Below are 52,461 nucleotides of genomic sequence, written 5' to 3' on the forward strand. Positions count from 1 at the left end.
TCAAATGCGGCTTCACTCTCGGCTCTCCAGTCAGGCATGGCGCGCTTCCCTGATCACGAATCAGCACGCTAACAAATCTGCGACCAGCTCGAATCCCCCGCATCCGCGACTTTCTGACTCAGTAAGATTAGTTGATTGCAGATATGGGATCATAATAGAAAGGATTCCTGAGCAATTTTGCAGCTCGCTGCGCCTGTGGGACTTGGGTGAGACTTTCCGACTTCGTCCCTGGCCCTTTGGACCTCTTCTAACCCAATTGAATCTCGGCAGTGAATTTTTCGCTTGCGTTGAGACGCCCAAAACACTAGGCACCTCAACTCATTGCACAGTCCGGAGTGTAGCGCAGCCTGGTAGCGCATCTGGTTTGGGACCAGAGGGTCGGGAGTTCGAATCTCTCCACTCCGACCATTCTTCCGGTGTGTACGGCCCGGAGACATGGGTAACAGTTTGTACCTAAGACATGGTGGACTGTACCCCTCGGGTGAGACACTAATTAGGGACAGTTCTCCAGGTTTTGGATTGCGGCTGGGGGATCCTGGCGCAATCGCGTTAGGCCGGCTTCGTATTCATCCGGCGAGAGATAGTCGAGCGCGGAATGCAGGCGCTGCCTGTTGTAGACCCGCTCGATGAATTCGCCGATGCTTTTCTTGGCATCGATGATTTCGCGATAGGCTCGGCCATCGACCTCTTCCTCCTTCAGCGTTCGCATGAAGCGCTCAGCCTTGGCATTGTCATAAGGATTGCCAATCCGGCTCATGCTCGGCTGGATGCGATGTGCTGCAAGTCGTGCAGCGTATTCGGCGCAGGCATATTGCACGCCGCCATCGCTGTGATGGATGACGCTGCCCGGCGGAGGTCGGCGCACCGCAATCGCTTGCTCGAGCGCAGCGATCGCCAGCTCGGACTTGTCGACAGCCGTTCGAAGCGCCCACCAATTGGAAAAACGCTGATCGTCGACGCGCCCAGGAGCAAAATGCGGCAGCGTTGCACCACGGCCCCAACCCGCTTCGGCGGTGTCGATGAAAACCCGGAGGCGTGAGGGCGACGTCACCCATTTGTGGAAATGCGCGTAGCCGCCATAGAGCACCAGCGAGTGTGCGCGCTGCGGATAGGCCGCAGCGAAGCGGATCGCGATCGGCGCGCCCTCGGACACGCCGGCAAAATCGAAATGGGAGCCTGGCGATCACGCGGGCCATCTGCCTTGCGCTGGCGTCGCCGGCGCAAGGCGCGTCGTGCCCGGTCCTGTCGCCGCCAAGCATGCTCAAGCGACCGGCGGGCAGCCCGGGATGTCCGGGCGTGCCCCGCCTTCGGAAGCGTCAGCTGCGGATGAACGCCAGAAGATCCGGATTGATGATTTCCGGGTGGGTGGTGCACATGCCATGCGGCAGGCCCTTGTAGACCTTAAGCGTGCCGTACTTCACGAGCTTGGCCGCAAGCAAAGCCGAGTCGGCGATCGGCACGATCTGGTCGTCGTCGCCGTGCATGATCAGGACGGGCACGTCGAGCTTCTTGAGGTCGTCGGTGAAGTCGGTCTCGGAAAAAGCCTTGATGCAGTCGTAATGCGCCTTGGCGCCGCCCATCATGCCCTGGCGCCACCAATTGTCGACGGCCCCTTGCGAGACCTTGGCACCGTCGCGGTTGAAGCCGTAGAACGGGCCCGCCGGCACATCCCTGTAGAATTCGGCGCGGTTGGCGACCAGCGCGGCGCGGAAGCCGTCAAACACCTCAATCGGCAGGCCGCCCGGATTGCTGTCGGACTTGACCATGATCGGCGGCACCGCGCCGATCAGCACCGCCTTGGCGACGCGACCGCCGCCGCCATGCCGGGCGACATAACGTGCAACCTCGCCGCCGCCGGTGGAGTGGCCGATATGGATGGCGTTCTTCAGATCGAGATGCGCGACCAGGCCGGCGACGTCGGCGGCATAGGTGTCCATCTCGTTGCCGGTCGCGGTCTGTGACGAGCGGCCATGCCCGCGCCGGTCGTGGGCGATGACGCGATAGCCCTTCTCCAGGAAGAACAGCATCTGGTTGTCCCAGTCATCGGCGCTGAGCGGCCAGCCGTGATGGAACACGATCGGCTGGCCCTTGCCCCAATCCTTGTAGAAAATCTCGGTGCCGTCCGCTGTGGTGAACGTGCTCATCCATCGTACTCCTTGATCCATGGGTTGAATTGGGTGGTCCGTCGGGAAGGTGTTCGTTCCTTCTGTGGACAAAGCTATTACAGCGGAGTCATGGTGAGGATTGGCAAAACAGACATTGAACATGGCAAAACTGACAACGGAAACCTGACGGATGAGCACTGCGCGTGATGTGGTCGAAATCGGGCTTGTTGTGTATCCAGGCGTTCAGGAAGCGGCCGTCCTCGGCCTGACCGATCTCTTCCTGCTGGCCAACCGACTGGCTGCCGATCGGTCGCTGGATGCACTCAGGCTTCGCGTCAGCCATTGGCACTTGCAGGAGGGCGCCGTCATCCGTGCCTTTGACAGCGAGTTCGGGGACAGCGAGCCCGGGCAAAGCGAGCCAAGCCCGGGCAACGGACCCGCCATGGTCATCCTGCCTCCGACCCTTTTTGAGCCGATCGCTCGCGAGGCGGCCGCGCCCTATGCCGACTGGCTCAGGGCCTGCCATGCGGCAGGCGCGACGCTCGGCTCGGTCTGCGCCGGCGCCTTCGTGCTTGCCGAAAGCGGCCTGCTGTCGGGCCGGGCGGCGACCACGCACTGGGCCTATCGGGACGCTCTGGCGATGCGCTTTCCCGACATCCTGCTCGACGCCGACAAGCTGGTCATCGATGATGGCGACATCATCACCGCCGGCGGCTACATGGCCTGGACCGATCTCGGCCTGAAGCTGGTGGACAGGGTGCTTGGGCCGACCGTCATGATGGACACGGCGCGTTTCATGCTGGTGGACCCGCCGGGGCGCGAGCAACGCTTGTACAGCCCCTTTGCTCCCAGGCTGAACCATGGTGACGAGGCCATCCTCAAGGTGCAGCACTGGCTGCAGGCGAGAGGCGCGCGCGATGTGACGCTTGGCGCCATGGCAGAGCACGCCGGTCTGGAGGAGCGCACTTTCCTGCGCCGCTTCCGCAACGCCACCGGCCTCAGGCCGACCGAATACTGCCAGCACCTGCGCGTCGGCAAAGCGCGCGAGATGCTGGAAGCGACGACACGGTCCATCGACCAGATCGCCTGGGATGTCGGCTATGACGATCCCGGCTCCTTCAGGAAAGTGTTCGCCAGGGTAACCGGCCTGGTGCCGGGCGACTACCGCAGGCGCTTCGGCGTGGAACGAGCCGCCCTGCCCGGCGGCGAAAGCTGAGTTATGGCATGGTGGCGATCCTCGCACCCACTGGACGCCTGATGAAGGAGATCAGGCTTAAACGGAAGCCCACCTGAGGCGCCTCGCGCACCGCCGAGCGAGCGGTCCGAAAATGCCCCCGGGCAGCAATGAAATCGGATCGCGCCTATCGCCTTCGCTGCCGGGGTGGTTTAGCGTCCCATAAAATCAAGGAGCACGCGATGGCAGAAACCGATGTGGTCTCGCACTATGGCAGCAACGCAATTGCGGCTCGCATTCTGGCAGCGGTCGGCAAACAGGACGGAGGCGACCTGAGCCCAGAGATGCTCTTCCCCTACGACCAATTGCACGGCCGTGAATTGGCTGCCACCCGCGACCACGTCGAACGTCTGGCGCCACAGGACGATTGGCGGATAATCGATATCGGCAGCGGCGTCGGCGGACCTGCACGCTTCGTTGCGGCTATGACCGGCGCGAGGGTGACAGGCATCGACCTGACCCCGCAATTCGTCGAAGCATCGATTGAGCTGACGGCGCGCGTCGGGCTCTCGGAAAAGGCCGATTATGTCGTCGGGAATGCGACCGCCTTGCCGTTTGCCGATGGCAGTTTCGATGCAGCAATCTGCTTTTATGTCGGGATGAACGTTGCCGCCAAGACAGCGGTCCTGCAGGAGATCCAGCGTGTCTTGAAGCCCGGCGGCCGTTTGCTGTGGACCGAAGTCGTCGCCGGTAGCGGCGACCCTCAATTTCCGCTGCCATGGGCCAGAATGCCCGAGGCGAGCCACGTGGTCGACGCGACAACGCTGCGTCAGAATTTTTTGACGGCGGGATTTGAGATCCTCGATTGGGCCGACGAGACGGACGCTCATGTCGAGCTGGCGCTCGCGGCGCAACGGGCCGGCGTTAGGCCCACAGCGGAACAGATCGTCGTCAACGAGATCGTTTTGGGTGCGGACTTTGTCGAGCGACGCAGGAACTACATCAAGAGCCTTGCTGTGGGAGCGCTACGAAGTGTTGCCGTGCTGGCGCACACCAAAGCTCGATAGAGCCACAGGGACGCGGCCCGTCCCGACACACATCACCAGCGTCATCCGCTGAACATGCATCTGATGGCAAGCTCGCCGGGAAAAGAACCCCATCCGCCCCGTGTCCCGGCGAGCCTACACCTGATTTGGAACGCAATCAGGACCGGGATTAGCCGGCAAGCTCGTAGGTGCAAAACAGATGCCAGTCCTTGTTTCCCGAAATGGGACAGCGGCCAAGGCTTTTTTCCTTCTCCCTTCTTGTGGGAGGAGGTAAGTGCTCCCACCGCCTAGATCTCGAACTCGCCCTGCCCTTCATCCATGGCGCTAACGGTTTCGGCGGCGAGTGCGCGCGTGATCGGCGTCTTGCGCTCCAGCGCGGTGCGGTCGAGCCGCTCCACCACCCGCATGGCGGTGGCCAGCGAGCGCTCGATGCGGCGCACCAGATACTGCACGACATGCGGCTCGACCTCGACCTGGCGGTCGGCAAACAGCTTGGTGATGACGCCGGCCAGCAACAGGTCGTCCGGCTCGTGGATCTCGACCGTCGCCGCGGCCTTCAGCCTGGATGCAAGGTCGGGCAGCCTGACACCCCAGGCGGATGGAAAGCGTCGCGCGGTCAGCAGCAAGGTCGAGCCGGCGCCGCGCACGGCATTGATCAGATGGAACAGGTCCTGTTCGTCGACCGGGCCGGCATCGACATCGTCGATCAGAGCCGGGTGGGCGCCGAGATTTGCGATGCAGTCGGCGATGCGGTTTGCATCGACCTTCAAGGCGCCGGCGCGGGCCTGCCAGATCGAGGCCAGATGGGTCTTGCCGCAGCCGGCCGGGCCGGCAAGCACCACCACCGGTGAGGGCCAGTCCGGCCAGCGGTCGACCAGCGCCACCGCCTGGCTGTTGGTGCCGGAGACGACAAGCTCATCGCGCGAATAGCCGGTGCCGTGGCCAAGATCGAGCGGCAACTGGCGCGGCGTTTCGGGTTGGTCCGGCATGCGGCTCAGCGTGGACGGGGCTCGTTGCGGCGGCGAGCCGGCAGCGGCGGCACCGGCTCATCGGCGTGGCCCTTGTAGAGCGGCGATTCGAGATAGCGCGCTATGGCAAACCGCACCAGCACGGCAACGGCGGCCGAGGCCGGCACGGCGATCAGCAGGCCGACGAAGCCGAACAGCGCGCCGAAGGCAAACAGCGAAAACATCAGCCACACCGGATGCAGGCCGACGCTTTTGCCGACCAGCCTCGGCTGCAGGATGTTGCCCTCGATGAACTGACCGACAAAGAACACGCCGGCAACTGCGACCACCATGGTCCAGTCGGGCCAGAACTGGACGAAGGCGACGCCGACGGCGAGCACCAGCCCGGTCAGCGAGCCGACATAGGGGATGAAGGAGATCAGCCCGGCGAACAGGCCAATTAGGATGGCGAAATTGAGCCCGGTCAGCGTCAGGCCGGTGGCATACATGGCCCCTAACACCAGGCAGAGCGTGCCCTGGCCGCGCACGAAGCCGGCGGTAGCGGTGTTGATGTCCCTGGCGATCGCTCGCACCGTCTGGACGTAGTCGCGCGGCACCCAGCTGTCGACGATCGCCACCATGCGATCCCAGTCGAGCAGCATGTAGAAGGCGACGACCGGGGTGACCACGAACAGGCTGACCACCGAGACCAGCGCCACGCCGGAGCTCCAGATCGAGGTGAACACGGTAGTCAGCAGGCCGAAGCCGGAGGTCAGCAGCGAATTCAGCCCCTCGCGCAGGCCGCTGGCGTTGACGCCGAATTTCTCCTCCAGCCATTTCGGATCGAAGCTGGTGATCAGCGTCTGCAGCCTGGTCAGGTATTCCGGCAGCTTGCCGGCGAAATCGGCCATCTGCGTCGCCAGCACCGGGACAAGGATGACGAAGGCCAGCACCAGCACGACGATGAAGGCGATGAGAATGACCACCGTCGCCATCAGCCTGGACAGGCCGAGCCGCTGCAGCCGGTCGGCGACTGGATCGAGGAAATAGGCGAGCACCATGCCGGCGACGAAGGGCAGGAGAATGCCGCTGAAAACATAGAGGAAGATGGCGAGGATAATGGCGGTGATCAGCCAGAAACGGATCTGGCGGCGAAACGTCGCCGACGCCGCAGCCTCGGCTGCCGTCGCCTCGGCCTCCGCGTCGATGGACCGATCGTCAGGTGCCCGGTGTGGAGCCTTCGCCATAGCCGCTCATATGCCTCAGCCAAGCCACGAGATAGGCTGCGGCCGAAGCCACGGTCAAGACCCCGGACAGCAATATGAGCACCGGCCTCAGCGGATCGAAGCTGATGTCAAAGGCGAGCTCGCCCAGCACGATCGCCGCCAGCACGATCTGGATGGCGGTATTGGCCTTCGACACCAACAGCGGCTTCATCTCGACCGGATGGCTCATGACGGTGGACAAGACAACGGCGCAGACGATCAGTCCGTCGCGCGATACCATGGTGACGACCAGCCACAGCGGCAATTCGCCGATGAACCCCATCACCACGAACACCGAGACCAGCAGCAACTTGTCGGCCATCGGATCCAGATAGGCGCCGAGCCGCGAAAACTGGTTGAAATGGCGGGCGATGAAACCGTCGACGGCGTCGGAAATGCCGGCGATGAGGAAGCCGGCAAAGGCCCAGTCCCAGCGCGCCTGCAGCATGGCCAGCACCACGGCCGGCACCAGCACGAAGCGCATGATCGTGATCATGTTGGGGATGGTCAAACGCATGTCCCGTCGCTTTATGTTTTGATCATACATGATGGAGATGGAGCGCCGCGGCAAGGGAGAAGCGGTGCAGAAGCTGCTTGGCCACGCTATTGTCGCGCCGAAAAAGCCCGGCATTTCGTCGTCATCCTTGCGAGGCGCAGCCGTTCATGCGAAGAGCCCGGGAAAGCAGGAAAAGAGTGATGGGCAAGCGCAAGAACGGGCTCACCTATGCCGAGGCGGGTGTCGACATCGATGCCGGCAATCTGATGGTCGAGAAGATCAAGCCGCTGGTGCGGGCGACGCGCCGGCCGGGCGCCGATGGCGAGATCGGCGGTTTTGGCGGCCTGTTCGACCTCAAGGCCGCCGGCTTTGCCGATCCGGTGCTGGTCGCCGCCAATGACGGCGTCGGCACCAAGCTGAAGATCGCCATCGATGCCGGCAAGCACGACACGATCGGCATCGACCTCGTCGCCATGTGCGTCAACGACATCGTCGTGCAGGGCGCCGAGCCGCTGTTCTTCCTCGACTATTTCGCCACCGGCAAGCTCGACCCCGACCAGGGAGCCTCGATCGTCGGCGGCATCGCCGCGGGTTGCCGGCAGGCCGGCTGCGCGCTGATCGGCGGCGAGACGGCGGAAATGCCGGGCATGTATCACGGCAAGGACTACGATCTTGCCGGCTTTGCCGTGGGCGCGGCCGAACGCGGCCAGCTGCTGCCCACAGACGACATCGTCGAGGGCGACGTGCTGCTCGGCCTCGCCTCCTCCGGCCTGCACTCGAACGGCTTTTCTCTGGTCCGCCGCATTGTCGCGACAAGCGGGCTCAACTGGAGCGATCCGGCGCCGTTCAATGACGAGGCCACGCTGGCCGAGGCGCTGCTCGAACCGACCCGCATCTACGTCAAGTCGATCCTGAAGGCCATCCGTAACACGCACGGCATCAAGGCGCTCGCCCACATTACCGGTGGCGGCTTTCCCGAAAACATCCCGCGCGTCCTGCCTAAGGACTTTTCGGCCGAACTCGACCTCGACGCCATTGAGGTGCCGCCGGTGTTCTCGTGGCTGGCGAAGAGCGGCGGCGTGGCGGCGGAAGAGATGATGCGCACCTTCAACTGCGGCATCGGCATGATCCTCGCCGTCGCCTCCGGCCAGGCGGCGCAGGTCGCGGCCGTCTTGCAGGAGGCCGGCGAGACGGTGACGCCGATCGGCCGCATCGTGCCGCGCCGCGACGCCGGCGTGATCTATAGGGGCTCGATCGGCCTATGAGAAAAAAACGCACGGTAGTGCTGATCTCGGGACGCGGCTCCAACATGACCGCGCTCATCGCGGCGGCCAGCGACCCGGCCTATCCGGCCGAGATCGTCGGCGTCATCTCCGACCGTCCTAACGCCGCCGGCCTCGCCATCGCCACGGCGCGCGGCATCGCCACCAAGGTGATTTCGCGCTCCGACCATGCCAGCAAGGAAGCCCATGACGGGGCGATCGACGCTGCCCTTGTTTCGTTCGGCGCCGAGATCGTGGCGCTGGCCGGCTATATGCGCATCCTCGGTGCACGTTTCGTCGAGAAATGGCAGGGCCGGATGATCAATATCCACCCTGCCCTGTTGCCGGCCTTCAAGGGCCTCGACACCCACGCCCGGGCGCTGCGCGCCGGCATGCGCATCCATGGCTGCACGGTGCATTTCGTCACGCTGGACATGGACGGCGGGCCGATCATCGCCCAGGCCGCCGTGCCGGTGATGGTCGGCGATAATGAGGACACCCTGGCGGCGCGCGTGCTCAAGGCCGAGCACCGGCTCTATCCGCTGGCTCTGGGGTTGGTCGCCGAAGGCAAGGCACGCATGGAAGGCGACCGCACCGTCTTTGCCCGTTTCGCCGACGATGCCGACAACAGCACTTCCGTAGTGATGGCGCCCGACCCGCTGCGCGAGGAGGCCGATCTCGAGCACCTGGCGCGGATCACGCCCTGAGAAGGATTCATGCAATCATAATTTGATTGCAATTCCGGCCATATTCGCCTATCTGTGCTTGCATGAACAGCAAGCACAAGCGCGTGCTCAAAGCGATATTCACCGATCCGATCTCAGGCAGCATCGAATGGATCGCTATCGAAACATTGCTGATTGCAGTCGGTTGCCAGGTAATTGAGGGAAGCGGTTCGCGCGTGCGTTTTGTGTTCAAGGGCGAGGTCGAAACCTTCCATCGACCACACCCGTCAAAGGAAGCGAAACGATATCAGGTGCGAGATGCTCGCCAATTCCTGTCGAGGATCGGAGTGAAGCCATGAATGCGATGACCTACAGGGGCTATTCCGCCCGCGTCGATTATGACGACGACGACGAGATTTTCTTCGGCCGAATTGCCGGAATTCGCGACGGTGTGTCGTTCCATGCGGAAACGGTTGCGGGACTGAAAGCAGCCTTCCATGAAGCCGTGGACGATTATATCGAAACCTGCGCGAAAATCGGCAAGTCCCCGCAAAAGCCCTATTCCGGCAATCTCATGCTGCGCGTCGACCCGTCGGTCCACTCGAAAGTAGCGCTGGCAGCGGAAGTTGCTGGCAAGAGCCTGAACCAGTGGGGAGAAGAGGTCTTGCGCGAGGCTGCCGACAAGCAGATCGCCTGAATCCAGGCGCCTTGCCACTATCGGCGTTGAAGCCCAAAGGCCGGATCAATGAAGCAACTGCTGCTGCTGCGTCATGCCAAGTCGAGTTGGGACGATCCTGACCTTATCGACTTCGACCGGCCGCTTGCGGGGCGCGGGCAGAAGGCTGCTCTGCGGGTCGGGCGCGAACTGGCCAGGCGCGGCTGGCTGCCGGACCTGGCGCTGGTGTCGCCGGCGTTGCGCACCCGCGACACATGGCGGCTGGTCTCGGCGGAATTGCCGGGCAAAACACCCGCCAAATTTGCCCAGGCACTCTACGAGGCCAGCGCGGCAGATATTCTCGCCAAGGTGCGGCAGGCAAATTCATCAACCGCCAGCCTGTTGGTGCTCGGCCACAATCCCGGCCTGGAGGAATTCGCACGCCGCCTTGCCGGCACCGGATCGGATGAAGCGGCGCTCAGAAAGCTTGAGGAAAAATTCCCGACCACGGCCGTTGCCCGTTTCGTTTTCGACGGTGACTGGGCACAGCTCGCCCTCGGCGCCGCCCGGCTGACGCACTGCATCAGGCCGAAGGATCTGCGGTAGCGAATATCGGCTGACAGGTTGGAGGGACGGGATCGCCCGCGGTTTACGTGTTCCCATCCAAAAAAAGGCGGCGGGGCAAGCCCGCCGCTTCATATTCAGAGATTAAAAAAATCAGTTGCCCCAGATGCCCTGGCCGGGCTCAACTGGCCAGGCTTCGGTGATACCCGGTCCGGTCATCATCCTGGTGTCGACGCCGTCATGCCGACCCATGGCCGGCCTGCGGACGGAAGCCACGAACGCGTTGTCGACATTGGCAACAAGCGCGGCCGGATGGTTTGCATTATCGGAGCCGTAGTGGTCGCTGCCAGCAAAGGCGCTGCCCGTGGCAACGAGCATAGCGGTGGTGATTAGTGAGATCCTGGTCATTTCAACCGTCCCTGATCTTTCGAGGATCAAATGGTCGTCGCCGCGATCAACGGCCCCAAATGCCGTCGTTATTGTGCCTGGCGATGATGTCCAGGACGCCTTGGCCGAATCCGGTCGTTATCATGGTGTCGACGCCGCTAGGTTGCGCCGTGTCCGGCTTGCGGACGGAAGCCGTGAACGCATTGTCGACATTGGCAACCGGCTGGTTTGCATTATCGGAGCCGTAGTGGTCGCTGCCAGCAAAGGCGCTGCCCGTGGCAACGAAAATGGCGGCTGCTGTAAGAACGATCCTGGTCATTTTCAGTGTTTCCTTTGTTCTGTCTGTCAGTCGGCGCCTTGGGAGGATGGCCCGCTACCAACAAGACCCTGGACGGCCCGGTTTTATTCCCGGATGCGGAGATGTTTTTGCGTATTGCCGGGATTCGAAGGACCTGCCCGACCTCGTGTAGGTGTCGGTGGCGAAGGATTTGCGTGGTGTGCGGCTCTGTCTTGATCGGGGAGGATTGCAGCCTTGATTGAGTGTGGCCGAAGGATTTGTGCTCTACCTGCGTCTTCACAAAAACAAGAACGGCGGGCCTAGCCCGCCGCTCTTTGTATAATTTCCGGGGTTTGAAGAATTAGCGGCCCCAGATGCCCTGGCCGGATTCGGCCGGACCGGATTGGGTCGCGCCGGGTACAGCCGAAGCGCCATACTGGGTCTCCACCCTGGGGTTGACGGCACTGTGCTGACCCGTGGTGACCAGCCTGCTGATCGAACCCGTGAACGTGTTGTCGACATTGCCAACAGACGTGGCCGGGCCAACAGGCGCGGCCGGCTGGTTGACGCCGTCCGAACCATAATGATCGCTGGCGGCAAAAGCAGTGCCGGTAGCAAGGAGGAAGGCGGCGGCGGTGAGAGCAATCTTGGTCATTTCAGATACTCCAGTATTTTCATGTTTTCGTTTTCTTGTCCGTCAAGAGGCGTGCCTTGGGAGGAATTCGCGTTGTTCGGACACCCCCGAGGTGGGTTGGCAGTGCTGCAGTTTCCAATCACGAAGATGTTGAGCCCGTGCGCCGAATCGCGCGCTTGAAATCCGCCGTAAAGCTCCCTTCGCCACAATCTTTGTCAGCATTATCAGGTTGTTACGAGATTTGGCTGTCGCAGGACGAGTGCATTTCCTGAGCCGGCGTTCACAAGGTCTTGCACGCTGAGTTAACAGAAAACGAACCGATCGGTTCGATTTATTACAACTTGGTAAGAATCACGCTGAAGGTTTGCTTGAGGCGCCCCTCTGTCCTGCCGGACATCTCCCCCACTTGATCGGCTGGGGCAAGGCCGGCGATCCCGTCAAAGCGCCCGCAGCCAGACCTTGTTGTCGTGGAGCGCCGCGCCGCCATAGGGTGCCGGTGCGTCGGCGCCGGTCAGCACGTTGATGCCCTCGCCGCGCTCGTGGGCGCTGTTCGGCCAGATGCCTTCGGCGACCACTACGCCGCGCTTGATGCCGTTGAAGAGTTTGGCGTGCAGCACCACCTCGCCGCGCGCATTGCCGACCTCGACACGGCCGCCGTCGGCAAGCCCGAGTGCCGCCGCGTCGTCGGGATGCAGCAACAGTCCAGGCCGGCCCTCTTTGGCCCTCGACACCGGCGTCTCCGAAAAAGTCGAGTTGAGGAAATTGCGCGCCGGCGATGTCGTCAGCCGGAACGGATGCGCCTCGTCCGCCACCTCGATCAGGTCGACGTGGTCGGGGAAGACAGGCAGGCTTTCCACCGGTCCGAACAGGCCCATGCTTTTCGGCGGCCGGTTGGGCGCGGCCTGCCCAGTCCAGTCGGCACGGAAATGGAATTTTCCGTCTGCGTGGCCAAATCCGCTGATGAAATGCGCAGCCTCGAAATCCGGCTGCAAGTCGACCCATTTATCTTCCTTCAGAGAGGCAAAGCTGCCCAGCCCGCGCTTGCCCAAAATGATGTCGATATGCTGCTGCTCAGTGAGCCCGAAGCCCGGCCTATCGGCGACGCCGAGCCGTTTGCCGAGTTCCTCAATGACGAAATGGTTGGCGCGCGGCCCTTCCGGTGGATCGATCAGCTTCGGCCCCAGCGTGATGTGCTGGTTGCCGCCGCCCTTGTAGATGTCGTCGTGCTCGAGGAACATGGTCGCCGGCAGCACGACATCAGCTAGTTTCGCGGTGTCGGTCATGAACTGCTCGTGCACGCAGGAAAACAAATCGTCGCGCAAGAAACCCTGCTTCACCAGCCGCTGCTCAGGCGCGACATTGACCGGATTGGTGTTCTGGACCAGCAGCGCCGTCACCGGCGGGCCGCCATAAAGCGCATCCACCGCCCCAGTCAGCACCGGGCCGATGCGCGAATGGTCGAGATGGCGGATATTGGGGTCGCGCATCCGTGTGCCTTCGAGCACATCCTGGTTGAGCTTGAAGATACCCGAATTGGAATGGAAGGCGCCACCGCCCTCGTACTGCCAGCAGCCGGTGACCGCGGCGATCGAGGCCGCGGCGTGCATGTTGACCGAGCCGTTGCGCTGGCGCGAGAAGCCGTAGCCGAGGCGGAAGTAAGTCTTCTTCGTCTGGCCGACGAGGCGGGCGAAGGCCTCGATCTCCGCGACCGTGAGCCCGGTGATATCAGCCGCCCACGCAGGCGTCCTTGTCCTGACATGCGCTTCCAGCCCATGCGGGTCATCGGTATATTTCTGGAGATAGGCGCGGTCGGCCATGTCGTCGCGGAACAGCACATGCATGACCGCGCAAGCCAGCGCGCCATCGGTGCCGGGCTTCAGCACCAGGCCAAGATCGGCCTGCTTAACAGTGGCGTTTTCGTAGACGTCGATGACGACGATCTTGGCGCCGCGCTCCTTGCGCGCCTTGGTCGCATGGGTCATGACGTTGACCTGCGTGACCACGGCATTGGTGCCCCAGATCACCACGCAGTCGGATTTCGCCATCTCGCGCGGATCGGGCCCGCGCAGCGCGCCCGCCCCCATCATCCAGCCGGTCCAGGCCAGGTTGGTGCAGATCGAACCGAAGAAGCCGGAGTATTTTTTCGCGTGCCTGAGCCGCTCGATGCCGTCGCGCTGCACCAGCCCCATCGTGCCGGCATAGTAATAGGGCCAGACCGTTTCGCTGCCGTGTTTCTCTTCCGCGGCTATGAACTTTTCGGCGACGAGGTCGAGCGCTGCCTCCCAGCTTGCTTCCTTCCAGGCGCCCTCGCCCTTGCCGCCGGCACGGATCAGCGGCTTCTTGAGCCGGTCGGGATGATGGATGCGATCGGCATAGCGGGCGACCTTGGCGCAGATGACGCCGGCCGTGTAGCTATTGGCCTTGGCGCCATGGATACGGCCGATGCGCTTTTCATCGAGCAACTCGACCTCGAGCGCGCAGGTCGACGGGCAATCATGCGGGCAGGTCGAATTGCCGATCCTGAGCTTGGCGTGCTGATTCATGGGGCGAGGTTAGTGGGTTCCGTGGGTGAGGTGTAGGGCCAGAGGCAACGCTCGCTCTGGATCGCCGCGCGCCTCCGGCCACTGTCTGAGTGTCGCCACGGTGCAAAACCTTGAGCTGGTTATGTGTCGCCAATATTCTTGAGCAGCGCATTATAGGCACCGCATTTTGGACAGTGCATGTGGCGCTCGACATGGGTTGTTCCTGCCCCGGCATCGATGACCAGCAGATTGCCGTCTCCACATTCAGGGCATTTTACGACAGCTTCGAAATTGATTGCCAAAATACTGGCAGCTTTGATCCACAGGTTTGTCGACATGCCCCTACTCCGCCGTGCCTTCCTCATATTCCGCCGACATCGACAGCCATTTTTCCTCATGGCTGGCGAGCGTCTGGGCCAGCTGTGAGCGCTCCTTGGCCAGCCGTGTCGCGGTCGAGGGGTCCTTTTCATAGACCGCCGGATTGGCGAGCTCGTCTTCGATCAGATCGATGCGCTTGCGGATGCGGTCCATCAGCGCCTCGGTGGCGCGGATTTCCTTGGCCAGCGGTTCGAAGGCGGCGCGGCGCTGGGCCGCCTCGCGGCGACGATCGGCCTTGGAGGCTTTTTCCGCCTCGCGCCGCTCACGGCGATCGCCGGACACGCCGGTGACCAGCGTCTTGTAGTCATCGAGATCACCGTCATAGGGATTGACCGCGCCGTCCTTGACCAACCACAGCCGGTCGGCGGTTGCCTCGAGCAGATGGCGGTCATGCGAGATCAGGATCACCGCGCCGGGAAATTCGTTCAGCGCGTGGATCAGCGATTCACGGCTGTCGATGTCGAGGTGGTTGGTCGGCTCGTCGAGGATGAACAGATTCGGACCCTCGAAGGCCGACAGGCCCATCAGCAGCCGCGCCTTCTCGCCGCCCGACAGGTCCTTGGCGGCGGTGTTCATCTTCTCGGTGGTGAGGCCGAACTGGGCGACGCGGCCGCGCACCTTTGATTCCGGCGCCTCCGGCATCAGCCGGCGGACATGCTCATAGGCGTTCTCCTCGGGCCGGAGATCGTCGAGCTGGTGCTGGGCAAAGATCGCCACCTTCAGTCCGGGCGCCACGGTCATGGTGCCGATCTCCTGCGTCAGCCGGCCGGACAAAAGTTTGGCGAAGGTCGACTTGCCGTTGCCGTTGGCGCCGAGCAGCGCGATGCGGTCGTCGGCATCGATGCGCAGCGTCATCTTCTTCAAGATAGGCTCGCCGGGCGTATAGCCGACATTGACGTTGTTCAGCGCGATGATCGGCGAGGCCACCGTCTTCACCGGTTCGGGGAAGGAGAACGGCCGCACCGTGTCGTTGACGATGGCGGCGATCGGCTTCATCTTCTCCAGCGCCTTGATGCGCGACTGCGCTTGTCTCGCCTTGGAAGCTTTGGCGCGGAAGCGCTCGACGAAGGACTCCATGTGCTTGCGCGCGGCTTCCTGCTTGACGCGGCCCTTCTCCTGCAATTCGCGCTGCTCGGTGTATTGCCGCTCGAACTGGTCGTAGCCACCGCGCCAGAAGGTCAGCTTCTTCTGGTCGAGATGGACGATCGAGTTGACGGCGCGGTTGAGCAAATCGCGGTCGTGCGAGATCAGCAGCACGGTGTGCGGGTATTTCGACACATAGTTTTCCAGCCACAGCGTGCCTTCGAGATCGAGATAGTTGGTCGGCTCGTCGAGCAGCAGAAGATCGGGCTCGGCAAACAGCACCGCGGCGAGTGCGACGCGCATGCGCCAGCCGCCGGAGAAGGACGAGGCCGGACGCCGTTGTGCTGCGTCGTCGAAGCCGAGGCCGGCGAGGATGGTGGCGGCTCGCGATTCCGCCGAATGGGCGTCGATGTCGGCCAGCCGCATGTGGATGTCGGCGATGCGGTGCGGATCGGTCGCCGTCTTTTCCTCTTCGAGCAAAGCGGTGCGTTCAAGGTCGGCCTTGAGCACGATCTCGATCAGCGGATCCTCGGTGCCGGGCGCTTCCTGCGCCACCTGGCCGATGCGCGTGTTCTTGGGCAGGCTGATCGAGCCGGTCTCGGAGGCGAGGTCGCCGGTGATCGCCTTGAACAAGGTCGTCTTGCCGGTGCCGTTGCGGCCGACGAGACCTGCCTTGGTGCCGGCCGGCAAGGTCAGCGAAGCATGGTCGAGAAGCAGGCGTCCGGCCATGCGGAGCGAAAGGTCATTGATGATAAGCATAGCCGCGCTTTTGCACGGACATCGGCGCTTCGCAAGAGCTTGAGCGCCGGTCGGCCTGATAAGGCACGAAAACGGCCGGCCGCGGCGATGAGGGATTTCCGGGAACCAGTTGCAAGCCAGGAACGTTTGCGCCGGATGATCCGGCATTTCGCTTTTGCCCTGATCCTTGTCCAGGTCGCCGCGGCGGCGGCGCTGGCGACGCAGGTGCTGCTGTTCAGCAGCGCGAATGCTCGCGACGAGGCGACCTCGCAGGCTCAGCCGGTAGCCGCAGACAAAGCGTGCGAGCCGGCGTTGCGGCCCAACATCCACGACCGTTGCTTGCCGCACGTCAAGCCAAAGGTGCTGACACTCGTGCTCAGCGCCGAACGGTAATCCTTGGGCGATGCGCTCTGCCCGACTGGCCCAATTCATTTCCCATAGAGCGACGGGAACCTTTCCGGGTTAAGAGAGTTTGTGGCCGGGATTCGGGGGGCGCGGATGAAAGAGGGAAATTTCCGTGCAGATTGTCAGCGGGCTTTTTGACACCCACGATCAAGCAGCGCGCGCGGTCGACGCGCTCGAAGCGGCGGGCATTGCCCGCGACGACATAAGCGTCGTCGGACCGACCCTGGACGAAGCCAGCACTGCGGCTGCCAGTGCCGGCGCCGGCGCAGCCGTCGGCGCCGGCGCCGGCCTGCTTGCCGCCCTTGGGGCCATCACCCTTCCCGGCATCGGTGCTGTCGTCGGCGCGGGATGGCTGGCCTCGACCGCCATCGGTGCCGCTGCCGGCAGCGTGGCAGGCAGCCTTATCGGCACGCTTACCGATGCAGTCGCCGGCGAGCGCGATGCCCGCTACGCGGAAGGCGTCATATTGGTGACCGCCCGTGTCGACGAGACACAGGCCGAGGGCGCCCAGGCAATCCTTGCAGGGTCGGTTCGGGCGACGCCGTCCTTCGTCGAGGCGGCATGAGTTTCAATCGGAGGTTAGCTGGCCACGACCCGCCCGTGGCGGTCACTGAATGCATGTAACTGTATACATGTGAAAGCCCGCTGGTCCGGCGACCAACGGGCCTTTTTGGGAAGGCAAAAAGTGGGATACTTTGCCCTCTCGTGATCCGGGGGTGTGGATCAAATACAATTTTACTCTTGGCTGATCGAACATCCAATGCAGCCGCAGCTTTGGTTATTTTCGTACAGAACGCAGAACGCTCGGACAGACCGGGCAGAGGTTCCCCGAACGCAAAAGAACCCGCAATCCGGGGGGAACGGGGAGAGCGGGCTCTTTCGTGAACGGCGGCTTTGGGAGCGTCCGATCGGCACCCAAACACGCGGCGGCGCGATTTGTTCCATCGGATGCAAAAAACCCGCCGGCGCGACCGACGGGCTGTTATCGGCCTGGATGGCGATCAAGCCTTCGCCTTGCGTTTGGTCGCCTTGGCGGGCGACGGCGCGGCCGGCTTGCGGCCAAGCCCCGAGGACTTTGCCAGCGCCGAGCGGGTGGCGGAATAGTTCGGCGCCACCATCGGGTAATCGGGCGCAAGCCCCCATTTGGCCCGGTATGCGTCAGGCGTGAGGCCGTGGTCCGTGCTGAGGTGCCGCTTCAGCGACTTGAACTTCTTTCCGTCCTCCAGGCAGATGATGTAGTCGGGAAACACCGACCGCTTCGGATTGACGGCCGGGGTCAAGGCGGGGCTCTCCTTGGCGGCGACGCCGCCAAGCTTGCGGACCGATGTGCTGACGCTGGCGATCAGGTCCGGCAGGCCGGATGCCGGAAGCGGATTGTTGCCTACGTAGGCCGAGACGATGTCGGCGGTCAGTTCGATAATCGTCTTGTCGTTGATATTGGGCAATGCTCTCACCTCTGCTTGCGACCAACCCGCTGGCGCTGTTGAAAACTGTTCTATCGGTTTAAACATGCCCCCCAACTGACGTTGATAATCAGTAAATCGTCAAGACTCAATGGCCCTGAATGTTTTCGTACCGAATCGGAGCTGGGCAGTTTTGAAACTCCAATACTGATAACGGCAGACTTGTACGGTAAGCGTAGGCCGCCACCTCAAGAATACGCTGGGGCGGCGACAGTAAGCATGAAGAGACCAGGCAGTCACAGGAGCATGTTCTGAAGATATCGGCGCTGCCGGCATTTACGGCGTGCTGGCCGTTTCCGCAGTTCGCGGTTCACCATCCGAATACGGCCGGGACGCGATCGGGCTGTGAACATCCGTGCGCAATCATCCCATGACGCAGAGGCAAGACTCAGCTATCGTCAGTCGTGCGGCGGGCCTGATTTCCCGCTTGGCCGGCGCTTCCCAGCTTCCTCCCAAGCAGCGCCGGCCTTCTTCTGTCGGCTGTCATTTTCCCGGCTGACACTAAGTCGGCCCTGACGCCTCCCCAGCTGCTATCGTCATTGCGCTGGCGGCGTGCCGGGCTGGTTGCTGCCGGTGGTCGGCATCGGGCTCTTTTCGGCCTGCGGATTCTGGTCGGCGCCAGGGGCCTTGGTGGGCGGGATATTGTTGTCGCAAGCCGCCACAGCCAAGGCTGCTGCCAACAAGATCAGGAGCTTTTTCATCGCAACCTCCTCTTGCCCCGACAACGAGGCGGTGTCGATTTGGTTGCGCGATCCGATGGGGGTCGGAAGGCAGGAAGCGGGAACAAAACACTGCCTCTCCGGTTGGTCCACCGAAGGAGGATTGCACATGATCCGTCTGCTTATAGCCGGGATTGTCGCCTATGTGGCCTATCGCATCGCCAAAGAGGTGATCGATCAGGTGCCCGACAATGTCGATCCGCTGCCGATGCCACCGGACGAGCGCCGGGCGTTGCGGCGCCAGTCGGCGGCGATGGGTGTGGAGCCCCAACGTTAGGAGGTTCATGCGCTGGCGAGCAGCTGAGGCGCCGCCAGTGACTTGTTTCGCACAGCCAGCCGCTTCGTTGCCGCGAGGGTGAATTCCAGCGCCACAAACCGTTGCGAACAAAGCAGAAACGATGCTTGATGGGCGATGAGCCTCGCCGCCCGTGATTCGACATTCCAGCCAGCCTATCTCGCCAAGCTGAACGCCGAGCAGCGGCTTGCCGTCGAGCATGGCGACGGCACAGTCGCCGGGCCGTTGCTGGTGATCGCCGGCGCCGGCTCCGGCAAGACCAGCACGCTGGCGCATCGCGTCGCGCACCTGATCGTCAAGGGCGCCGATCCGCGCCGCATCCTTTTGATGACGTTTTCGCGCCGCGCCGCCTCGGAAATGGCCAGGCGGGTCGAGCGCATCGCCGGCGAGGTTTTGGGCCGCGACGCCTCGGTCATCACCGACGCGCTGACATGGGCCGGTACCTTCCACGGTATCGGCGCCAGGCTGTTGCGCGACTATGCGCTGGAGATCGGCCTCGACCCGGCCTTCACCATCCACGACCGCGAGGATTCCGCCGACCTGATGAACCTTGCCCGGCATGAGCTGGGTTTTTCGAAGACGGAAAGCCGCTTCCCGACCAAGGGCACGTGCCTGGCGATCTATTCGCGCGCCGTCAACGCGCAGGCGCCGCTCGGCCAGGTGCTGGGTTCGGTGTTTCCCTGGTGCGCCGGCTGGGCCGAGCAGTTGAAGGCGCTGTTCGCCCGATACGTCGAGGCCAAGCAGGCGCAGAACGTGCTCGATTACGACGACCTGCTGCTCTACTGGGCGCAGATGGCCGGCGAGCCGGAGATATCAGCGCATCTGGGTGGGCGTTTCGACCATGTGCTGGTCGACGAATACCAGGACACCAACCGCTTGCAGGCCTCGATCCTGACCGCGCTGAAGCCGGACGGATCCGGGCTGACGGTGGTCGGTGACGACGCGCAGTCGATCTATTCGTTTCGCGCGGCGGAAGTGCGCAACATCCTCGATTTCCCCAAACAGTTCGCGCGGCCGGCCGAGATCGTCATGCTGGAGCGCAACTACCGCTCGACCGAGACGATCCTGGCGGCGGCCAATGCGGTGATCGGCGAGGCGTCGGAGCGCTTCACCAAGAATCTCTGGTCCGAGCGCAAATCGGCGCAAAAGCCGAAGCTGGTCACCGTGCGCGACGAGACCGAGCAGGCGAGCTACGTTTGCCAGGCGATCCTGACCGAGCGCGAGGCCGGCACGGTGCTGAAGGCGCAAGCCGTGCTGTTTCGCGCCTCGCATCACAGCGGGCCGCTGGAGATCGAGCTGACGCGCCGCAACATCCCGTTCGTCAAGTTCGGCGGCCTGAAATTCCTCGACGCCGCCCATGTCAAGGACGTGCTGGCCGTGCTGCGCTTCGCTGAAAATCCGCGCGACCGCGTCGCCGGCTTTCGCGTGCTGCAGCTGCTGCCCGGCATCGGCCCTTCGGCGGCTTCGCAGATCGTCGAGACCATGGCGACGTCGCTCGACGAAGCGATGGGGCTGGCGCGCTACCGGCCGCCGCAACGCGCCGCCGACGACTGGCCGGCATTCGTCGCTCTGTTTTCGCAGCTTCGGGTGAGGTCGGGAAAGTGGCCGGCCGACCTCGAACAGGTCAGGCTCTGGTACGAGCCGCATCTGGAGCGCATCCACGAGGATGCGACGACGCGCCGGGCCGACCTGCTGCAGCTCGAGCAGATCGCCACCGGCTATGCCTCGCGCGAGCGTTTCCTCACCGAACTGACGCTCGATCCGCCGGATGCGACCAGCGACGAGGCCGGGCCGCCGCATCGCGACGAGGACTATCTGATCCTGTCGACGATCCATTCGGCCAAGGGCCAGGAATGGAAGAACGTCTTCGTGCTCAACACCGTCGACGGCTGCATCCCGATCGACCTCGGCGTCGGCAGCAAGGAGGATATCGACGAGGAGCGCCGGCTGCTCTACGTGGCGATGACGCGAGCCAAGGACGGCCTGCACCTGGTGATGCCGCAGCGCTTTTTCGTCCACGGCCAGGCGGCGCGCGGCGACCGCCACGTCTATGCCTCGCGCAGCCGCTTCATCCCGGCCTCGGTCCTCGGCGCGTTCGAGCAGACGTCATGGGCAAGTGTGCATGAAAAGGACGATCCGCGCCGCCAGCCGCAAGTCAGGGTGGACCTCGGCGCTCGCATGCGCGACATGTGGAAGTAGGCCGCATCGGCCGAAATTACCCAAGGCAACTCGCCGGAGACCGGCGATCGACGGCGGAGTGATCGCCGAGCCACGTTCCCCTGCACTGCGCGCAGCGATGGAACTTTCTTCCGCGAAATGGGTTTTCGTTAGCAAATTCTGATGCAAGGAGGCAGAGATGAGAAATCTGATCCTCGCGGCGATGCTCGCCGTGTCCACGCTGGCACCGACGGCGGTTCCGTCGCAGGCCACAAGCCTGACGATCACGACCGACGATGGTATGGGCCGCTATGGCGACGATTATTACTGGCGCCGCCATCATCACTGGCGCCATTACGGCATGCGCTATTCTGACCGTTACGATGACCGCGACCATTGGCGCTATCGGCGCCATTACGATCGCGACCGCTGTTACGTCAGGGTGCACAGGCGCTGGCACCACCACCACTGGGTGGTCAAGAGAGTCTGGAGCTGCGGCTGGCACAGAGGTTGGTGAGATAGGCGAGACAGGTCGGGGGCAGCCCTGCTGGTAAGCGCCTGACGACCAACAGGAGGCCGGCCAAAGGAGGCAAGAATGCGCGTTGTTCGTTCTGCCACAAACAGGCGGCAGAGGCTCGGCCAACTGGTCGGCAGACTGTTCGTCAATATCGTCGCGACGCTGGTCGCCGGCATCGCCATCCTGCTCCTGGTGCTATCGGCCCACGATCAAGGGTCGCAGCCTGCGCCCTGGGAGGTCACGACGACCAGCTCCGAGCCCTAAATCCGACCCATCCAGGTACGATCGGGACGGGCCCTATTCTCGCAAGTAGCGCCTTGCTGAATACGGAAATCGGATGCTGCTCTGCGCCCTGGGCGCCCTGATCGGCGCCGTTGCACTGGCGGTGGACTGGCTGGCCCGAACGAGCTGAGCGCCTGCCCTTGCGCTCAAGCGCCGTAAAATCCCCGCAAGCGAAAGCGAAGCATGGAACCTCATGCCACCATCCGCGTTTGCAGGCGTCCAACCCTGTGATCGGAGAGCGGCCCGCCGTCGCCTCCGCCCCAATTCGAGAGGCCAGAATGCACGACAGGATGTTCTTCACCCCGGTCGCCGTAACCGTTGGCGCCGGCCACAAGCGCATGATCGCTTCGCTGTTCGACATGCACGTGTTCCTGACCGAATTCCCGCCGCCGCGCCGGCGGCTGAGCTATGGCGCGGCCGTGAAGGCGTGCGAGGCGGCACGCGCGGGCGAGATCTCGGCCGAAGCGGCACGCGATGCCTTGATCACCTTTGCGGTGACGGCAGGCATCCTCTGGCCCGCGGCGCAGCCGGCCGTCTCCGTCAAGCCGGTCGCCCGCAGCCAGGGCGGATACGCCGCCTGAAGACTTCCCAAACGGCCCGCATTTCTCTCCAGAGGCGCGGGCCGTTCGGGACACGCCCCCGGCCCGGAACTGGCAATTAGGGAATACCAGCTGCCCGAAGACGAACGCTATGGCCGAGGCTCAGCCTCCGCATTGATCTCCATCAATCCGCGCACTACCCAGCCCGTACGCCGGTTGGGAGCTTCCTTTAATGGACCGTTGCCGCGTCGGCGCCCGGCCGGCCGCGCGATGCCGTCATCTCGAAGCTGACCTGGTCGCGGCCGTTCGACTTGGCCTTGTAGAGATGCTTGTCGGCCGCCTGGAACATGTCGGCATAGGTGGTGGGGCCGCTGAAAGCGATGCCGCCAATGCTCACCGAGAGCGGGCAAGGCCGCTCGCCCGGGGAGAATTCCACCTCGCGAATTCGCCGCCTGATGCCCTCGGCGACCAGCCAGGACTGCGAGGAGTCGGCGCCGGGAAGGAAGACTGCGAATTCCTCGCCGCCAATGCGGCCGACGATGTCGGCGCCGCGCAGCTGACCCTGAATCGTCATGGCGATCAGCTTGAGCGCCTGGTCGCCACAGTCATGGCCGAAGCGATCGTTGATGGTCTTGAAGTGATCGGCGTCGACGATCAGCAGCGCACCGGCATTGACGACCGAATGGCTGCGGGCTTGGTCGAGATAGGCCTCGACCAGCATTGAGAACGCGCCGCGGTTGAACACCGCCGTCAGGCTGTCGGTTGCCGCGACAATGCTCAGCTCCTTCTGGGTGATTGCCAGTTGGCGCATCTTGAACATGAGGAAGAAAAAGAACGATCCTCCCAGCACAAGCGGCAGCAGCAGATCGGTGAGTTGCGCCCAGCGCAGCGCGTCAGGCGAAAGGGACGGGAAATTGAAGGAGTCGACGAAAAACGCGGCGGCGATGCAGATCGCCGTGCCGGCTATGGTTACCGCTATGACCCTGCCCCAACTGGTTGAGGACAAATCGATCCGCATGCCATTCTCCCACTTCAACGGCTATCCTGAAGCAGGAGCGCAAACGAAGTCCTAAGACATTGCGTGCAATTCGAATGTGGTTAACCGGTTGTCGGGAAGGTTCATTGGCAAGCCCAGAGCCAACAGGCTGCCGGCCACTCAAGATCAAGCGTAGGCCCTGCCCTCTTCGCTACGCTGGAACAACATCAGGTCGAGCGGCACCGAAGGCCGGCCGAGAATGGTCAGGATCGCGTGCGCCTGGCCTCGGTGATGGGTCTGATGGTTGAAGACATGGTCCAGCGCCGGCGCCAGCCGCTGCGAGACGGTGCGCATGTCGGACACCGCCATGTAGGAGAAGCGGCCCGCCAAGGCCTTTTCGTTCAAGCCACCGACCCAGTCGATGATCCTTTTGTCCTCGGCCTCGCGCGCCAGCCGCAGGCCGGGCAAGGCGCGATGCAGGATGGTGTCGGTTCTTGCCGGCGCATCGCCCTCGCCGGTGAAGCGCTTCATCCAGACGCGGTCGACGGCCAGAAGATGGTTGAGCGTGCCCATCATCGAGCCGAAGAAGGCGCCAACATCGCGGCCGAATTCCTCCTCGTCGAGATCGGCGGCGGCATCGTAGATGCGGCCATTGGCCCATTGATTGTAGGCCGCAAACATCATGAAATGCTGTTTCATCTCTTCTCCCCGCCAGCAAGGCCCGTTCCGGCGCCTACCTAGACTGCAAGAAAGCCGACGCCAATGACCATTGTGCTCTACGAACTCGTCGGACGCGATGCCGCGCGCCCATTCAGCCCGCATTGCTGGAAGACGGCGATGGCGCTCGCCCACAAGGGGCTCGACATATCGAGCGTGCCGACGCGCTTTCTCGAGGTGCCCGCCGTGGAAGGCGGCGTCTCGAAGACCGTTCCGGTAATCCGCGACGGCGAGACGGTGGTTGCCGATTCCTTCGCCATCGCGCTCTACCTCGACGAGGCCTATCCCGAGGGGCCGACGCTGTTTTCCGGCGACGGCGGCAAGGCGATGGCGCGCTTCATCGAGCGCTGGTCGCAACTGACCATCCACCCTTATGTCACCACCGCTGCACTGATGGACCTTCTCGCCATGCAGGACGAGGCGAATGCCGCCTATTTCCGCACCAGCCGCGAACAGCGCTTCGGTAAGCGGCTGGAGGAGGTGATGGCTGCCCGCGACGCTGGGCTCGCCGGCTTCAGGGCCTCGCTGGAGCCGTTGCGTTCGATGCTCGCCTGGCAGCCGTTCATCGGCGGCCAATCAGCGCTGTTTGCCGATTACATCGTCTTCGGCGCGCTGCAATGGGCACGCATCGCCTCGCCCTACCAACTGCTCGACGACAATGACGTTGTGGCGCAGTGGTTCGAACGCTGCCTCGATCTGCATGGCGGCCTCGGTCGCACGGTTGCGGCCGCGTGACCGGTCGAGGCGGAGCTGACCGCGCTCGGACGCAAGGCGCGGGAGATGCCCTTCAGGCTGCAGGCGGCATGGGATGAAGGCCCATCCCAGGACACAAACCGGGATGGGCCCTGCGTGTCCGCCGGTGAGGGGGAAGTTCCCCGGCGGTTGCTTCTGACTGCGATCGAACGGATTCGTTCGCCAGCCGGAGCTGTTGCGCTACATGTCAACTTCAACATTATGTTGCATCCACCACACGAGAAATGTGACGAACCTCACATCCAGCAAAAAGGTGCCGGTAAAGCGGGGAGATCGGATGTCGCGAATGTTCTCGCCAATCGCCAACCAAATACGACAACGCGGTCGTACATGCGTCGCTTCAGGCGCCTCATCGTCGGTCTGTTCGAGGCAAGAGGAGGTCCCGTGAAACCGGGCAATCACGACGAAGGCAGCGCGATACCATGACGTCAGGTCCGGAATTCACCCCCGATTTTCGCGTCCGGCTCGTCGATCTCTTCCGGTGGCGCCGCGACGTCAGGCGGTTCAAGCCGGCGCCGCTTCCCGAAGGCGCGCTGGAGCGGCTGCTCGACCTCGCCAGTGTTGCGCCTTCGGTAGGGCTGAGCCAGCCCTGGCGTTTCGTGGTGGTCGAGAGCGCGGCGCGCCGTGACGCCGTCAGAGCCTGCTTCGAGCGCTGCAACGCGGAAGCGCTGGCATCTTTCGCGGGCGAACGCGCAGCACTCTATGCGCGCCTGAAGCTTGCCGGCCTGACCGAGGCGCCTTGCCAGTTTGCCGTCTTCGCCGACCGCACAACCGGGCAAGGGCACGGGCTCGGCCGCCTGACGATGCCTGCCACAATCGAATATTCAGCCGTCATGGCAGTGCACACCTTGTGGCTGGCGGCGCGCGCGGAAGGGATAGGCATGGGCTGGGTCTCGATCCTCGATCCGGCCGAGATGGCGACGATCCTGGACGCGCCGCCCGAGTGGACGCTGATCGGCTATTTCTGCGTCGGCTACCCCAGCGAGGAACACAGCGTGCCGGAGCTGGAGCGCGAGGGCTGGGAGGTCCGGCGCCCGTCGATCGTGATCACGCGGTAGGGCGCAAAGGCCACACCGCCTCCCCTTGGCAAGGCGGCAGGTGGCTTGTATAGAGCCCCACCCTCAATTCCATTCTCATCACAAGGACGACCCATGGCGCTCGAACGCACCTTTTCCATGATCAAGCCGGACGCAACCCGGCGCAACCTCACCGGTGCCATCACCAAGATGCTCGAGGATGCCGGCCTGCGCGTCGTCGCCTCGCGCCGGGTGTGGATGAGCCGCCGCGAGGCGGAAGGCTTCTATGCCGTCCACAAGGAGCGTCCGTTCTTCGGCGAGCTGGTCGAGTCCATGTCGTCGGGCCCGACCGTGGTTCAGGTGCTGGAAGGCGACAACGCCATTGCCAAGAACCGCGACGTGATGGGCGCCACCAACCCGGCCAACGCCGCCGAAGGCACCATCCGCAAGATGCACGCGCTGTCGATCGGCGAGAATTCCGTGCACGGCTCCGACGCGCCGGAGACCGCAGCGCAGGAGATCAAATACTGGTTCTCGGACACCGAGATCGTCGGCTGAGCCGGCATCAAGTCTCAAATAAAAAGGCCGGCGCAATGCCGGCCTTTTTCGTGGGGGCCGATATCGATTTCGATTCAGGCCGAGACAGTGTCGATTTCCGCGATTGCGTCCGCCAATTCCGTCTCCAGGTTGGCAAGGTCATAGGATGTCTGCATGTTCATCCAGAACTGCGGCGTCGTATCGAAAAATTTGGCAAGGCGAAGAGCGGTATCAGGCGTAACCGGAGTCTGCTCGGCCACCAGCCTTTCGATCCGGGTGCGAGGCACATGCAGCTTCTTGGCAAGTGTGTAGGGCTTGAGCCCCAGCGGGTTCAGATACTCTTCCCGCAGGATTTCTCCGGGATGGATCGGCGGATTGATGTGCAGCATAGTGAAAGCTCCTGGGGCGCAAGCAAGTACGCGCCTCTAGTGATAGTCGGTTATTTCGACATCCTCTGCATTGCCGTCCATCCATCGAAAGCAAACGCGGAATTGATCGTTGATGAGAATTGAGTGCTGACCAGCACGGTCGCCTTTCAGCGCTTCAAGTCGGTTCCCCGGAGGCGTCATCAAGTCCTTCAGTTCGACGGCATGTTCGATCATGAACAGCTTCCGTTGGGCCGAACGGACAAGGTCCGAAGGAAAGCCTTTCGGGGCTTTACCCAGCCCGACCGCCTCGCTCGTCCTGTCCTTGTAGGACCTGATCATCCCGCCTTCCGACGAAACGTACCATCTCATGATACGTCCCGAAGGTCAATCAGAAAGTATCTCCAGATGATACGAAAGGCTCACGCGGCAGGAACTGCCGGGTCGGCGAGCCGCGCGGACTGAAGACCGAGTTGAGACTATCACCTGAACTGGTCGACGTGCCGCCCTACCGTCACGCGCAGTGTTCGAGCAAACGACGCCTGAAACCGCCTGCCCGAAAACAGCCCGTCGCCGGTGCTTGCCCGCCGCCCCTCGCGGCGGGTTCTTTTAGTCTATTTCGGCTGGCGTGCCTTCACATTTGCATGGTCGTTGGCCGCTTGCGTGTCGGTCGCCGGGGTCTGGGTATCGGCACCCGTAAACGGGCTGCCCTGCCCTGGTGCGAGAGTGCCGCTGTGGCCAGCCTTGTTGGTCTGGAAGGGCTGGCTACCAGCAGTGAGACCATGTTGTTGAGCTTGGAACAAGTGGTCGTCCGCCCTCGCAAGGCCGGCAAAGGCAATGAGCGATACGCCTGTAGCAGCTAGGATAAGCGCGTGCGTTTTCATTTCTGGACTCCTTTGAGTGGCCAGAACGAGCCGCAGCCGTTCTGGCGGCTTCAACGAAGGGATATTCGAAAACATCCCCTTTGCCTGCCCGCCATCACATGAGAAAGACAACGCTCCTGCTGCCCGATTTATTCCGGCTGAAAAACACCGGCGATCGACATGCGGCCTATCAGGCGACCGAATAGCCACCGTCGGCGAGCAGGCCGTGGCCGGAGACGAACGAAGCATCATCTGACGCAAGGAAGGCGACGATCGTCGCAATCTCTTCCGGCGAGCCAGCCCGGCCGGGAACGGTCGATGCGGCGAAGGCGCGCTTCGCCTCGGTGCTCGGCCAGATGCGGTCCTGGAACGGGGTGTCTATGATGCCGGGGCAGATCGAGTTGACGCGTACGCCCTGCTTGAACAGTTCGATCGATGCGGTCTTGGTGAGGCCGAGCACCGCGTGCTTGCTGGCAACATAGAGCCCGGCGTTGCCGAAGCCGATCACGCCACCCATCGAGGCATTGTTGATGATCGTGCCACCGCCCTGAGCCAGCATCGCTTTGGCCTCGTGCTTCATCGACCAGAAGACGCCGCGGACATTGGCGTTGAAGATCATGTCGTAGACCTCGTTCGACTGGTCGGCGAAAGCGGTGAACCCGCCTTCGGTACCGGCATTGTTGAAGGCGACGTCGATCCGCCCGTAGGTCGAGATCGTTTTCGCGACGAGGTCGATCACGCTCTGCTCGACGTTGACGTCGGCGACGACGGCTGTCGCCTCGAAGCCGGCCTCCCTGATCTCGGTGACCAGCGCGTCGATTTCGGATTGGCGGCGAGCACTGGCGATGACCTTGGTGCCGCGGCGCGCGAGTTCGAAGGCGGTTGCACGTCCGATGCCCGAGCTGGCGCCGGTTACCAGGGCGACCTTGCCGTCGAGCGTCTTCAGGATCTTTGTCATGGGGTTCTCCATCGGTTGAAATCTTGCCCGGGCAGAGCGCCATTCGATGGAGCCATTGTTCCGGTGCCCCATTACCTAGAGGCTCCAGAAAGATATGATTAGACGCATAATCGTTCTCATAGTAGTGAATGAAATATATGAATTGATCTGGTATGCCCATGCACGGAACGGAACTGGCCGAGTTATCGACCTTCCTCGCGGTCGCGCGTCACAGGAGCTTCAAGCAGGCCGCCGTCCAGCGCAGCGTGGCTGCCTCGGCAGTCAGCCACACGATCCGCAGCCTGGAAGCACGTGTCGGCGTACGGCTGTTCCATCGCACGACCCGCAGCGTGTCGCTGACAGAAGCCGGCGAGCGGTTCCTGATGGAGTTGCATCCTGCGTTCGGTCAGATCGAAAAAGCGCTGGAAAACCTCAACGCCTTCCGCGGGACTCCGTTCGGAACGGTTCGGATCAATGTTCCCAGTTCCATCGCACCCTTCCTGCTGCACGACATGATGGGGCCGTTGCTGAAACAGAATCCGGGGCTTCGACTGGATATCGTTGCGACCGACAGGCTGGTCGATATCGTCGAGGAAGGCTTCGATGCCGGTGTTCGCTTTGGCGAACGCCTCACGCAGGATATGATCGCGGTTCGTATCAAGACGCAGTTGCGTTTCGCCGTTGTCGGCTCACCCGAATATTTCAGGGGACGCAGATTGCCGCTTGTGCCGGGCGACCTGCGGGAGCACCTATGCATCCGCTATCGCTATCCGAGCGGCGCGATCTACAACTGGCAGTTCGAGCGCGACGGCGAGGCAGTCGATGTCGAGGTCGATGGTCCGATCACGCTCGATGACCAGGAGCTCATGGTCGAAGCAGCGCTACAGGGGTGCGGCCTTGCCTATGTCTGGGACAGTCGCATTCTGGCGCATCTCGCCAGCGGCGCACTGGACCGTTGCCTGGACGACTGGTGCGCCGTCGATGACGGTCTGTTCCTCTACTATCCAAGCCGACGATACCTCTCAGCCGGCCTTCGTGCGGTGATCGACATGCTCAAGGCTGGGAGCTAAGGCAAGCTTCTGGCGACGTGCACTAGCTCGCGGCGTTGAAGCGCAGGATATCGCGGCCGTCCTTGTCGACGATAACAAGCTTGCCGGCGTCGACATGATACGAGGCCGCTTTGGCCAGCGCCTCGAACAGCGCCTTTTCCTCGGCCATGATCTCCGGTGCGCAGGCCTTGAAGGTCGAGCCGATGCCGCTGATCGCGATCTTGGCCCCATCCACCTTGGCGGTAGCGAAATAGACGTTGCAGGGGCCGCTGCCGCCGGCCTTGCCGGCCTCGCTGATCCTGAACGTCGCCTGCGGGTCGGTTATCACGCCGATGCCATCGATATATTCGACAAGCCAGCTCTGGCCGAACAGCGAGGCCGCTGCCGGCTTGTCGCTCGGTGCCACCATTTTCAGCATGACGGTCTGCGGCGCATCGCTCAGCGGGTCGACCTGATTGCGCATGTCGGATACGAACAGCAGCCTGTCGTCGGCGGTGATGCGCGCCTCGAGCGCATAGGTCATATCAGGCCGGATCACCCGGGGATCGAAGCTGATCTCGAACTTGATCGGCACCTGGCCGGCCGGCGCCACCGTGCGCTCGCCGACGATTGCGACCGGCGCATCGGCCTGCGATACGTCGGCAAGCTGGATGGAAAGCACGGCATTGGGCGGCAGCGCGATGCGCTCGCGATACATCACCTCGCCCTTCAGGGTCTTCTCGGCAGCGACGGAAGGCTCCGGAACGACTGATATGCCGACCACCACCGGCACAAGCCCGAAGATGAAGAACTCGGCGATCCTGTCCAGCATGACCCTGCTCCCCTTACCGCGCCAAACCGGCCAAAAGGTCTCGCAGGATTGCGGTGGTTCCGTGGCATTATTCGACTGGCCAATGCTTCCAGCGGCTGGCGGCCTCGTCGTGACCGGCAAATCTCGCTCAAGCCAAGCCCCGGCCTGGCGACACGACTGGCAGCCTTCGGGCTGCTGCTGATGACACTGGTCATAGAGATCACGGTGCCGGACGGCTGGCCGCTGCACATCACCTGGGCGGCGATGGCGCTCGGCATCATGGCGTGGGGACCCGGCCGGATTTCGCTCGATCACTGGATCGGCACTCACAAAGGCTGAGCTAAACTAAGCCACCTCTTCCGCGCAAAGGGGTCGAAACCATTTGGTGGATCTCCGCGGTGTCGCGAAGACTCAAGTTCGTTTCCGCGCAGCCTGCTTCCAGCGACTTGCGGCCTCGTCGTCCGCCTCCTTGGCGTCGACCCAGCCGCCTTCGGAGCCGTCGGCGCGATGTTCCTTCTTCCAGAACGGCGCCCGCGATTTCAGATAATCCATGAGGAAGTTCGCCGCCTCGAACGCTGCCTGCCGGTGTACCGAAGCCGCCACCACCAGGACGATGTTTTCGCCGGGCGCAATCTTGCCATGACGGTGGATGGCGGTGAGCCCCTGCAGCGGCCAGCGCTCGATTGCCTCGGCGGCGATGCGGCCAATCTCGGCTTCAGCCATGCCTGGATAATGTTCGAGTTCGAGCGCGGCCAAGGTGCCCGCCTCGTCGCGACAGAGGCCCGAGAAAGTTACCACGGCGCCGATGTCGGCGCGGCCTTGCGTCAGCCTGGCGATCTCGGCGGCGACATCGAAATCCTCCGCCTGGATGCGCACGATAGGCACCACCGCGGATATCATTTCAACCACCGGTCATCGGCGGGAACAGCGCGATCTCGCGCGCGCCGGCGATCTTCTGGCGGTGCTCGACATGTTCCTGGTTGATGGCGACGCGGATAACGTCAGGATATTGCAGCGCGTGCTCGTATTCCTCGCCGCGCGATTTCAGCCAGCGCAAGAGGTCGGCAACCGTCTCGATGCCGGCCGGCAACTCGACATCCTCTTCCGGCTTGCCGATCCGCTCGCGTACCCAGGCGAAATAGATGAGCTTTGTCGACATACTACTCGTCCATGATGTGCTTGAGGCCGGCGCGGAAATAATCGTAGCCGGTGTAGAGCGTAACCAGCGCCGCGATCCACAGCAGCACCAGCCCGGTCTGCGTGGTCAGCGGGAAGACCTTGTCGCCGGCCGGCCCGGCAAGCAAGAAGGCGATGGCGATCATCTGGATGGTGGTCTTCCATTTTGCCAGCTGCGTCACCGGCACCGAAACCTTCAGCGCCGCCAGATATTCGCGCAGGCCCGAAACCAGGATCTCGCGGCACAGGATGATGATCGCCGCCCACAGCGACCAGCCGGCGATGCCGGCATGGCGGTCGGTATCGGCCGCCAGAAGCAAGAGGCAAGTGGCGACCAGCAACTTGTCGGCGATCGGGTCGAGCATCTTGCCGATATTGGAGGTCTGCTGCCAGGCGCGCGCCAGATAGCCGTCGAAATAGTCGGTGACCGAGGCGAGCAGGAAGATGACCAGCGCCGACCAGCGGGCGAAGTCGCTCGACTTCAAATGTCCTTCGAGGAAGAAGCACAGCACGACCAGCGGCACCGCGAGAATACGGGCGTAGGTGAGTATGTTGGGCAGGTTGAACGCGCGCTGGGCCATGTCCGGGGGACTCTTTTTTCCTGCGTACTCAAATCAGAAGCGAATGTGGGGGGTCAACAGGCCAGATTCGATTGGCCGGCTGAAAATACCGACAAATATGCCTAAAGCGCGTCGCGTTCGACAAAAATGCCGGCACTGAACACTGTTCAGTATCAGCCTTCGTGAAAATGATTGTAGACCATTTTCGCGACCTGCTCGGAAATGCCGTCGACCTTGACAAGATCCTCGATCGCGGCGCGGCTGACCGCCTTGGCGGTGCCGAAATGCATCAGCAGCGCGCGCTTGCGGCCGGGGCCGATGCCACTGATCTCGTCGAGCGGGCTTTTGACCATCTCCTTCTTGCGGCGGGCGCGGTGCGAGCCGATGGCGAAGCGGTGGACCTCGTCGCGCAGTCGCTGGACGAAGTAGAGCACCGGGTCACGCACGGGCAGCGAAAACGGGGCCTTGCCCCTGACGAAGAAGCGTTCGCGTCCGGCGTCACGGTCCTGGCCTTTGGCGATGCCGATCGCCACGACCCGGTCCTCGATGCCGAGATCGGCCAGTATCTGGCGCACCGCCGTCATCTGGCCCTGACCCCCGTCGATCAGAATGACGTCGGGCCACGCCGGGAAGCTGCCGGTATCCTCGATATCGTCGCCCGGTTCGCTTAGGCCGGTGTCGTCCACCGCCGCCTGCCCACCTGGCGGCGCATCGCCATGTTCCTTCAAGAGCCTGGAAAAGCGCCGCTGCATCACCTCGCGCATCATGCCGAAATCGTCGCCCGGCGTGATCTCGGTCGAGCGGATGTTGAATTTGCGGTACTGGTTCTTCACGAACCCTTCCGGCCCAGCGACAACCATGGCGCCGACGGCGTTGGTGCCCATGATGTGCGAGTTGTCGTAGACCTCGATACGCACCGGTGGCTTTTTCAGGCCGAAGGTGTCAGCGAAGCCAGCCAGCAATCGCCCCTGCGTCGAGGTCTCGGCTAGCCGGCGGCCGAGCGCTTCGCGGGCATTCTGCAGTGCGTTGTCGGTCAGGTCCTTCTTCTCGCCGCGCTGCGGCACCGAGATCGTCACCTTGCGGCCGGCGCGGGTGGAAAGAGCCTCGGCGAGCAGCTCCTGGTCCTCGACAGCATGTGACAACAGGATGGTGCGCGGCGTCGGCTTGTCATCGTAAAACTGCGCCAGGAACGAGCCCAGCACCTCGGCCGCCTCCAGCGCCGGATCGGCCTTGGGGAAATAGGCGCGGTTGCCCCAGTTCTGGCCGGTGCGGAAGAAGAACACCTGGATGCAGACCTGGCCGCCTTCCTGGTGGATGGCGAAGACATCGGCTTCATCGACGGTCTGCGGATTGATGCCCTGGTGGCTTTGCACATGCGATAGCGCCGCCAGCCGGTCGCGATAGATGGCGGCGCGCTCGAAATCGAGATTTTCGGAGGCCTGCTGCATGGCAGCTGAGATTTCCGTCTTCACCTTCTGGCTGCGGCCTGACAGAAAATCCTTCGCCTCGGCGACCAGCCTGGCGTAATCGCCATGCGAGATCTCGCCGGTGCAGGGGCCGGCACAGCGCTTGATCTGAAACAGCAGGCATGGCCGGGTGCGGTTCTCGTAGAAGGAGTCCGTGCAGCTTCTGAGCAGGAAGGCACGCTGCAGCGAATTGATGGTGCGGCCGACGGCGCCGGCCGAGGCGAACGGGCCGAAATAGTCGCCCTTGCGCGAGCGCGCACCGCGATGCTTGTAGATGCCGGGCGAGACATGATCGCCGGTCAACAGGATATAGGGGAACGATTTGTCGTCCCGCATCAGAACATTGAATCGCGGCCGCAAGCGCTTGATAAGATTGGCTTCGAGCAGCAGCGCTTCGATTTCGGTGCGGGTGACGACGAATTCCATCGTCGACGTCTCGCGCACCATGCGGCCGATGCGGCTGGTGTGGAAACGGCCTTGCGCGTAGTTGGTCACCCGCTTCTTCAGGCTGCGCGCCTTGCCGACATAGAGCACGTCGCCAGCGGCATTCATCATGCGGTAGACACCGGGCGCGTTGGGCAGCCGCTTGACCAACGTCTGGATGACCTCGGCGCCAACCATGCCGTCGGCATCGCCGGCATGCGGCGTCCAGTCGATGGCGGTGAAGGCGACGTCAGTGGCATCAGTGGCGGCACCTGAAGACTCCACAATCTCCTCCGCCGCCTCGTCCTCGATGTCGATCTCGGGGGGCAGGTCGTCGGCGGCGCCACCGCCGCCGCGTTTGTGTTTGTGGTCTACGGGACTCATTCCACCATGCCTGTCACATCCGGCGTAATGCATGCATATTCAGGCGAATGTCTATGGCCGCCGGAAAAACCTTTTATTTTAAAGGGATATAGCCCCTGCCCTGAAAATCGCAAGATCAGAACAAAAGGGGCATATCCGGATAAAAAGGGGCATTCCGTGGCGAAAATCCCCGGAAAATCCCCGGACAGGTTCCGGGAATGTTCCGTGCAGATGTTCCGCCGCCACAAGCCATGGGCGGATCGTAGCGGGATCGGAGAGCAGCGTGTTTCCCTGCGACATGATCCTTGATCGGATCAGGTTCTATAAGTCTGCACTTTCCGGTTGAAATCCGGTTGTACGGCCCGCATAAAAGGACACGCTAATTTTCCTTTAGCCACCATCCGGGACCGACGGTATGAGCTATGAGGACGCCGCATGAGCGGCCCCCAAATCAACAAGCTGCTGCGGGTCGACCAGATCTGGATGGCCCTGTCCGTCGATGACAACGGCACCGAGGGTGTCTGCGCGGTCCTGGTCGACGACGCATGGATGCCGCTCGTGGCGGCGGACAAACAGCGGCTGCCCTTGCTGCAGCAACAGGCGGCGATAATCGCCAGGCGCGACCAGCGCCTTGTCCGCATCGTGCGCCTGCACGATCGCGAGGAAGTCAGCCAGGTCGACGGGAGGCAGTGATGGCGGGAAGCCGCCCGCGCATGAAGGTCACCGACCAGGAGCCGGAATGATGAGCTACGTCTGCCCCCACTGCCTCGCCGAAAGCCGGAACCCGAACGACCTCAAGAACCTTTATTGCGGCCGCCGCCACCGCTTCGCCGACCGCGATACCGCCGAAGAGAGGGAAGCCAAGCTGAACGCCGATCTGGACTGGATGCTGCGCCGCTACCCGGCGGAGCATGTGCTGGCAGTCCGCGGAAATTCGGCCAAGAGATCACCGATCCCGACGAGGTCGCCCGCATCGAGCGCATGTTCGCCGGCCGCAAGGATCGGCTGCATTGAGCGCGCCGCTGCGCATGTGGACGGTCTACGAGGGAGCCAAAGACGTTCCCACGCGCTACTGCGCCCGACTGTGGTTGGTCGGCTCCAACGGCGTTGCCTCGACCGACGCGCTGATCCACACCGATGCCATCGAGTACCTGCGCGACCAGTTCAGGGCCGAGGGGCTTGTGCCGCTCAAGCGCGTGGCCGAGGATGACCCGGTCATTGTCGAGGTCTGGCTGTGAGCAAGAAATACATCCTCGACGAAGACCACCAGGTCGTCGAGGTCGATCTGTTCACATGGGCGCGCTGGTACGAGACCCAGAACAACCACGTCGCTTCGACCGAGACCGAGCTTTTCCGGATATCGCGTTGGCGTGTTCTCTGCTAAGCTTCTGTTCCTGGCGCGACCACGCCGATCCAATGGGTGACAGGAAGGGCAAAGAACCACCCTTCTGAGACGCTCGGGAAGGTGAATTTTCGATCCGTTGCTGACCTTGCTACGCGACGTAAAAATCAGTTTGGTTGGGCGCTTCTGGTATCGGTGAGAATATGGCGCTTGCGGCCCTTGATCTTCTTGCCGGCATCAAAGCCGCGTGGGCCGCCGCTTTCGGTGGTTTTGCCGACTGGCTGTCGATAGCGCCCGCCGTTGGCTCGGCCGCCCGCCCGGCAAGGAGGCGCGCCGCCATGACCAGCGTTTCGTTGATGATGTCGAGCATACCGCTGTCACGCAGCCGGTAGAAATAGTGCTGAACCGTCGTGAAGGGCGGAAAATCCTTGGGCAGAAGCGCCCACTGACAACCCGTCATCCGATCCTCCGTAGTCTTCGCAAACCACAGAGAATCACAAGCCGCTGAAATCACTCAACATAATGTTCGTTTCGGCTCTCAGAGACCGGAGAGAACCTTTATGCGAAACTCTTCAAGAACATGGTTATACCGTGCAAACGAGAAGTTCGCGGCCACCGTATCGGCGGGCTCAAGAGTGCTCGACGCCGGCGCTGGCGATCAGAAATATGGGCACCTCTTTGCGCATTGTGACTATGAATCTGCAGACTTCGAACTGGTCAACAAGCCGTATGCGAAGTCGACGTATGTTTGCGATTTGGCAGCGATACCTGTCGAGGATGGGCGATTTGACGCGATCATTTTCAACCAGGTCATGGAACACCTGCCGCAACCGGCACTGGTTCTCAATGAACTTGGAAGGGTGCTGAAGCCCGGTGGAACGATGATCTGCAGTGCTCCGTTGTTCTATGAGGAGCACGAACGACCTTACGACTTCTACCGATACACGCAATTCGCCTGGCATTTTATGATGAAAGAGGCGGGCTTCACCATCTTGAACATCGATTGGCTGGAAGGATATTTCGGCACCGTCGCCTACCAGCTTGAGACGGCTTCGAAATATCTTCCGCGAAGATCATATCGAACGGTGCCAGGAGTACTTGGCTGGTCTGCAGTACCTGTTTTGATCTTTAGTCGCTGGCTGTTTCATCTGCTGGCTCGCTTCCTCTATGTCTTGGATGAGCGTGGAAAACACACTTCAAGTGGCTTTCCCAAGAACTATGTTGTAATCGTTCAAAAACCCGCAGCACGGCCAACCGCAGCTCGATCTTAGCTTGGAAACCAGCCGCGTGCTGCGCGAGCACTATGAGGGCTTCGGTCGCTTCGCGCTCTTCAACGCCATGCTGTTGCATACGCTGCCGGTGCAAATCATCAATTGGAAAGACCACTTGCTCAAGGAACCGGAGGAGCGGGTACGCGAGGCAAGGCCGAACGAGGAGGTCGCGATATTCGCCAATCTGGAGCGCGGCTATGACGTCGCCGTCGAATTCGCGATGGCAACCGGCGCTCGCCGCCGGGAGATCGTTCTCCTCGAATGGACGGCGGTTGACTGGTTCAACGACCGGATCACTTTGCATGGCAAGGGCGACAAGAAACGGGTCGTGCCGATGACGCCAGATATTCGCGAATTGCTATGGACACAGAAGGATCATCACCCGACGCGGGGTCTTCACCTTCGTCTCCCGATACACGCGCCGGACAGCCGACGGCCGAGCCTACGAGCGCGGGCGGCGCTATCCGATCACGGCGACTGGCTTGGAAGCTGCCTTCAAACGGGTGCTATCGAAGGCCGGTGTTATCGATTACCGCTTCCACGACAACCGCCATACGGCGGCAACCCGGCTATTGCGGGCGACAGGAAACTTGCGGCTGGTTCAGCGCTTGCTAGGTCATAGCAACATCGAAACGACGACGAAGTACGCACATGTGACGGATGGCGATCTGGCGGCCGGCATGCTTGCCACCGCCGCGCGGAATCCCCGGCGCGGCGTCGAAATCCCCGGAAAAATCCCCGGACGAAGCCGAGTCCAAAGCCGCAAGCGATTGATTAGAAAGGGGAACTCATTCCGTGCCTGTCACATCCGGCGTCTGCCATGCAAGGTGCTGGCCGCCGTCGAGCGCGATCATCTGGCCGGTGACCGAGCGCGCCGCCCAGAGATAGCGGATGGTAGCGCCGAATTCCGGCAATTGCGGGCCGCGCTTGAGGATCAGGCCGGCGACCTGCGCGTCGAAATCCTTGTCGTCCTGGCGCATGTTCTTCAGCGTCGGGCCCGGACCGATGGCGTTGACGCGGATGCGCGGACCCAGCGCCTGCGCCATCATTTCGGTGGCTGCCCACAATGTCGACTTCGACAGCGCGTAGGAGAAATAGCGCGGCGTCGGCCGCCAGACACGCTGGTCGATCATGTTGACGATCAGCCCCTCCTGGCCGTCCGGCAGTGCGCGGGCGAAGTACTGCGCCAAAAGCGCCGGCGCCTTCACGTGGATTGCGAAGTGCCTGTCCCATGCCGGCCCGTCGAAATCCTGGACGCTGTCGTCGACGAACAGCGAGGCGTTGTTGACCAGCAGCGAGACCGGGCCGAGCGCGGCTTCGGCACGGCCGACCAGATTGCCGGCGGCAGCCATGTCGGTGAGGTCGGCGGCGACAACCGCGGCGCGGCCATTGCGGCCAAAATGGCCGTCCCTGATCCGCGCTGCCAGTGCCTCAGCCTCGGCCAGCGAGCGGTTGCAGTGGATGGCGACGGCAAAGCCATGCGCGGCAAGATCCTCGACGATCGCCTTGCCGATCCGCCTTGCTCCACCCGTCACCAGCGCCGTTCCGGCGGCTTTGCTCATCTGTCAATCCTCAATCGGTGCCCCGATTCCTGCATGCCGGCACCGTGCCGGCAAATTATGACGCGCCAACGGTTAAATGCCGTTTTCACCTGGGGCAACATTGTGGCAAAGCGGCGGGACCAGCGTTTTGACCGAGCCAGGACTCGGAGGTCGGACCGTTATATAAGGCGGTGAACCCCTTGCACCAAGCCGCGTTCAGTGCGGCAGATCAAAGCCTCCTGACAACCGCTGTTGCGAAGATGCAACGTCAAGGTTCGGCCTCATTCGTGCCGGGGAATGACCCAAGTTCAGGTTCGCTTCAGCCGCATTTTGACACGACATTCGGAACCGTTGAGCGCCAGATCCGTTTATCCCCCCGGCGGGTTGAGGGGTGCTCATAACAACAAGCCTGTGTCCTGTGGCTTAAGGAGTAAAGAACAATGCAAGCCAATCTTAAATTTGCGCGGCCGCTGGCGGTTGCGCTCGGGCTCTTCGCCCTCGGCGGAACCGCCTATGCCGCGGACGTGGTGCAGGAAGAGCCGCCGGCACCCGCTCCCATTGCGGAACTTCCCGTGGCATCCTGGGCAGGCCCCTATGCCGGTCTGAGCGTCGGCTATGGCTTCAGCGGCCATGCCAAGGCAGAGGATATCGGCGTCAACGTCGGCACCGACGGCGTGGTCGGCGGTGTCTTCGGCGGCTACCAGTGGCAGCAGGAGAACTTCGTCTACGGTGCCGAAGCCGACATCGGCTACAACGGCGTCAAGGGCGAGAGTGATGACATCGAAGCCAAAGGGGGCTTCGAAGGTTCGCTGCGCGCCCGCCTCGGTTACGCCGTCACCCCGGAGATCCTGCTCTATGGCACCGGCGGCGGCGCGCTGAAGAACCAAAAGATGGAAGACCATCTCACTGGTGACAGCGACACCAACACCATGCTCGGCTGGACGGCCGGTGTCGGCACCGACATCAAGATCACCGACAATGTGTTCGGCCGTGTCGAGTACCGCTACACAGACTACGGCAGCAAGAATTTCGACGGTATCGGCGATGTCAAGTCAACCGACAACCGCGTCACCTTTGGCGTTGGTATGAAGTTCTAAGTCGTCCAAGCCACGACACGAAAAAGCCGGGCCTTGCGCCCGGCTTTTTTATTGGCAGATTGGGAGAATCTCTACGCCGACGCAGCGCCTAAAATTCAAGCCGGAACGCAGGGCTTCAGTTCCGGGAACTTCTCGTCGAAACGCGCCGCCCAGCGGGTCAGCCGGCTGCGGCCCTTTTCCCATTTTCCGGCAAAGCGCAGCGAGAGATAGCCGAGGCAGGCGCGCAGCGCTATCTGGCCGGCGGTGATCTTCTTCGGCAGTTTCGGCGGATTGGCGTTGAGCAGATCGAGCGCGGCGGTGATCTTCGCCCACTGACGGTCGAGCCAGGGCTGATAGACCATGTCTTCAGGGCGGGTGCGCCGCTCGTAGACCATCGACAGCGCGCAGTCGCAGATGCCGTCGGCCAATGCCTCCAGCACTTCGGCCTCGAGGCGCTTGTCAGGATTGCGCGGAAACAGCGCGTTCTTCGACAGCCGGTTGAGATGCTGGGTAATAGTGCGGCTGTCGTGGATCGAGCGGCCGTCGTCGAGCACCAGCACCGGGATCTTGCCAAGCGGATTGGCGCCGATCAGCTCGGCCGGCTTTTCCTCGGTTTTTATCGGCACGAGATCGACGGCGATGCCGGCATAGGCTGCTGCCATGCGCACCTTGGAACTGTAGGGGGAAGTCGACGCGTAGAGCAGTCTCGGCATGATCGGGTTCCTGTTTGCGGGACAAGCAGTTTTGGCCGATCAGCCTTTGTCGAGCAACGGCCAGAAACCGAAAAACAAGCCGCCAGCAAACACGGCAATGGTTTCCGCGGCGATCTTTGACGCAATGAGCCGTAGCGCAGTCACAGAAAGAACTGCGTACGTCTCCACCGGACTTCGCCGCACGGCGAAGTCCTGGGAGCTGCGAAAAGATGTCCTCCGTCCGCCTCTGTTCTCGCCTTGCCGAGCACCCAAACCAGTGAGCGCGGCGCCGTTCCGGCACCCGCCCTCGATGTCTTCGGCACTGTCCCCCGCGAGCGAGGAAACGCGACTACTACTTCTTGGCCTTCGCCTTCGCGGGCGCTGCCTTCGGCTTGGCCGCCGGTGCAGCTTTCTTCACTGCTGCCGAAGACTTCGCTGCCGCCAACTTCTTTGCCGGTGCAGCCTTGGCCTTGGCAGGCGCTGCCTTCTTCGCTGCCGGCTTCGCCGCAGCCTTTGCAGCCGGTTTCTTGGCCGGTGCTGCCTTCGCCTTGGCGGGCGCAGCCTTGGCCGGTGCTGCCTTCTTCACCGCCGGTTTTGCGGCGGCTTTCGCAGCAGGCTTCTTGGCTGGTGCTGCCTTGGCCTTGGGCGCGGCGGCCTTCGGCTTGGCCGCAGGTGCCGCTTTCTTCACTGCGGTAGCGGCCTTCGCCGCCGCCGCTTTTACTGGTGCTTTCTTTGCCGGTGACTTGGATGCCGGCGCTTTGGATGACTGCTTAGCCATATCATGCCCCTTCCGTTGTGCCGACGGCCGTTAATGACCCGGCGCGCAATGCATATCTGACTCGCGCTTGTCTAGCCAGCGAAGCATTAGGTTGATTATCAGAGTTTAAATTTCGGTAATCAACGGCAAGCGACCATGCTGATCGTCGCAAAATTCCGTCGCGAATCTTCGACCTCCGCCATGGAGTTCTGCGACGGAAATTCTCCGCGCTCTATCGTCGTCTGTCTTCTCCACAAGCTCGTGGATTTTGCAGCATCTGCCGCACTCTGTTCCTGAAATATGAGGCATCGCAAAATATGTGACACGGCAAGATCTGCCATGACGCGGTAGCATTCGGATTTCTCGGCAGAGTTGTCAGGAAGCCTGCGCGAAATTCATCACGGGTCAGGCTGGGCATCAATGGCTACCCATGGAGCTTGAGGTTCGTAGCGCAAACGAGAACGATGCGGAAGCAGTGAGCCGCGTGATCCTGGCAGCGTTGCGGGAAAGCAAAGTGAAAGACTACTCGCAAGACATCATCGCTCGCGTGGAGCAGAACTTCAGCCCATCCGCGGTGCTGGCGCTGCTGAGGAGGCGAAAGGTTTGCGGTCATGCGTGACAGGATTGTTGGAACAGCCAGCCTGGATGGAAGAACTGTTCGATCGGTATTTGTGGACCCTGAATTGCAACGTCGCGGCATTGGCAAACGACTTATGGCGGAAGTCGAGGACGCTGCGCGCGGCGATGGCTACCACGGTGGCGAACACACCATCATGGAGCGCTCTCTGCGGCAGCCATCGAGGTCTGGTTGAGCCGGGGGGATTTCTGCGGCGCCAGATTCAAACCCGGCTCATGAAGTGCGGCAGCGCCGATGCCAGCAACCCTGCGCCCGATGCGGCCAAGAGCGTGAGGACAGTCTTTCGAAACGTCGCTTCGCTGATGCCGATATAGAGCCTCGCGCCAACGAGCGTTGGTATCAGCATGGCCGGAGCGACAATGGCGAACATCGGCAGCATTTCAGCCTTGATCTTCCCGGTCACAATATAAGCGACCATTGTCAGCGAAAGAGTCGCCAGATTGAAATTCTGGATGACAATGCGCTGCGTGTCCTTTTCCCACTGGCGCAGGACACACCATAATGTTGGAACCGGGCCGGTAAAACCGCCAATTCCGCCCATGATGCCGCCAATCAGACCTATTGCCCCGTCTGCAACATGACCGCCGATAGTCAAGCGAGGCAGACGACGAGCAAAAAGCATCAAGGGACACCAAACGATCAGCAGTGCGCCGAAGACCAACTTGAACAGCTGTACATCCAGCAAGGGCAGAATGGCGACACCAACTGGAATCCCCATAATTCCGCCGAGCAAAAATGGCAGCAGAAGCTTGAGATCCAAGCCCCGGCGCACGGTGACGGCGGCGATGATCTGGCCCGTGAGCGCTCCAAAAACCGCCATGGCACCAGCAAGCTGGGGCTCCACTGTCCAAACCCAAAACGACATAGCGACCAGGCTGAAAGCGAATCCGGACAGCCCCTGGACGAAGCCTGCGACGATCGCTCCAATTGCAACAAAATAGACAAGCGAGTCCATGCAGCGCTGTTTCCCCCGCGAGATATATCCGACGTGGTCGGAGGTCGTTGACTTGCATCGAAATCCACCGCTTGCACAACGTTTCTCGGCTGCCTGAGTGGCGCGAGAATTCAGTCGCGATGCGATCACGTCACCTTCGCGCGCGATCCTCGATCGGGGCGGAGCGGAAACGGTCAAGGATAGGATCGATCGCGCCGCAAGCGGGAAACAGGGTCTTGAATCGGAAAGCCGCGATCAGCGCAGGACGCGGCAGCGGCCGTTGTAGACCATCCAGCGGTCGAAGCCCGAGACGCAGAATTCGACGTTGTCGCCGATCGAAGCGAAGCCCTGGCCTTCCTCGATCAGGTACCAGATGGTGCGGGCGCGGCCGTCGGAGAGGCTGACGGTGGCGCCGCAATAGCGGCGGCCGATCGGCCAGGTTTCGTCGGCCGGCAGATAGCGATGCTGGTGGATGCGCTGGAAATCGGTGATCTGCACATCCGGCAGATGCGGCACATGATGCACCTGGTAGGAGAAGCGGTCGGTGATCTTGTTCAGCACCCAGGCTTCGCCGCAGACCCCGCTGTCTTCCTCGATATAGACGCCAAGGTCGGCTGAGTGGGTCGCCGACGTGACGCCGAGAGGCGCGCCGAGCGGAGTGCAAAGAGAAATCAGTGCGGCAAGGGCGGATTTGGCGAAGCGAGTCATGGCAGCCTCTCATGGTCGACTGCGCGCACTGTGCGGATTCGCCCGCTCGCGGTCAAGCGGTTGTAGAAACTATGGTTTCCACCTTCGGTATTGCCTTTGGCCAATGGCTGGTTTTGCCGAACGATAGGCCATGTCCACCCCTTGCAACGATCAGGCGTCGCCAGGGAGCGAAGGGCGTGCCGCGAGCGCACGGCCTCCAACCGCAATGGCGAGCGCGACGCCGATCAGAACCGCCGCGACCGCGAAGGTGATCCGCATACCGGCGGCAACGGCCTCTGGATGGGCCGTAGTGATGTCGATCGTCGCCGATGCGAGCGCGAACACAGCACCCATGACGGATGCCCCGGTGACGAGCCCGAGATTGCGCGACAGGCTGAGCATGCCGGAAATGACGCCCCGCTGGCCCGGATGGACATCCATCATGACAGCAGTGTTGTTGGCCGCCTGGAACAGCTGGTAGCCGGGGGTCAAGACGGCGATGGCGGCAATGTAGCCCGCAACGCCTGATATCGCCGGAAGCACGGATAGGGCAATTGACCCAGCCGCCATTGAGGTGAGCCCAACGACGACCATGAACGGCGCGCCCAGACGGTCGACGACACGACCGGCCGGGACACCGCTCAGTGCGGAGATGATTGGGCCAATCGACATGACGATTCCAACAAGTGCCGGGCCGAGCCCGAGCGCGCGAGAGAGGTAGAACGGCCCGACCGCCAGCGTCGCCATCACGACCGTGGAGACGAGCACGTTCATCGCCAGGCTCGCACTCAGCACCGGATCGCGGAACATCGCCAACCGGATCAAAGGCGATGCTGCTCTCGACTCGGCGAACACGAAGAGGCCGGTGCCGAAGACGGCAGCCGACAGCAAAGCCATATTGAGCGGACCGAAACTGCCGCGTCCGATCGTCATGGCGAGCGCATAGGCCGCGAGCGTCAGGGCAAGCAGCAGCGTGCCTATGGTGTCGAAGCCGGCCCGATCCGTCTTCGGCCCCCTGATGTCAACGGGCAGGTGGCGATACGCGAGAAGAAAAGCCAGGATGCCAAGCGGCACGTTGACGAGGAAGATTGCCCGCCAACCAAGGCCGGCGATCAGAAAGCCGCCGAGCGATGGACCGAGAGCGGTGCCAATCGCCGACATCGTTCCGAGCAGCCCCATGGCGCTGCCGGTCCTTGCCTTCGAAACCGTCTCGCCGACAAGGGCCATGGCAAGGGCCATCATGACGGCCGCTCCGAGGCCCTGCGCTGCCCGGGCGGCAATCAGCAGCCAGAGCGTGGGCGCTGCGCCGCTTAAGGCCGAGGCCACCGTGAACAAGAAGATCCCGGCCAGCAGCAGCCGTCGGCGGCCGGCGATGTCACCGAGCCGTCCGGCGCTGACGATCAGGGTGGTGATGGCAAGGAGATAAGCCAGCACGACCCATTGGACGTCCTGGAAGGAGGCGTTGAACGCCTGTGCCAGGGTCGGCAAACCGACATTGGCGATGCTGGTGCCGAGCGAGGATAGCAGCATGGATAGCGAAAGGCTGGCGAGTGCCCAGCGAACCGAAGGTGTCCGTTCCGCACTTGCGGCGACTGCCACATCTCGTCCTGCAATGATCGGCTTCAACATGGACTCCGTCTTCTGGCGGCTCCGGAAAATGGAGCTGTCAGACAGCTAGTCCCTTGCCTGATATGGCGGAAGGCGCATCATTTGCACTTTATTCGTGCGTTTGACGCCATGGCAGATTACGCCTGTCGTGCTACGATCGATGCATGTCGCACCCTGATCTCAATCTGCTAGTCACCCTTGATGTGCTGCTGACGGAAGGCAGCGTGGCACGCGCCGCCAAACGGCTGCGGCTGAGCCCGTCGGCGATGAGCCGCGCGCTGGCGCGATTGCGGGAGACGACCGGCGATCCGCTGCTGGTCCGGGCCGGACGCAGCCTTGTTCCGACACCGCGGGCGCTTGAGCTTCGCGAGCGCGCCGGTCAGCTTGTGCAGGACGCCGAAGCCGTTCTGCGTCCGGTCGAGACGCTCGACCTGAAACGGCTCGTGCGAACATTCACGCTCAGAAACGGGGATGGTTTTGTCGAGAATTTCGGACCGGATCTCATTGCGCGCGTGGAGGAACAGGCACCGGGCGTGCGGCTGCGTTTTGTGCCGAAGCCGGACAAGGACAGCACGCCGCTGCGCGACGGCAGTGTAGACCTGGAAACGGGCGTCGTCGGAAAGACCATGGGACCGGAGGTGCGCGCGCAAGCCTTATTCCGTGATCGTTTCGTCGGTGTCGTGCGCAAGAGGCACCCACTGGTTCAAGGTAAGATCACGCCTGCCCGTTACGCGGCCGGCCGGCACATCCTGATCTCGCGTCGCGGGCTCGACAGGGGACCGATCGATGATGCCCTCGAGCCGTCGGGGCTGAAACGGGAGATCGTGACGGTAGTCGCCGGCTTCTCGGAAGCCCTGGCTCTGGCGCGCGCCTCGGACCTGATCGCCAGCGTTCCCGAACGCTATACGGGAAACCTGCGCGATGGAATGTTCTGTTTTCCTCTGCCGGTTCCCCTGCCGGAAATCACGATCTCATTGCTCTGGCATCCGCGGCTGGACGCCGATCCGGCGCATCGCTGGCTGCGCGGGTGCGTTCGGGACATCTGCGCGGCGCAACTCACCGACGCATCGAACCGAGGAAGAGCCGCCGGAGGCTGAAGTGGCTAGGATCTCGGCTTCACCCCTACTCGCCAGCCAGCCATTCCAGCGTCCAATGCGCCGGTTTTTCGACCGTCAGCAGCCGGTGCAAGACCGGCAGCAGCGTGCGCAATTCGCCTTCCAGCGTGAAGGGCGGGTTGACCACCACCATGCCGCTGCCGTCGAGGCTGGGGTCGGCCGAGGGTGGCCTGATCTCGAGGCCGATGTCGAGCAGCTTCGGAACGCTTGTTTCCTTCAGCGCCTTGCGGAAAGCGGCGACCGCCTTGCGGTCCTTGACCGGATACCACAGCGCCCGGCCAGCGCCGGTGGGCTCGCTGGAGCCCTTCGGCCAGGCGGTCGAACTCGCCCTCCTCCTCGAACGGCGGATCAACCAGGACGAGGCCGCGCTTTTCCTTCGGCGGCAGATGCGCGCCGTCAGCCGATGGTTGCCGCCAGCACCAGCCCGCCGATAACGGCGACATTGATCAGAAAGGCAGAACGCAGCGCTTGCCTTTCCGGTCCGTCATAGCGCCAGAAACACAGGACGAGCATGTTCGCCGCCGCCGTGAACAGGATCAGTGCGCCGGCGGTGTAAGGCACCGCGACGCCCATGGCGAGGCAGAAGCCGGCCACGACTTCCAGCATTGAGCCGGCGGCGAGCAGAAAGGCCGGAGCCGGAAACCGCCGCGCGGCCAGATCTCCGCTGATCGCCCTGAATTTCACGAAATGCTCGATTCCAGCCCAGAGGAAGACGCCGCCGATCAGCGCCAAGCCGAGCGCGTGGCCGGTTTGGATGAACATGCCGGCCTCACTCGCGGACGCTTCGCCGGCCGCGAGCGAAGGGATGAGATACTGGGCGATTTTCCCGGTGACCCCGGTTGCCAGGATGGTCATGGCCCTGCTCCGGTTCAATCTTCAGGCAGAAAGCCGGGGTTGAAGACAACCTCCCAGAGGTGATCGTCTGGATCCTGGAAATAGCCAGCGTAGCCACCCCAGAAGGTCTTCTGGGCCGGCTTGACCAGGCGTGCGCCGGCCGCGATGGCCTGCCGCATTACGGCGTCGACCTCGGCCTGGCTGGCCACGTTGTGACCGATCGTGAACTCCGTCGGGCTGCGGCTGGTCTGGCCGATGCCGGCATCACGGGCGATGTTGCCGCGCTCGAAGATCGCAAACTTCAAACCACCCTGCAGCGTGAAGAAGGCCACGGCGCCATGCTCGAATTCCTGACCAGTAATGCCTTCGGTCGGAAATCCAAGGCCATTCCGATAGAATTCCAGTGAGTTTTCCAGATTGTCGACGCCAAGTGTGACGACACTTATTCGGGCTTTCATGTCGGTCTCTCCTCTCAATGGTCACCAATGTTTTGCCGGCGAGCCGGGAGCGGATATGATCAGGCTCCGCGACCGGCGCCGACTGCGTCCGGTTTGCCATGGCGACAGCGGCGTGCATTGAAGATTTCGGCCAAAATGCCAAGGCGACAGAGAAAGCGGACCGAGCAAGCTGACGAAGGCCAAAGGGATGGAAGCGGTACTGGCGCAGACCACTGGCTTTTTCCATAAACGCGCGGCTGACCGGCGCCTGGCCGGCGCGTTCGCCTCGGTCTGGATCCACCGCATGCAGGATCAGGACGCGCCACCTATCATCATAACGCCGGATGCGACGATCGACCTGCAATGGATCGACGGCCAGTTCCGGGTCGCGGGGCCGGACCGGGAGCCGCAAATCGAGACCTTGCCCTCCGGCGCCCTGGTCGTCGGCTTCCGGTTTCGGCCAGGCGCGGCTGCCGCCTGGCTGGGCGTGCCTGCGAGCGAGATCGTGGGGCAACGCCTCGATCTGGATGAGCTATGGGGAGCCAAGGCCCGACAGCTAGCGGGCCGCGTTCGCGCCGCCCCCGACCTCGCCGCCTTGGTGGGGTCTCTGGAGGACGCGATCGGCCAATCTGCGGCCGGGCGTGAGGCGCTCGACCCGATCATGGGTAATGCCTACGACGTCATCGACCAAGGCTTGCCGGCCGGTGCGCCTCTGGTGCCCTTTCTTCTTCGCGCGCTGCACATGAGCGAGAGGACCTTGCGCCGCCGCTTCGAGGAAAGTTTCGGATATGGACCGAAGACGCTCGACCGCATCCTGCGCTTTCACCGCTTCCGACGCCTGCTGCGCGCGTCCGGCGGTGCCTCGACCGCGGTGCTTGCGGCTGAGGCTGGCTATTCGGATCAAGCCCATCTCATACGCGAGAGCCGGCGGCTGTCGGGCATCACGCCGTCCGCGCTGGCAGATGGCATGCCTCGGACTTAGCATTCTACCCGGCGCCGGTGTGCTGACTTTTCGGGGCCTCGCTCATCGGCCGAGCTTCGGCCGGGGGACGCCTACTCCCCCGCCAGCCAGTCCAGCGTCCAATGCGCCGGTTTTTCGACCGCCAGCAGCCGGTGCAAGGCCGGCAGCAGCGTGCGCAATTCGCCTTCCAGCGTGAACGGCGGGTTGGCCACGACCATGCCGCTGCCGTCGAGGCTGGGGTCGGCCGAGGGCGGCCTGATTTCGAAGCCGATGTCGAGCAGCTTCGGAATGCCTGTTTCCTTCAGCGCCTTGCGGAAAGCGGCAACCGCCTTGCGGTCCTTGACCGGATACCACAGCGCGTAGATGCCGCCCGGCCAGCGCTTGTGGGCTCGCTGGAGCCCCTCGACGAGGCGGTCAAACTCGCCCTCCTCCTCGAACGGCGGATCAACCAGCACCAGGCCGCGCTTTTCCTTCGGCGGCAGATGCGCGCCGAGCGCCAGCCAGCCGTCGAGTTCGATCACCCGGGTCTGGAAATCGCTAGCAAACAGCGCCTTCAGCTTGGCGACATCCTGAGGGTGCAGTTCGATCGCCGACAGCCGGTCCTGCTTGCGCAGGAGATGCCTGGCGATCAGCGGCGAGCCCGGATATTTTTTCACCGCGCCATCGGGATTGAGCGACCGCACCGCGTCGAGATAGGGCGCGAGAAGCGCTGCCGCCGCGCCGCTCGGCTCGGCATCGATCAGCCGGCCGATGCCGCCTTGCCATTCGCCGGTCTTCTGCGCTTCGCTCGACGACAGATCGTAGCGGCCGATGCCGGCATGGGTGTCGATGACGCGAAACGCCTTGCCCTTCTGCTTCAGATATTCGACGAGCCGGCTCAGCACGACATGCTTGACGACATCGGCGAAGTTTCCGGCGTGATAGGCGTGGCGGTAGTTCAATTGGAGCCCCTGCCCCAGCGCGGCGGTGGCGGCTGCGAGTTCGGATTTTCCGGCCGGCGGCGGCCGAAACGCAACGCCATCACCAGGCCGATCAGACCCGCCGCCATCAGCGAGAAACCGACCGGCCGCGCGCGGCGATCGATCTCGCCGGCGCCGGCGCGCAGCACCAGGTCCACCGCCCGCATCTCGATGCCCTCGGCGTCGCCCAGGCCGACGGTGAAGAGATAGGGACCGGGGCTGACCGTCGGGATCAGGCCGGCCTCGTCGCGAAAGATCTTGTCCGGCAGTTGCGGGCTGACCTGGCGCGGATTGTCGGAATGGTTGAACTGCAGCGTCGAAGCCAGCACCGTCCTGCCGCCGCTGGCGGCGGTCAACGTCAGCACGGTGCGCTGCTGCGAGACGATGCGCTCGGCATTTGCCGTGAGGTCGACCAGCACCCGCACCGGCGCATCGCGTCCGGCAAGCGGCACCGTCACCGGCTTGAAGCGGCCCTGCTCGTAGACCCGCCAACTGCCGATCTCATGGCCAGAGAAATTGCTCATCGCCCAGGGATAGACGATGCCGATGCCGGTGCCGGCGAGCAGGATCAGGACAAACAGCAAGCGCATCCGCACAGCTACCTTGCATTAGTGCCGGGACAGTCGGCCGCGCGTTCGCTTTTTCTTGATCAGTGAGTCCATGGCGCCGCTTTACATCGTAAGGCTTGGAAAAACCAGAAGAAGGTCGATTGTGGCGCATCTTCCCTTCTCGCCTTGTTGTGGGAGAAGGTGATCGAGCGAAGCTCGGTCGGATGAGCGGTGTTCCAGCTTGGCGCCTGCTTACCCCTCACCGGGATTGCCAACCGATTTGTGAAGAACAAATCGGGGCAATCCGACCTCTCCCACAAGAAGGGGCGAAGTAAGGACGTCCCAAGAACCCTACTGCGGCTGCAACAGGCCGCCCCGCCGGCGCATAAGCAGCCAGCCCAGGCTGCACGCCAATCCGACGTTGAACATGGCCAGGCCGGAAAGCACGGCAAGCGTGCCGTGGGCTCCGGTCCACTCCATCAGCAAAGCGCCGACGGAGGGTGCTGCCGCTTGGGCGATCAGGCTCGGCATGGCGAGACGGCCCATCAGCTTCGCGTAACCCGACGAGCCGAACAGAGCAAGCGGCAGCGTTCCTCGGGCGATCGATTCGAGGCCGATGCCGGCGCCGTAGAAGCCGAGCGCCACCGGCACGACCGGCATGCCCAGCCATAGCGCCGAGACGCCGATCGCAACAAAACTCACCGACGCGAATTTGGTCCAGATCGGATGATGATAGCGCGCAATCACCATCTCGATGGCGCGCGCCGCCACCTGCGCGGGGCCAACCAAGGCGCCAAGGCCCACTGCAGCAGCGAGCGCCAGGCCGCTGGCCTGCAGGATCGTCAGCAGATGCACCGACAGCGTCGAGGAAATCACCGCCGCAAGCGTGAGGGTGGTGGCAAGCAAGATCATGATCGGCAAGGACGAATTGCCCACCGGAGCGGCTTTTGCTGTTTGTCTCGGTTCGGTCCTGGCGCTCCGCGGCATCTCGCGCGGAACAACGAGGAGATAGAGCGGAAGCGCGAGCAGCAGCTGTACGGCGGCGTAGATCAGGCAGGTGCCGCGCCAGCCGAGTTCCCCCATCAGCAAGGCCGAAATCGGCCAGCAGATGGTGCTGGCCAAGCCGCCAAACAGGGTCAGCGTGGTGATGGCGGAGCGCGCGCTCGTGCCGTAGCGGCGGCCCAGCGTCGCGAACGCAGCGTCGTAGAGCCCCGCCCCCATACCCAACCCGACCACCAGCCAGGCGGCGATATACGCGGCAAGGTTCGGCGCGGCCGCCAGGCCGAGCTGGCCGACGCCGATGCAGACTGCGCTGAAGGCAAGCGCGTTGCGGCCGCCACGCCGTTCGATCGACGAGCCGACGCGCGGCGAGATCAGACCGGCGACAAGCAGCCCCAGCGACAGGCCGCCGACGACCCATGCCAGCGGCCAGCCGGTGTCGGCAGCGACCGCCGGCGCAATGACCGCCGGCAGATAGTAGGAGGAGCCCCATGCCATGATCTGCGTCAGGCCAAGCACGGTGATGATCGTGCCGCGGCTGCGCACGCCAACCATTGCAGGCGGTAGCAAGTTCACGCGGCGACACCGCAGCCGCAACCGCCCTTGCCGACGGCCTTCGCCTCGGCGTCGGCGACGCAGCAGGCATCCACCTCCGCCTCCGCCGGGCCGCCGCAGCAGCCTCTGGAGGCAGTACCAATCCCAGATATCGAAACCGGCACCGTGCAGACCCCGGTTTCGGGCAGCACCAGTTGCACGGCGTCGGCGGACACGATGTCGCCGGCAAGTGCTGCCGCGACCGAGCGGACCTGCTCGTAGCCGGTCAGCAGCAGGAAGGTCGGCGCGCGGCCATAGCTCTTGATGCCGACCGTGTAGAAACCCGGCTCGGGGTGGCTGAGCTCGCGATGACCATGCGGGGGCACGTCGCCGCAGGAATGCTCGTTGGGATCGATGAGCGGCCCCAGCGCCTTGACGCCTTCGAGCCACGGATCGAGGTCGAGCCGAAGCTCCCTGGTCAGCGTGAGATCGGGCCGCTGTCCGGTCGCCGCGATGATGCGGTCGACAGGACCGATCTGGCGCAAACCGTCTTTGGTCTCGCCCTCGACGATCAGGCGACCTTCTTGCGCCGCGCGGATGGCGACGGTGGCAAAGCCGGTCACCAGCGGGGCGCGCCCGCTTTCGGTCAGTTCGCGCACCTCGGCGCCGAGCTCGCCGCGCGCCGGCAGCTGGTCGGCGTCACCGCCGCCATAGATGCGCACCAGATCGGTGCCGCGCGTCGTCCAGATGAAATCCGTGCCCGGCTCGATATCCGCCAGCCTGGCGAGATCGAGCAAGGCGTTGGCCGCCGAATGGCCGGAACCGGCGACCAGCGTCGTGCGGCCGGCGTAGAGGCTGCGATCGCGGCCGAGAATGTCGGGGATGCCGTAAGCAATGCGATCGGCAAATTCCGCTTCGCCTTCGGCGGCAATGCCGCCGGCGCCGAGCGGGTTTGGCGTCTGC

The 52,461-nt window shown here is 63.0% G+C and carries 64 protein-coding genes, 1 tRNA gene and 3 pseudogenes (1 of these 68 only partly in view); 30 read left to right on the forward strand and 38 right to left on the reverse strand.

Features of this window, described 5'->3' with window-relative positions; translation table 11 throughout:
- Window positions 1-331: 331 nt before the first annotated feature.
- Window positions 332-408: transfer RNA gene (locus EN859_RS02765), tRNA-Pro, on the forward strand.
- A gap of 85 nt (window positions 409-493) precedes the next feature.
- Here EN859_RS02765 and EN859_RS02770 read toward each other — a convergent pair.
- Complete coding sequence (locus EN859_RS02770; protein ID WP_127856047.1) at window positions 494-1,153, reverse strand: integrase core domain-containing protein; 660 nt, start codon at window positions 1,151-1,153, stop codon at window positions 494-496.
- Between the two features lie 163 nt (window positions 1,154-1,316).
- Window positions 1,317-2,144 carry an alpha/beta hydrolase gene (locus EN859_RS02775; RefSeq protein ID WP_189501650.1) on the reverse strand — a complete coding sequence of 276 codons (828 nt, stop codon included), beginning with the start codon at window positions 2,142-2,144 and terminating at the stop codon, window positions 1,317-1,319.
- Between the two features lie 151 nt (window positions 2,145-2,295).
- Between EN859_RS02775 and EN859_RS02780 the strand changes: the two genes are divergently transcribed.
- Together EN859_RS02780 and EN859_RS02785 are read left to right on the forward strand one after the other, a co-directional pair.
- Window positions 2,296-3,321: a GlxA family transcriptional regulator gene (locus tag EN859_RS02780; RefSeq protein ID WP_127856049.1), complete on the forward strand. Its 1,026-nt coding sequence runs from the start codon at window positions 2,296-2,298 to the stop codon at window positions 3,319-3,321.
- 200 nt (window positions 3,322-3,521) lie between these two features.
- The gene (locus tag EN859_RS02785; protein ID WP_127856050.1) at window positions 3,522-4,346 is read left to right on the forward strand and encodes a class I SAM-dependent methyltransferase; all 825 of its coding nucleotides are present in this window, start codon (window positions 3,522-3,524) and stop codon (window positions 4,344-4,346) included.
- A gap of 266 nt (window positions 4,347-4,612) precedes the next feature.
- Here EN859_RS02785 and hdaA read toward each other — a convergent pair whose 3' ends face one another.
- From hdaA to EN859_RS02800, 3 genes are read right to left on the reverse strand one after another with little or no spacing between them, the layout of a single operon-like run.
- Window positions 4,613-5,314: a DnaA regulatory inactivator HdaA gene (hdaA, locus tag EN859_RS02790; RefSeq protein WP_127856051.1), complete on the reverse strand. Its 702-nt coding sequence runs from the start codon at window positions 5,312-5,314 to the stop codon at window positions 4,613-4,615.
- Window positions 5,315-5,319: 5 nt separating this feature from the next.
- Complete coding sequence (locus EN859_RS02795; RefSeq protein ID WP_127856052.1) at window positions 5,320-6,519, reverse strand: AI-2E family transporter; 1,200 nt, start codon at window positions 6,517-6,519, stop codon at window positions 5,320-5,322.
- Window positions 6,491-7,048, reverse strand: a complete 558-nt coding sequence (locus tag EN859_RS02800) for a CDP-alcohol phosphatidyltransferase family protein (protein WP_127856133.1) — start codon at window positions 7,046-7,048, stop codon at window positions 6,491-6,493. Before EN859_RS02800 ends, EN859_RS02795 begins: the two co-directional genes overlap by 29 nt.
- Before the next feature lie 185 nt (window positions 7,049-7,233).
- Here EN859_RS02800 and purM point away from each other — a divergent pair, with 185 nt between their 5' ends.
- From purM to EN859_RS02825, 5 genes are all read left to right on the forward strand, one after another.
- A complete protein-coding gene (gene purM, locus EN859_RS02805) occupies window positions 7,234-8,298 on the forward strand; it encodes a phosphoribosylformylglycinamidine cyclo-ligase (protein WP_127856053.1) in 1,065 nt (354 codons plus the stop codon).
- Window positions 8,295-9,002 (forward strand): phosphoribosylglycinamide formyltransferase, encoded by a 708-nt coding sequence (gene purN, locus EN859_RS02810; RefSeq protein WP_127856054.1) that lies wholly within the window; start codon window positions 8,295-8,297, stop codon window positions 9,000-9,002. Before purM ends, purN begins: the two co-directional genes overlap by 4 nt.
- A 62-nt stretch (window positions 9,003-9,064) precedes the next feature.
- Window positions 9,065-9,319 (forward strand): type II toxin-antitoxin system HicA family toxin, encoded by a 255-nt coding sequence (locus EN859_RS02815; RefSeq protein ID WP_127856055.1) that lies wholly within the window; start codon window positions 9,065-9,067, stop codon window positions 9,317-9,319.
- Complete coding sequence (locus EN859_RS02820; protein WP_127856056.1) at window positions 9,316-9,657, forward strand: type II toxin-antitoxin system HicB family antitoxin; 342 nt, start codon at window positions 9,316-9,318, stop codon at window positions 9,655-9,657. Before EN859_RS02815 ends, EN859_RS02820 begins: the two co-directional genes overlap by 4 nt.
- A 48-nt stretch (window positions 9,658-9,705) precedes the next feature.
- A complete protein-coding gene (locus EN859_RS02825; RefSeq protein WP_127856057.1) occupies window positions 9,706-10,221 on the forward strand; it encodes a histidine phosphatase family protein in 516 nt (171 codons plus the stop codon).
- Between the two features lie 111 nt (window positions 10,222-10,332).
- On the opposite strand, the gene EN859_RS02830 is transcribed toward EN859_RS02825, so the two are convergent.
- The 6 genes from EN859_RS02830 to EN859_RS02855 form a co-directional block, all read right to left on the reverse strand.
- A complete protein-coding gene (locus EN859_RS02830; protein ID WP_127856058.1) occupies window positions 10,333-10,587 on the reverse strand; it encodes a DUF680 domain-containing protein in 255 nt (84 codons plus the stop codon).
- A 46-nt stretch (window positions 10,588-10,633) separates the two neighbouring features.
- Window positions 10,634-10,885 (reverse strand): DUF680 domain-containing protein, encoded by a 252-nt coding sequence (locus EN859_RS02835; protein WP_127856059.1) that lies wholly within the window; start codon window positions 10,883-10,885, stop codon window positions 10,634-10,636.
- A 319-nt stretch (window positions 10,886-11,204) separates the two neighbouring features.
- Window positions 11,205-11,498 (reverse strand): DUF680 domain-containing protein, encoded by a 294-nt coding sequence (locus EN859_RS02840; RefSeq protein WP_127856060.1) that lies wholly within the window; start codon window positions 11,496-11,498, stop codon window positions 11,205-11,207.
- 416 nt (window positions 11,499-11,914) lie between these two features.
- Window positions 11,915-14,020 carry a molybdopterin oxidoreductase family protein gene (locus EN859_RS02845; protein ID WP_127856061.1) on the reverse strand — a complete coding sequence of 702 codons (2,106 nt, stop codon included), beginning with the start codon at window positions 14,018-14,020 and terminating at the stop codon, window positions 11,915-11,917.
- Window positions 14,021-14,139: 119 nt separating this feature from the next.
- Window positions 14,140-14,337, reverse strand: coding sequence for a hypothetical protein (locus tag EN859_RS02850; protein WP_127856062.1), 198 nt, complete (start codon window positions 14,335-14,337; stop codon window positions 14,140-14,142).
- A gap of 4 nt (window positions 14,338-14,341) precedes the next feature.
- Window positions 14,342-16,219 carry an ABC-F family ATP-binding cassette domain-containing protein gene (locus EN859_RS02855; RefSeq protein WP_127856063.1) on the reverse strand — a complete coding sequence of 626 codons (1,878 nt, stop codon included), beginning with the start codon at window positions 16,217-16,219 and terminating at the stop codon, window positions 14,342-14,344.
- Between EN859_RS02855 and EN859_RS02860 the strand changes: the two genes are divergently transcribed.
- Window positions 16,163-16,591 carry a hypothetical protein gene (locus EN859_RS02860; protein ID WP_127856064.1) on the forward strand — a complete coding sequence of 143 codons (429 nt, stop codon included), beginning with the start codon at window positions 16,163-16,165 and terminating at the stop codon, window positions 16,589-16,591. The two genes, EN859_RS02855 and EN859_RS02860, sit on opposite strands and share 57 nt — an antisense overlap.
- A gap of 124 nt (window positions 16,592-16,715) precedes the next feature.
- On the forward strand, window positions 16,716-17,168 hold the full coding sequence (locus tag EN859_RS02865) for a general stress protein (RefSeq protein ID WP_127856065.1): 453 nt from the start codon (window positions 16,716-16,718) through the stop codon (window positions 17,166-17,168).
- A 436-nt stretch (window positions 17,169-17,604) separates the two neighbouring features.
- Here EN859_RS02865 and EN859_RS02870 read toward each other — a convergent pair whose 3' ends face one another.
- Entirely contained in the window at window positions 17,605-18,048 is a 444-nt protein-coding gene (locus EN859_RS02870; RefSeq protein WP_127856066.1) for a MucR family transcriptional regulator, read from the reverse strand.
- 554 nt (window positions 18,049-18,602) lie between these two features.
- Window positions 18,603-18,767, reverse strand: coding sequence for a hypothetical protein (locus tag EN859_RS37965; RefSeq protein ID WP_189501652.1), 165 nt, complete (start codon window positions 18,765-18,767; stop codon window positions 18,603-18,605).
- 127 nt (window positions 18,768-18,894) lie between these two features.
- Here EN859_RS37965 and EN859_RS37970 point away from each other — a divergent pair, with 127 nt between their 5' ends.
- The 5 genes from EN859_RS37970 to EN859_RS02890 all read left to right on the forward strand — a co-directional run bounded on the left by EN859_RS37970 (window position 18,895) and on the right by EN859_RS02890 (window position 22,617).
- Window positions 18,895-19,062, forward strand: a complete 168-nt coding sequence (locus EN859_RS37970) for a hypothetical protein (protein WP_189501653.1) — start codon at window positions 18,895-18,897, stop codon at window positions 19,060-19,062.
- 135 nt (window positions 19,063-19,197) lie between these two features.
- On the forward strand, window positions 19,198-21,279 hold the full coding sequence (locus tag EN859_RS02875) for an ATP-dependent helicase (protein ID WP_127856067.1): 2,082 nt from the start codon (window positions 19,198-19,200) through the stop codon (window positions 21,277-21,279).
- 157 nt (window positions 21,280-21,436) lie between these two features.
- Window positions 21,437-21,754 carry a hypothetical protein gene (locus EN859_RS02880; protein WP_127856068.1) on the forward strand — a complete coding sequence of 106 codons (318 nt, stop codon included), beginning with the start codon at window positions 21,437-21,439 and terminating at the stop codon, window positions 21,752-21,754.
- Window positions 21,755-21,832: 78 nt separating this feature from the next.
- Window positions 21,833-22,018 carry a hypothetical protein gene (locus EN859_RS02885; protein WP_127856069.1) on the forward strand — a complete coding sequence of 62 codons (186 nt, stop codon included), beginning with the start codon at window positions 21,833-21,835 and terminating at the stop codon, window positions 22,016-22,018.
- Window positions 22,019-22,314: 296 nt separating this feature from the next.
- Window positions 22,315-22,617 (forward strand): DUF982 domain-containing protein, encoded by a 303-nt coding sequence (locus EN859_RS02890; RefSeq protein WP_127856070.1) that lies wholly within the window; start codon window positions 22,315-22,317, stop codon window positions 22,615-22,617.
- Window positions 22,618-22,804: 187 nt separating this feature from the next.
- Here the strand turns inward: EN859_RS02890 and EN859_RS02895 are convergent, their stop codons facing one another.
- The gene (locus tag EN859_RS02895; RefSeq protein WP_127856071.1) at window positions 22,805-23,593 is read right to left on the reverse strand and encodes a GGDEF domain-containing protein; all 789 of its coding nucleotides are present in this window, start codon (window positions 23,591-23,593) and stop codon (window positions 22,805-22,807) included.
- A gap of 144 nt (window positions 23,594-23,737) precedes the next feature.
- Complete coding sequence (locus EN859_RS02900) at window positions 23,738-24,250, reverse strand: DinB family protein (RefSeq protein ID WP_127856072.1); 513 nt, start codon at window positions 24,248-24,250, stop codon at window positions 23,738-23,740.
- A gap of 63 nt (window positions 24,251-24,313) precedes the next feature.
- Here EN859_RS02900 and EN859_RS02905 point away from each other — a divergent pair, with 63 nt between their 5' ends.
- The 3 genes from EN859_RS02905 (at window position 24,314) to ndk (ending at window position 26,595) form a co-directional block, all read left to right on the forward strand.
- Window positions 24,314-25,003, forward strand: coding sequence for a glutathione S-transferase family protein (locus tag EN859_RS02905; protein ID WP_127856073.1), 690 nt, complete (start codon window positions 24,314-24,316; stop codon window positions 25,001-25,003).
- 440 nt (window positions 25,004-25,443) lie between these two features.
- Window positions 25,444-26,079 (forward strand): 5,6-dimethylbenzimidazole synthase, encoded by a 636-nt coding sequence (gene bluB, locus EN859_RS02910; RefSeq protein ID WP_127856074.1) that lies wholly within the window; start codon window positions 25,444-25,446, stop codon window positions 26,077-26,079.
- Between the two features lie 93 nt (window positions 26,080-26,172).
- Window positions 26,173-26,595 carry a nucleoside-diphosphate kinase gene (gene ndk, locus EN859_RS02915; RefSeq protein ID WP_127856075.1) on the forward strand — a complete coding sequence of 141 codons (423 nt, stop codon included), beginning with the start codon at window positions 26,173-26,175 and terminating at the stop codon, window positions 26,593-26,595.
- A gap of 74 nt (window positions 26,596-26,669) precedes the next feature.
- Here the strand turns inward: ndk and EN859_RS02920 are convergent, their stop codons facing one another.
- The 4 genes from EN859_RS02920 to EN859_RS02935 form a co-directional block, all read right to left on the reverse strand.
- A complete protein-coding gene (locus tag EN859_RS02920; protein WP_127856076.1) occupies window positions 26,670-26,963 on the reverse strand; it encodes a HigA family addiction module antitoxin in 294 nt (97 codons plus the stop codon).
- 36 nt (window positions 26,964-26,999) lie between these two features.
- Window positions 27,000-27,281, reverse strand: a complete 282-nt coding sequence (locus EN859_RS02925; protein WP_127856077.1) for a type II toxin-antitoxin system RelE/ParE family toxin — start codon at window positions 27,279-27,281, stop codon at window positions 27,000-27,002.
- A 272-nt stretch (window positions 27,282-27,553) separates the two neighbouring features.
- Complete coding sequence (locus tag EN859_RS02930) at window positions 27,554-27,823, reverse strand: hypothetical protein (protein ID WP_127856078.1); 270 nt, start codon at window positions 27,821-27,823, stop codon at window positions 27,554-27,556.
- Window positions 27,824-27,992: 169 nt separating this feature from the next.
- Window positions 27,993-28,760, reverse strand: a complete 768-nt coding sequence (locus EN859_RS02935) for a glucose 1-dehydrogenase (protein WP_245525449.1) — start codon at window positions 28,758-28,760, stop codon at window positions 27,993-27,995.
- 158 nt (window positions 28,761-28,918) lie between these two features.
- On the opposite strand from EN859_RS02935, the gene EN859_RS02940 reads away from it, so the two are divergent.
- A complete protein-coding gene (locus tag EN859_RS02940; protein WP_127856080.1) occupies window positions 28,919-29,809 on the forward strand; it encodes a LysR family transcriptional regulator in 891 nt (296 codons plus the stop codon).
- A 22-nt stretch (window positions 29,810-29,831) separates the two neighbouring features.
- Here the strand turns inward: EN859_RS02940 and EN859_RS02945 are convergent, their stop codons facing one another.
- Complete coding sequence (locus tag EN859_RS02945; RefSeq protein WP_127856081.1) at window positions 29,832-30,599, reverse strand: YbaY family lipoprotein; 768 nt, start codon at window positions 30,597-30,599, stop codon at window positions 29,832-29,834.
- Between the two features lie 141 nt (window positions 30,600-30,740).
- Here EN859_RS02945 and EN859_RS02950 point away from each other — a divergent pair.
- A pseudogene (locus EN859_RS02950) lies at window positions 30,741-30,917 on the forward strand (DoxX family protein); the annotation flags it as partial.
- A 72-nt stretch (window positions 30,918-30,989) separates the two neighbouring features.
- On the opposite strand, the gene EN859_RS02955 reads toward EN859_RS02950, so the two are convergent.
- From EN859_RS02955 to uvrC, 4 genes are all read right to left on the reverse strand, one after another.
- Window positions 30,990-31,478 carry a molybdenum cofactor biosynthesis protein MoaE gene (locus EN859_RS02955; protein WP_127856082.1) on the reverse strand — a complete coding sequence of 163 codons (489 nt, stop codon included), beginning with the start codon at window positions 31,476-31,478 and terminating at the stop codon, window positions 30,990-30,992.
- Between the two features lies 1 nt (window position 31,479).
- The gene (moaD, locus tag EN859_RS02960; RefSeq protein WP_127856083.1) at window positions 31,480-31,737 is read right to left on the reverse strand and encodes a molybdopterin converting factor subunit 1; all 258 of its coding nucleotides are present in this window, start codon (window positions 31,735-31,737) and stop codon (window positions 31,480-31,482) included.
- A gap of 1 nt (window position 31,738) precedes the next feature.
- Complete coding sequence (gene pgsA, locus EN859_RS02965; protein WP_127856084.1) at window positions 31,739-32,335, reverse strand: CDP-diacylglycerol--glycerol-3-phosphate 3-phosphatidyltransferase; 597 nt, start codon at window positions 32,333-32,335, stop codon at window positions 31,739-31,741.
- A 152-nt stretch (window positions 32,336-32,487) separates the two neighbouring features.
- Window positions 32,488-34,587, reverse strand: coding sequence for an excinuclease ABC subunit UvrC (uvrC, locus tag EN859_RS02970; RefSeq protein ID WP_127856085.1), 2,100 nt, complete (start codon window positions 34,585-34,587; stop codon window positions 32,488-32,490).
- 414 nt (window positions 34,588-35,001) lie between these two features.
- On the opposite strand from uvrC, the gene EN859_RS02975 reads away from it, so the two are divergent.
- The 3 genes from EN859_RS02975 to EN859_RS37975 all read left to right on the forward strand — a co-directional run bounded on the left by EN859_RS02975 (window position 35,002) and on the right by EN859_RS37975 (window position 35,950).
- Window positions 35,002-35,259 (forward strand): hypothetical protein, encoded by a 258-nt coding sequence (locus tag EN859_RS02975; protein WP_135913519.1) that lies wholly within the window; start codon window positions 35,002-35,004, stop codon window positions 35,257-35,259.
- Window positions 35,260-35,576: 317 nt separating this feature from the next.
- Window positions 35,577-35,804 (forward strand): hypothetical protein, encoded by a 228-nt coding sequence (locus tag EN859_RS02980; protein ID WP_127851462.1) that lies wholly within the window; start codon window positions 35,577-35,579, stop codon window positions 35,802-35,804.
- Window positions 35,801-35,950: a hypothetical protein gene (locus tag EN859_RS37975; RefSeq protein ID WP_189501654.1), complete on the forward strand. Its 150-nt coding sequence runs from the start codon at window positions 35,801-35,803 to the stop codon at window positions 35,948-35,950. Before EN859_RS02980 ends, EN859_RS37975 begins: the two co-directional genes overlap by 4 nt.
- Before the next feature lie 146 nt (window positions 35,951-36,096).
- Here EN859_RS37975 and EN859_RS02985 read toward each other — a convergent pair.
- A pseudogene (locus tag EN859_RS02985) lies at window positions 36,097-36,365 on the reverse strand (transposase); the annotation flags it as partial.
- A gap of 103 nt (window positions 36,366-36,468) precedes the next feature.
- Between EN859_RS02985 and EN859_RS02990 the strand changes: the two are divergent.
- Both EN859_RS02990 and EN859_RS02995 read left to right on the forward strand, forming a co-directional pair.
- Window positions 36,469-37,179: a class I SAM-dependent methyltransferase gene (locus EN859_RS02990; RefSeq protein ID WP_127851463.1), complete on the forward strand. Its 711-nt coding sequence runs from the start codon at window positions 36,469-36,471 to the stop codon at window positions 37,177-37,179.
- A gap of 1 nt (window position 37,180) precedes the next feature.
- Window positions 37,181-37,801: a tyrosine-type recombinase/integrase gene (locus EN859_RS02995; protein WP_127851464.1), complete on the forward strand. Its 621-nt coding sequence runs from the start codon at window positions 37,181-37,183 to the stop codon at window positions 37,799-37,801.
- A 166-nt stretch (window positions 37,802-37,967) separates the two neighbouring features.
- Here the strand turns inward: EN859_RS02995 and EN859_RS03000 are convergent, their stop codons facing one another.
- Complete coding sequence (locus EN859_RS03000; protein ID WP_127851465.1) at window positions 37,968-38,741, reverse strand: SDR family oxidoreductase; 774 nt, start codon at window positions 38,739-38,741, stop codon at window positions 37,968-37,970.
- 419 nt (window positions 38,742-39,160) lie between these two features.
- Here EN859_RS03000 and EN859_RS03005 point away from each other — a divergent pair, with 419 nt between their 5' ends.
- The gene (locus tag EN859_RS03005) at window positions 39,161-39,817 is read left to right on the forward strand and encodes an outer membrane protein (RefSeq protein WP_127851466.1); all 657 of its coding nucleotides are present in this window, start codon (window positions 39,161-39,163) and stop codon (window positions 39,815-39,817) included.
- Between the two features lie 95 nt (window positions 39,818-39,912).
- On the opposite strand, the gene EN859_RS03010 is transcribed toward EN859_RS03005, so the two are convergent.
- Together EN859_RS03010 and EN859_RS03015 are read right to left on the reverse strand one after the other, a co-directional pair.
- Window positions 39,913-40,509, reverse strand: a complete 597-nt coding sequence (locus tag EN859_RS03010) for a glutathione S-transferase family protein (RefSeq protein ID WP_127851467.1) — start codon at window positions 40,507-40,509, stop codon at window positions 39,913-39,915.
- Window positions 40,510-40,840: 331 nt separating this feature from the next.
- Complete coding sequence (locus EN859_RS03015) at window positions 40,841-41,266, reverse strand: histone (RefSeq protein ID WP_127851468.1); 426 nt, start codon at window positions 41,264-41,266, stop codon at window positions 40,841-40,843.
- A gap of 409 nt (window positions 41,267-41,675) precedes the next feature.
- Between EN859_RS03015 and EN859_RS39010 the strand changes: the two genes are divergently transcribed.
- Entirely contained in the window at window positions 41,676-41,864 is a 189-nt protein-coding gene (locus EN859_RS39010; protein WP_245525451.1) for a hypothetical protein, read from the forward strand.
- Complete coding sequence (locus EN859_RS39015; protein WP_245525452.1) at window positions 41,857-42,057, forward strand: GNAT family N-acetyltransferase; 201 nt, start codon at window positions 41,857-41,859, stop codon at window positions 42,055-42,057. The genes EN859_RS39010 and EN859_RS39015 overlap by 8 nt, the downstream gene beginning before the upstream one ends.
- Window positions 42,058-42,084: 27 nt before the next feature.
- Here EN859_RS39015 and EN859_RS03025 read toward each other — a convergent pair whose 3' ends face one another.
- The 3 genes from EN859_RS03025 to EN859_RS03035 form a co-directional block, all read right to left on the reverse strand.
- Complete coding sequence (locus EN859_RS03025) at window positions 42,085-42,837, reverse strand: sulfite exporter TauE/SafE family protein (RefSeq protein ID WP_127851469.1); 753 nt, start codon at window positions 42,835-42,837, stop codon at window positions 42,085-42,087.
- 234 nt (window positions 42,838-43,071) lie between these two features.
- The gene (locus tag EN859_RS03030) at window positions 43,072-43,524 is read right to left on the reverse strand and encodes a hypothetical protein (protein WP_127851470.1); all 453 of its coding nucleotides are present in this window, start codon (window positions 43,522-43,524) and stop codon (window positions 43,072-43,074) included.
- A gap of 150 nt (window positions 43,525-43,674) precedes the next feature.
- Window positions 43,675-45,132, reverse strand: a complete 1,458-nt coding sequence (locus tag EN859_RS03035) for an MFS transporter (protein ID WP_127851471.1) — start codon at window positions 45,130-45,132, stop codon at window positions 43,675-43,677.
- Between the two features lie 143 nt (window positions 45,133-45,275).
- On the opposite strand from EN859_RS03035, the gene EN859_RS03040 reads away from it, so the two are divergent.
- Window positions 45,276-46,208 carry a LysR family transcriptional regulator gene (locus EN859_RS03040; protein ID WP_127851472.1) on the forward strand — a complete coding sequence of 311 codons (933 nt, stop codon included), beginning with the start codon at window positions 45,276-45,278 and terminating at the stop codon, window positions 46,206-46,208.
- Between the two features lie 25 nt (window positions 46,209-46,233).
- Here EN859_RS03040 and rlmJ read toward each other — a convergent pair.
- The 3 genes and pseudogenes from rlmJ to EN859_RS03055 all read right to left on the reverse strand — a co-directional run.
- Window positions 46,234-46,627, reverse strand: a pseudogene (gene rlmJ, locus EN859_RS03045) (23S rRNA (adenine(2030)-N(6))-methyltransferase RlmJ); the annotation flags it as partial.
- The gene (locus EN859_RS03050) at window positions 46,623-47,081 is read right to left on the reverse strand and encodes a DoxX family protein (RefSeq protein ID WP_245525453.1); all 459 of its coding nucleotides are present in this window, start codon (window positions 47,079-47,081) and stop codon (window positions 46,623-46,625) included. The gene EN859_RS03050 and the pseudogene rlmJ, both read right to left, overlap by 5 nt.
- Window positions 47,082-47,095: 14 nt before the next feature.
- Entirely contained in the window at window positions 47,096-47,518 is a 423-nt protein-coding gene (locus EN859_RS03055; protein ID WP_127851473.1) for a VOC family protein, read from the reverse strand.
- Between the two features lie 187 nt (window positions 47,519-47,705).
- Here EN859_RS03055 and EN859_RS03060 point away from each other — a divergent pair, with 187 nt between their 5' ends.
- Window positions 47,706-48,479, forward strand: coding sequence for a helix-turn-helix domain-containing protein (locus EN859_RS03060; protein WP_127851474.1), 774 nt, complete (start codon window positions 47,706-47,708; stop codon window positions 48,477-48,479).
- 71 nt (window positions 48,480-48,550) lie between these two features.
- Here EN859_RS03060 and EN859_RS03065 read toward each other — a convergent pair whose 3' ends face one another.
- The 4 genes from EN859_RS03065 to EN859_RS03080 form a co-directional block, all read right to left on the reverse strand.
- On the reverse strand, window positions 48,551-49,399 hold the full coding sequence (locus EN859_RS03065) for a 23S rRNA (adenine(2030)-N(6))-methyltransferase RlmJ (RefSeq protein ID WP_127851475.1): 849 nt from the start codon (window positions 49,397-49,399) through the stop codon (window positions 48,551-48,553).
- Window positions 49,396-50,007, reverse strand: coding sequence for a hypothetical protein (locus EN859_RS03070; protein ID WP_127851476.1), 612 nt, complete (start codon window positions 50,005-50,007; stop codon window positions 49,396-49,398). The genes EN859_RS03065 and EN859_RS03070 overlap by 4 nt, the downstream gene beginning before the upstream one ends.
- A gap of 309 nt (window positions 50,008-50,316) precedes the next feature.
- A complete protein-coding gene (locus tag EN859_RS03075) occupies window positions 50,317-51,519 on the reverse strand; it encodes an MFS transporter (RefSeq protein WP_127851798.1) in 1,203 nt (400 codons plus the stop codon).
- Window positions 51,520-51,536: 17 nt separating this feature from the next.
- On the reverse strand, window positions 51,537-52,461 hold the 3' portion of the coding sequence (locus EN859_RS03080) for an FAD-dependent oxidoreductase (protein WP_127851477.1). It continues 473 nt past the right edge of the window; the window shows 925 of its 1,398 coding nt (coding positions 474-1,398); its start codon lies off the right edge, out of view; the stop codon is at window positions 51,537-51,539.

The organism is Mesorhizobium sp. M00.F.Ca.ET.216.01.1.1, assembly GCF_004010325.2.
GTDB lineage: Bacteria > Pseudomonadota > Alphaproteobacteria > Rhizobiales > Rhizobiaceae > Mesorhizobium.

Bases quoted from the DNA above. Each gene is read 5' to 3' on its own strand.
- EN859_RS02775 (WP_189501650.1), bottom strand. From the start codon at position 2,144: ATGAGCACGTTCACCACAGCGGACGGCACCGAGATTTTCTACAAGGAT.
- EN859_RS02780 (WP_127856049.1), top strand. From the start codon at position 2,296: ATGAGCACTGCGCGTGATGTGGTCGAAATCGGGCTTGTTGTGTATCCA.
- EN859_RS02785 (WP_127856050.1), top strand. From the start codon at position 3,522: ATGGCAGAAACCGATGTGGTCTCGCACTATGGCAGCAACGCAATTGCG.
- hdaA (WP_127856051.1), bottom strand. From the start codon at position 5,314: ATGCCGGACCAACCCGAAACGCCGCGCCAGTTGCCGCTCGATCTTGGC.
- EN859_RS02795 (WP_127856052.1), bottom strand. From the start codon at position 6,519: ATGGCGAAGGCTCCACACCGGGCACCTGACGATCGGTCCATCGACGCG.
- purM (WP_127856053.1), top strand. From the start codon at position 7,234: ATGGGCAAGCGCAAGAACGGGCTCACCTATGCCGAGGCGGGTGTCGAC.
- purN (WP_127856054.1), top strand. From the start codon at position 8,295: ATGAGAAAAAAACGCACGGTAGTGCTGATCTCGGGACGCGGCTCCAAC.
- EN859_RS02815 (WP_127856055.1), top strand. From the start codon at position 9,065: ATGAACAGCAAGCACAAGCGCGTGCTCAAAGCGATATTCACCGATCCG.
- EN859_RS02820 (WP_127856056.1), top strand. From the start codon at position 9,316: ATGAATGCGATGACCTACAGGGGCTATTCCGCCCGCGTCGATTATGAC.
- EN859_RS02825 (WP_127856057.1), top strand. From the start codon at position 9,706: ATGAAGCAACTGCTGCTGCTGCGTCATGCCAAGTCGAGTTGGGACGAT.
- EN859_RS02830 (WP_127856058.1), bottom strand. From the start codon at position 10,587: ATGACCAGGATCTCACTAATCACCACCGCTATGCTCGTTGCCACGGGC.
- EN859_RS02835 (WP_127856059.1), bottom strand. From the start codon at position 10,885: ATGACCAGGATCGTTCTTACAGCAGCCGCCATTTTCGTTGCCACGGGC.
- EN859_RS02840 (WP_127856060.1), bottom strand. From the start codon at position 11,498: ATGACCAAGATTGCTCTCACCGCCGCCGCCTTCCTCCTTGCTACCGGC.
- EN859_RS02845 (WP_127856061.1), bottom strand. From the start codon at position 14,020: ATGAATCAGCACGCCAAGCTCAGGATCGGCAATTCGACCTGCCCGCAT.
- EN859_RS02850 (WP_127856062.1), bottom strand. From the start codon at position 14,337: ATGTCGACAAACCTGTGGATCAAAGCTGCCAGTATTTTGGCAATCAAT.
- EN859_RS02860 (WP_127856064.1), top strand. From the start codon at position 16,163: ATGGTCGAGAAGCAGGCGTCCGGCCATGCGGAGCGAAAGGTCATTGAT.
- EN859_RS02855 (WP_127856063.1), bottom strand. From the start codon at position 16,219: ATGCTTATCATCAATGACCTTTCGCTCCGCATGGCCGGACGCCTGCTT.
- EN859_RS37965 (WP_189501652.1), bottom strand. From the start codon at position 18,767: ATGAAAAAGCTCCTGATCTTGTTGGCAGCAGCCTTGGCTGTGGCGGCT.
- EN859_RS37970 (WP_189501653.1), top strand. From the start codon at position 18,895: ATGATCCGTCTGCTTATAGCCGGGATTGTCGCCTATGTGGCCTATCGC.
- EN859_RS02875 (WP_127856067.1), top strand. From the start codon at position 19,198: ATGAGCCTCGCCGCCCGTGATTCGACATTCCAGCCAGCCTATCTCGCC.
- EN859_RS02880 (WP_127856068.1), top strand. From the start codon at position 21,437: ATGAGAAATCTGATCCTCGCGGCGATGCTCGCCGTGTCCACGCTGGCA.
- EN859_RS02885 (WP_127856069.1), top strand. From the start codon at position 21,833: ATGCGCGTTGTTCGTTCTGCCACAAACAGGCGGCAGAGGCTCGGCCAA.
- EN859_RS02890 (WP_127856070.1), top strand. From the start codon at position 22,315: ATGCACGACAGGATGTTCTTCACCCCGGTCGCCGTAACCGTTGGCGCC.
- EN859_RS02895 (WP_127856071.1), bottom strand. From the start codon at position 23,593: ATGCGGATCGATTTGTCCTCAACCAGTTGGGGCAGGGTCATAGCGGTA.
- EN859_RS02900 (WP_127856072.1), bottom strand. From the start codon at position 24,250: ATGAAACAGCATTTCATGATGTTTGCGGCCTACAATCAATGGGCCAAT.
- EN859_RS02905 (WP_127856073.1), top strand. From the start codon at position 24,314: ATGACCATTGTGCTCTACGAACTCGTCGGACGCGATGCCGCGCGCCCA.
- bluB (WP_127856074.1), top strand. From the start codon at position 25,444: ATGACGTCAGGTCCGGAATTCACCCCCGATTTTCGCGTCCGGCTCGTC.
- ndk (WP_127856075.1), top strand. From the start codon at position 26,173: ATGGCGCTCGAACGCACCTTTTCCATGATCAAGCCGGACGCAACCCGG.
- EN859_RS02920 (WP_127856076.1), bottom strand. From the start codon at position 26,963: ATGCTGCACATCAATCCGCCGATCCATCCCGGAGAAATCCTGCGGGAA.
- EN859_RS02925 (WP_127856077.1), bottom strand. From the start codon at position 27,281: ATGATCAGGTCCTACAAGGACAGGACGAGCGAGGCGGTCGGGCTGGGT.
- EN859_RS02930 (WP_127856078.1), bottom strand. From the start codon at position 27,823: ATGAAAACGCACGCGCTTATCCTAGCTGCTACAGGCGTATCGCTCATT.
- EN859_RS02935 (WP_245525449.1), bottom strand. From the start codon at position 28,760: ATGACAAAGATCCTGAAGACGCTCGACGGCAAGGTCGCCCTGGTAACC.
- EN859_RS02940 (WP_127856080.1), top strand. From the start codon at position 28,919: ATGCACGGAACGGAACTGGCCGAGTTATCGACCTTCCTCGCGGTCGCG.
- EN859_RS02945 (WP_127856081.1), bottom strand. From the start codon at position 30,599: ATGCTGGACAGGATCGCCGAGTTCTTCATCTTCGGGCTTGTGCCGGTG.
- EN859_RS02955 (WP_127856082.1), bottom strand. From the start codon at position 31,478: ATGATATCCGCGGTGGTGCCTATCGTGCGCATCCAGGCGGAGGATTTC.
- moaD (WP_127856083.1), bottom strand. From the start codon at position 31,737: ATGTCGACAAAGCTCATCTATTTCGCCTGGGTACGCGAGCGGATCGGC.
- pgsA (WP_127856084.1), bottom strand. From the start codon at position 32,335: ATGGCCCAGCGCGCGTTCAACCTGCCCAACATACTCACCTACGCCCGT.
- uvrC (WP_127856085.1), bottom strand. From the start codon at position 34,587: ATGAGTCCCGTAGACCACAAACACAAACGCGGCGGCGGTGGCGCCGCC.
- EN859_RS02975 (WP_135913519.1), top strand. From the start codon at position 35,002: ATGAGCGGCCCCCAAATCAACAAGCTGCTGCGGGTCGACCAGATCTGG.
- EN859_RS02990 (WP_127851463.1), top strand. From the start codon at position 36,469: ATGCGAAACTCTTCAAGAACATGGTTATACCGTGCAAACGAGAAGTTC.
- EN859_RS03000 (WP_127851465.1), bottom strand. From the start codon at position 38,741: ATGAGCAAAGCCGCCGGAACGGCGCTGGTGACGGGTGGAGCAAGGCGG.
- EN859_RS03005 (WP_127851466.1), top strand. From the start codon at position 39,161: ATGCAAGCCAATCTTAAATTTGCGCGGCCGCTGGCGGTTGCGCTCGGG.
- EN859_RS03010 (WP_127851467.1), bottom strand. From the start codon at position 40,509: ATGCCGAGACTGCTCTACGCGTCGACTTCCCCCTACAGTTCCAAGGTG.
- EN859_RS03015 (WP_127851468.1), bottom strand. From the start codon at position 41,266: ATGGCTAAGCAGTCATCCAAAGCGCCGGCATCCAAGTCACCGGCAAAG.
- EN859_RS39010 (WP_245525451.1), top strand. From the start codon at position 41,676: ATGGAGCTTGAGGTTCGTAGCGCAAACGAGAACGATGCGGAAGCAGTG.
- EN859_RS39015 (WP_245525452.1), top strand. From the start codon at position 41,857: ATGCGTGACAGGATTGTTGGAACAGCCAGCCTGGATGGAAGAACTGTT.
- EN859_RS03025 (WP_127851469.1), bottom strand. From the start codon at position 42,837: ATGGACTCGCTTGTCTATTTTGTTGCAATTGGAGCGATCGTCGCAGGC.
- EN859_RS03030 (WP_127851470.1), bottom strand. From the start codon at position 43,524: ATGACTCGCTTCGCCAAATCCGCCCTTGCCGCACTGATTTCTCTTTGC.
- EN859_RS03035 (WP_127851471.1), bottom strand. From the start codon at position 45,132: ATGTTGAAGCCGATCATTGCAGGACGAGATGTGGCAGTCGCCGCAAGT.
- EN859_RS03040 (WP_127851472.1), top strand. From the start codon at position 45,276: ATGTCGCACCCTGATCTCAATCTGCTAGTCACCCTTGATGTGCTGCTG.
- EN859_RS03050 (WP_245525453.1), bottom strand. From the start codon at position 47,081: ATGACCATCCTGGCAACCGGGGTCACCGGGAAAATCGCCCAGTATCTC.
- EN859_RS03055 (WP_127851473.1), bottom strand. From the start codon at position 47,518: ATGAAAGCCCGAATAAGTGTCGTCACACTTGGCGTCGACAATCTGGAA.
- EN859_RS03060 (WP_127851474.1), top strand. From the start codon at position 47,706: ATGGAAGCGGTACTGGCGCAGACCACTGGCTTTTTCCATAAACGCGCG.
- EN859_RS03070 (WP_127851476.1), bottom strand. From the start codon at position 50,007: ATGCGCTTGCTGTTTGTCCTGATCCTGCTCGCCGGCACCGGCATCGGC.
- EN859_RS03075 (WP_127851798.1), bottom strand. From the start codon at position 51,519: ATGGTTGGCGTGCGCAGCCGCGGCACGATCATCACCGTGCTTGGCCTG.